This is a genomic window from uncultured Thiohalocapsa sp. (assembly GCF_913063425.1).
Taxonomy (GTDB): Bacteria; Pseudomonadota; Gammaproteobacteria; order Chromatiales; family Chromatiaceae; genus Thiohalocapsa.
This window is the reverse complement of the sequence record NZ_CAJXYK010000034.1, coordinates 1-55,861: the sequence shown is the minus strand read 5'-3', so window position 1 is coordinate 55,861 and position 55,861 is coordinate 1. Positions and strand designations below refer to the sequence as shown.

54 protein-coding genes and 2 tRNA genes (1 of these 56 cut by a window edge) are annotated in these 55,861 nt (G+C 69.0%); 26 read left to right on the top strand and 30 right to left on the bottom strand.

What is annotated here, in order from left to right:
* The 7 genes from QZ607_RS17275 to draG all read left to right on the top strand — a co-directional run.
* Positions 1-115, top strand: partial view of a hypothetical protein gene (locus QZ607_RS17275; RefSeq protein ID WP_295885160.1) — the 3' end only. It extends 164 nt beyond the left edge of the window; the window shows 115 of its 279 coding nt (coding positions 165-279); the start codon falls outside the window, past its left edge; it ends in the stop codon at positions 113-115.
* Positions 112-753 carry an ArsC/Spx/MgsR family protein gene (locus tag QZ607_RS17270; RefSeq protein ID WP_295885158.1) on the top strand — a complete coding sequence of 214 codons (642 nt, stop codon included), beginning with the start codon at positions 112-114 and terminating at the stop codon, positions 751-753. Before QZ607_RS17275 ends, QZ607_RS17270 begins: the two co-directional genes overlap by 4 nt.
* A complete protein-coding gene (locus QZ607_RS17265) occupies positions 750-2,087 on the top strand; it encodes an FprA family A-type flavoprotein (protein WP_295885156.1) in 1,338 nt (445 codons plus the stop codon). The genes QZ607_RS17270 and QZ607_RS17265 overlap by 4 nt, the downstream gene beginning before the upstream one ends.
* Positions 2,088-2,289: 202 nt before the next feature.
* A complete protein-coding gene (locus QZ607_RS17260) occupies positions 2,290-2,574 on the top strand; it encodes a 2Fe-2S iron-sulfur cluster binding domain-containing protein (RefSeq protein ID WP_295885154.1) in 285 nt (94 codons plus the stop codon).
* 110 nt (positions 2,575-2,684) lie between these two features.
* Positions 2,685-3,032 carry a 2Fe-2S iron-sulfur cluster binding domain-containing protein gene (locus QZ607_RS17255; protein ID WP_295885152.1) on the top strand — a complete coding sequence of 116 codons (348 nt, stop codon included), beginning with the start codon at positions 2,685-2,687 and terminating at the stop codon, positions 3,030-3,032.
* Between the two features lie 64 nt (positions 3,033-3,096).
* The gene (locus QZ607_RS17250; RefSeq protein ID WP_295885150.1) at positions 3,097-3,768 is read left to right on the top strand and encodes a nitrogen fixation protein NifQ; all 672 of its coding nucleotides are present in this window, start codon (positions 3,097-3,099) and stop codon (positions 3,766-3,768) included.
* Positions 3,743-4,705 carry an ADP-ribosyl-[dinitrogen reductase] hydrolase gene (gene draG, locus QZ607_RS17245; RefSeq protein ID WP_295885148.1) on the top strand — a complete coding sequence of 321 codons (963 nt, stop codon included), beginning with the start codon at positions 3,743-3,745 and terminating at the stop codon, positions 4,703-4,705. The genes QZ607_RS17250 and draG overlap by 26 nt, the downstream gene beginning before the upstream one ends.
* 94 nt (positions 4,706-4,799) lie before the next feature.
* Here the strand turns inward: draG and panD are convergent, their stop codons facing one another.
* The 5 genes from panD to pcnB all read right to left on the bottom strand — a co-directional run bounded on the left by panD (position 4,800) and on the right by pcnB (position 9,328).
* The gene (gene panD / locus QZ607_RS17240) at positions 4,800-5,180 is read right to left on the bottom strand and encodes an aspartate 1-decarboxylase (protein ID WP_295885144.1); all 381 of its coding nucleotides are present in this window, start codon (positions 5,178-5,180) and stop codon (positions 4,800-4,802) included.
* A 297-nt stretch (positions 5,181-5,477) separates the two neighbouring features.
* Positions 5,478-6,341 (bottom strand): pantoate--beta-alanine ligase, encoded by an 864-nt coding sequence (panC, locus tag QZ607_RS17235; protein ID WP_295885189.1) that lies wholly within the window; start codon positions 6,339-6,341, stop codon positions 5,478-5,480.
* Positions 6,342-6,429: 88 nt separating this feature from the next.
* On the bottom strand, positions 6,430-7,233 hold the full coding sequence (panB, locus tag QZ607_RS17230) for a 3-methyl-2-oxobutanoate hydroxymethyltransferase (protein ID WP_295885140.1): 804 nt from the start codon (positions 7,231-7,233) through the stop codon (positions 6,430-6,432).
* A 102-nt stretch (positions 7,234-7,335) separates the two neighbouring features.
* Positions 7,336-7,950 (bottom strand): 2-amino-4-hydroxy-6-hydroxymethyldihydropteridine diphosphokinase, encoded by a 615-nt coding sequence (folK, locus tag QZ607_RS17225; protein WP_295885137.1) that lies wholly within the window; start codon positions 7,948-7,950, stop codon positions 7,336-7,338.
* Positions 7,943-9,328: a polynucleotide adenylyltransferase PcnB gene (gene pcnB / locus QZ607_RS17220; RefSeq protein ID WP_295885134.1), complete on the bottom strand. Its 1,386-nt coding sequence runs from the start codon at positions 9,326-9,328 to the stop codon at positions 7,943-7,945. The genes folK and pcnB overlap by 8 nt, the downstream gene beginning before the upstream one ends.
* 290 nt (positions 9,329-9,618) lie before the next feature.
* Between pcnB and QZ607_RS17215 the strand changes: the two genes are divergently transcribed.
* Positions 9,619-9,693, top strand: a tRNA-Glu gene (locus QZ607_RS17215).
* A 381-nt stretch (positions 9,694-10,074) separates the two neighbouring features.
* Here the strand turns inward: QZ607_RS17215 and QZ607_RS17210 are convergent.
* The 6 genes from QZ607_RS17210 to QZ607_RS17185 all read right to left on the bottom strand — a co-directional run bounded on the left by QZ607_RS17210 (position 10,075) and on the right by QZ607_RS17185 (position 16,566).
* Entirely contained in the window at positions 10,075-10,362 is a 288-nt protein-coding gene (locus tag QZ607_RS17210) for an RNA-binding protein (protein WP_295885131.1), read from the bottom strand.
* Between the two features lie 447 nt (positions 10,363-10,809).
* Positions 10,810-11,109: a hypothetical protein gene (locus QZ607_RS17205; RefSeq protein ID WP_295885129.1), complete on the bottom strand. Its 300-nt coding sequence runs from the start codon at positions 11,107-11,109 to the stop codon at positions 10,810-10,812.
* On the bottom strand, positions 11,109-12,872 hold the full coding sequence (locus tag QZ607_RS17200; protein ID WP_295885128.1) for an Hsp70 family protein: 1,764 nt from the start codon (positions 12,870-12,872) through the stop codon (positions 11,109-11,111). Before QZ607_RS17200 ends, QZ607_RS17205 begins: the two co-directional genes overlap by 1 nt.
* Positions 12,869-13,576, bottom strand: coding sequence for a nucleotide exchange factor GrpE (gene grpE, locus QZ607_RS17195; RefSeq protein ID WP_295885124.1), 708 nt, complete (start codon positions 13,574-13,576; stop codon positions 12,869-12,871). The genes QZ607_RS17200 and grpE overlap by 4 nt, the downstream gene beginning before the upstream one ends.
* Entirely contained in the window at positions 13,577-13,936 is a 360-nt protein-coding gene (locus tag QZ607_RS17190) for a J domain-containing protein (RefSeq protein ID WP_295885121.1), read from the bottom strand.
* Complete coding sequence (locus QZ607_RS17185; RefSeq protein ID WP_295885119.1) at positions 13,936-16,566, bottom strand: hypothetical protein; 2,631 nt, start codon at positions 16,564-16,566, stop codon at positions 13,936-13,938. The genes QZ607_RS17190 and QZ607_RS17185 overlap by 1 nt, the downstream gene beginning before the upstream one ends.
* Before the next feature lie 187 nt (positions 16,567-16,753).
* Between QZ607_RS17185 and QZ607_RS17180 the strand changes: the two genes are divergently transcribed.
* Genes QZ607_RS17180 through QZ607_RS25915 form a run of 3 tightly spaced genes read left to right on the top strand, consistent with a single transcriptional unit; the run spans position 16,754 to position 18,328 of the window.
* On the top strand, positions 16,754-17,974 hold the full coding sequence (locus QZ607_RS17180; RefSeq protein WP_295885116.1) for an argininosuccinate synthase: 1,221 nt from the start codon (positions 16,754-16,756) through the stop codon (positions 17,972-17,974).
* A gap of 28 nt (positions 17,975-18,002) precedes the next feature.
* Entirely contained in the window at positions 18,003-18,221 is a 219-nt protein-coding gene (locus QZ607_RS17175) for a hypothetical protein (RefSeq protein WP_295885114.1), read from the top strand.
* The gene (locus QZ607_RS25915) at positions 18,182-18,328 is read left to right on the top strand and encodes a DUF805 domain-containing protein (RefSeq protein WP_367268216.1); all 147 of its coding nucleotides are present in this window, start codon (positions 18,182-18,184) and stop codon (positions 18,326-18,328) included. Before QZ607_RS17175 ends, QZ607_RS25915 begins: the two co-directional genes overlap by 40 nt.
* A 46-nt stretch (positions 18,329-18,374) precedes the next feature.
* On the opposite strand, the gene QZ607_RS17170 is transcribed toward QZ607_RS25915, so the two are convergent.
* Positions 18,375-18,770 (bottom strand): HPP family protein, encoded by a 396-nt coding sequence (locus QZ607_RS17170; RefSeq protein ID WP_295885111.1) that lies wholly within the window; start codon positions 18,768-18,770, stop codon positions 18,375-18,377.
* Between the two features lie 403 nt (positions 18,771-19,173).
* On the opposite strand from QZ607_RS17170, the gene QZ607_RS17165 reads away from it, so the two are divergent.
* Complete coding sequence (locus tag QZ607_RS17165) at positions 19,174-19,389, top strand: hypothetical protein (RefSeq protein WP_295885108.1); 216 nt, start codon at positions 19,174-19,176, stop codon at positions 19,387-19,389.
* Positions 19,390-19,778: 389 nt separating this feature from the next.
* Here QZ607_RS17165 and QZ607_RS17160 read toward each other — a convergent pair whose 3' ends face one another.
* Positions 19,779-19,907 (bottom strand): hypothetical protein, encoded by a 129-nt coding sequence (locus tag QZ607_RS17160; RefSeq protein ID WP_295885105.1) that lies wholly within the window; start codon positions 19,905-19,907, stop codon positions 19,779-19,781.
* 322 nt (positions 19,908-20,229) lie between these two features.
* On the opposite strand from QZ607_RS17160, the gene QZ607_RS17155 reads away from it, so the two are divergent.
* The 3 genes from QZ607_RS17155 to QZ607_RS17145 all read left to right on the top strand — a co-directional run bounded on the left by QZ607_RS17155 (position 20,230) and on the right by QZ607_RS17145 (position 23,062).
* A complete protein-coding gene (locus tag QZ607_RS17155) occupies positions 20,230-20,943 on the top strand; it encodes a response regulator (protein ID WP_295885100.1) in 714 nt (237 codons plus the stop codon).
* A 3-nt stretch (positions 20,944-20,946) separates the two neighbouring features.
* Positions 20,947-22,341: an ATP-binding protein gene (locus tag QZ607_RS17150; protein ID WP_295885097.1), complete on the top strand. Its 1,395-nt coding sequence runs from the start codon at positions 20,947-20,949 to the stop codon at positions 22,339-22,341.
* A 256-nt stretch (positions 22,342-22,597) separates the two neighbouring features.
* A complete protein-coding gene (locus tag QZ607_RS17145) occupies positions 22,598-23,062 on the top strand; it encodes a peroxiredoxin (RefSeq protein ID WP_295885094.1) in 465 nt (154 codons plus the stop codon).
* A 124-nt stretch (positions 23,063-23,186) separates the two neighbouring features.
* On the opposite strand, the gene QZ607_RS17140 is transcribed toward QZ607_RS17145, so the two are convergent.
* Positions 23,187-23,912 carry a pseudouridine synthase gene (locus QZ607_RS17140; protein ID WP_295885092.1) on the bottom strand — a complete coding sequence of 242 codons (726 nt, stop codon included), beginning with the start codon at positions 23,910-23,912 and terminating at the stop codon, positions 23,187-23,189.
* Positions 23,913-24,055: 143 nt separating this feature from the next.
* Here QZ607_RS17140 and QZ607_RS17135 point away from each other — a divergent pair, with 143 nt between their 5' ends.
* The 6 genes from QZ607_RS17135 (at position 24,056) to QZ607_RS17110 (ending at position 34,684) form a co-directional block, all read left to right on the top strand.
* Positions 24,056-26,506 carry an ATP-binding protein gene (locus tag QZ607_RS17135; protein WP_295885090.1) on the top strand — a complete coding sequence of 817 codons (2,451 nt, stop codon included), beginning with the start codon at positions 24,056-24,058 and terminating at the stop codon, positions 26,504-26,506.
* A gap of 8 nt (positions 26,507-26,514) precedes the next feature.
* On the top strand, positions 26,515-27,405 hold the full coding sequence (locus tag QZ607_RS17130; RefSeq protein ID WP_295885088.1) for a response regulator: 891 nt from the start codon (positions 26,515-26,517) through the stop codon (positions 27,403-27,405).
* A gap of 95 nt (positions 27,406-27,500) precedes the next feature.
* On the top strand, positions 27,501-27,851 hold the full coding sequence (locus QZ607_RS17125) for an ArsR/SmtB family transcription factor (protein WP_367268215.1): 351 nt from the start codon (positions 27,501-27,503) through the stop codon (positions 27,849-27,851).
* A 96-nt stretch (positions 27,852-27,947) separates the two neighbouring features.
* Complete coding sequence (gene speE / locus QZ607_RS17120) at positions 27,948-28,811, top strand: polyamine aminopropyltransferase (protein WP_295885085.1); 864 nt, start codon at positions 27,948-27,950, stop codon at positions 28,809-28,811.
* Between the two features lie 874 nt (positions 28,812-29,685).
* Positions 29,686-31,545: an efflux RND transporter periplasmic adaptor subunit gene (locus tag QZ607_RS17115; protein ID WP_295885083.1), complete on the top strand. Its 1,860-nt coding sequence runs from the start codon at positions 29,686-29,688 to the stop codon at positions 31,543-31,545.
* A gap of 10 nt (positions 31,546-31,555) precedes the next feature.
* Positions 31,556-34,684: an efflux RND transporter permease subunit gene (locus QZ607_RS17110; RefSeq protein WP_295885184.1), complete on the top strand. Its 3,129-nt coding sequence runs from the start codon at positions 31,556-31,558 to the stop codon at positions 34,682-34,684.
* Positions 34,685-34,856: 172 nt separating this feature from the next.
* Here QZ607_RS17110 and QZ607_RS17105 read toward each other — a convergent pair whose 3' ends face one another.
* The gene (locus QZ607_RS17105; protein ID WP_295885082.1) at positions 34,857-36,833 is read right to left on the bottom strand and encodes a bifunctional diguanylate cyclase/phosphodiesterase; all 1,977 of its coding nucleotides are present in this window, start codon (positions 36,831-36,833) and stop codon (positions 34,857-34,859) included.
* A gap of 162 nt (positions 36,834-36,995) precedes the next feature.
* Here QZ607_RS17105 and QZ607_RS17100 point away from each other — a divergent pair, with 162 nt between their 5' ends.
* Entirely contained in the window at positions 36,996-37,847 is an 852-nt protein-coding gene (locus QZ607_RS17100) for a TIGR02281 family clan AA aspartic protease (protein ID WP_295885080.1), read from the top strand.
* Here the strand turns inward: QZ607_RS17100 and QZ607_RS17095 are convergent.
* The gene (locus tag QZ607_RS17095) at positions 37,828-38,637 is read right to left on the bottom strand and encodes a zinc-dependent peptidase (protein ID WP_295885077.1); all 810 of its coding nucleotides are present in this window, start codon (positions 38,635-38,637) and stop codon (positions 37,828-37,830) included. The genes QZ607_RS17100 and QZ607_RS17095 overlap by 20 nt on opposite strands.
* 126 nt (positions 38,638-38,763) lie before the next feature.
* Between QZ607_RS17095 and ilvB the strand changes: the two genes are divergently transcribed.
* The 4 genes from ilvB to QZ607_RS17075 all read left to right on the top strand — a co-directional run bounded on the left by ilvB (position 38,764) and on the right by QZ607_RS17075 (position 42,478).
* Positions 38,764-40,506, top strand: a complete 1,743-nt coding sequence (gene ilvB / locus QZ607_RS17090; protein ID WP_295885074.1) for a biosynthetic-type acetolactate synthase large subunit — start codon at positions 38,764-38,766, stop codon at positions 40,504-40,506.
* Positions 40,507-40,727: 221 nt separating this feature from the next.
* Complete coding sequence (locus QZ607_RS17085; RefSeq protein WP_295885072.1) at positions 40,728-41,168, top strand: hypothetical protein; 441 nt, start codon at positions 40,728-40,730, stop codon at positions 41,166-41,168.
* Between the two features lie 355 nt (positions 41,169-41,523).
* Positions 41,524-41,868 (top strand): hypothetical protein, encoded by a 345-nt coding sequence (locus QZ607_RS17080; RefSeq protein WP_295885069.1) that lies wholly within the window; start codon positions 41,524-41,526, stop codon positions 41,866-41,868.
* A 307-nt stretch (positions 41,869-42,175) separates the two neighbouring features.
* Entirely contained in the window at positions 42,176-42,478 is a 303-nt protein-coding gene (locus QZ607_RS17075; protein WP_295885066.1) for a 4a-hydroxytetrahydrobiopterin dehydratase, read from the top strand.
* 385 nt (positions 42,479-42,863) lie between these two features.
* On the opposite strand, the gene QZ607_RS17070 is transcribed toward QZ607_RS17075, so the two are convergent.
* From QZ607_RS17070 to QZ607_RS17005, 14 genes are all read right to left on the bottom strand, one after another.
* Positions 42,864-42,939: transfer RNA gene (locus tag QZ607_RS17070), tRNA-Phe, on the bottom strand.
* Positions 42,940-43,136: 197 nt separating this feature from the next.
* Positions 43,137-43,391: a hypothetical protein gene (locus tag QZ607_RS17065; RefSeq protein WP_295885063.1), complete on the bottom strand. Its 255-nt coding sequence runs from the start codon at positions 43,389-43,391 to the stop codon at positions 43,137-43,139.
* A gap of 344 nt (positions 43,392-43,735) precedes the next feature.
* A complete protein-coding gene (locus QZ607_RS17060) occupies positions 43,736-44,806 on the bottom strand; it encodes a homoserine O-succinyltransferase (protein ID WP_295885059.1) in 1,071 nt (356 codons plus the stop codon).
* A gap of 39 nt (positions 44,807-44,845) precedes the next feature.
* Entirely contained in the window at positions 44,846-45,766 is a 921-nt protein-coding gene (locus tag QZ607_RS17055) for an ATPase (protein ID WP_295885057.1), read from the bottom strand.
* Between the two features lie 292 nt (positions 45,767-46,058).
* Positions 46,059-48,083 (bottom strand): hypothetical protein, encoded by a 2,025-nt coding sequence (locus tag QZ607_RS17050; RefSeq protein ID WP_295885053.1) that lies wholly within the window; start codon positions 48,081-48,083, stop codon positions 46,059-46,061.
* 15 nt (positions 48,084-48,098) lie between these two features.
* Complete coding sequence (locus QZ607_RS17045; protein ID WP_295885044.1) at positions 48,099-49,952, bottom strand: hypothetical protein; 1,854 nt, start codon at positions 49,950-49,952, stop codon at positions 48,099-48,101.
* A 1,293-nt stretch (positions 49,953-51,245) separates the two neighbouring features.
* Positions 51,246-51,773: a hypothetical protein gene (locus QZ607_RS17040; protein ID WP_295885041.1), complete on the bottom strand. Its 528-nt coding sequence runs from the start codon at positions 51,771-51,773 to the stop codon at positions 51,246-51,248.
* Positions 51,773-52,459 carry a helix-turn-helix transcriptional regulator gene (locus tag QZ607_RS17035; RefSeq protein ID WP_295885038.1) on the bottom strand — a complete coding sequence of 229 codons (687 nt, stop codon included), beginning with the start codon at positions 52,457-52,459 and terminating at the stop codon, positions 51,773-51,775. The genes QZ607_RS17040 and QZ607_RS17035 overlap by 1 nt, the downstream gene beginning before the upstream one ends.
* A 2-nt stretch (positions 52,460-52,461) precedes the next feature.
* A complete protein-coding gene (locus QZ607_RS17030) occupies positions 52,462-53,175 on the bottom strand; it encodes a hypothetical protein (RefSeq protein ID WP_295885035.1) in 714 nt (237 codons plus the stop codon).
* Between the two features lie 65 nt (positions 53,176-53,240).
* On the bottom strand, positions 53,241-54,017 hold the full coding sequence (locus QZ607_RS17025; protein ID WP_295885033.1) for a hypothetical protein: 777 nt from the start codon (positions 54,015-54,017) through the stop codon (positions 53,241-53,243).
* Complete coding sequence (locus QZ607_RS17020; RefSeq protein WP_295885031.1) at positions 54,014-54,226, bottom strand: hypothetical protein; 213 nt, start codon at positions 54,224-54,226, stop codon at positions 54,014-54,016. Before QZ607_RS17020 ends, QZ607_RS17025 begins: the two co-directional genes overlap by 4 nt.
* 112 nt (positions 54,227-54,338) lie before the next feature.
* Complete coding sequence (locus QZ607_RS17015; protein WP_295885028.1) at positions 54,339-54,665, bottom strand: hypothetical protein; 327 nt, start codon at positions 54,663-54,665, stop codon at positions 54,339-54,341.
* On the bottom strand, positions 54,655-55,365 hold the full coding sequence (locus tag QZ607_RS17010; protein ID WP_295885024.1) for a hypothetical protein: 711 nt from the start codon (positions 55,363-55,365) through the stop codon (positions 54,655-54,657). The genes QZ607_RS17015 and QZ607_RS17010 overlap by 11 nt, the downstream gene beginning before the upstream one ends.
* Positions 55,358-55,861, bottom strand: a 504-nt coding sequence (locus tag QZ607_RS17005) for a DUF3987 domain-containing protein (RefSeq protein ID WP_295885022.1), incomplete at its 5' end; no start/stop codon positions are given. The genes QZ607_RS17005 and QZ607_RS17010, both read right to left, overlap by 8 nt.

Below are 55,861 nucleotides of genomic sequence, written 5' to 3'. Positions count from 1 at the left end.
CGGCTGGCTGCCGCGGCGGGCCTGGCGCCGTCATGGCGCCCTCATCTGCCTGCGCGCGGGCATCGACCCCGACGCCGCCCCAACGTACACGTATCCGGAGGGCGCCGGACGGTGACCGCCATCGTCTTCTACGAGAAGCCGGGCTGCATCGGCAACGCCCGGCAGAAGCAGCTTCTTGTGGGTCTCGGGCACAGGCTCGAGGTGCGCGATCTGCTGCGCACGGCCTGGGAAGCCGACGACCTGGCGCGCTATTTCGCCGGCATGCCGGTGCGCGATTGGCTCAACCCAAGCGCGCCCGCAGTGCGCGACGGTGACATCGACATCGACGCTTTGGACGCCGGCGCGGCGCTGGCGCTGCTGGTGGCAGAGCCGCTGCTGATCCGCCGGCCCCTGATCGACTCGCCGCACGGGCGCTGCGCCGGCTTCCTGCCGGGCCCGGTGCTCGCGGCCCTGGGTGTGCCGGAGGCCGCCCGCGCGCTGGACAGCTGTGCACGCGGGACACAGACGCCACAGAGCCGGGCGCCATCCTGCGATGCGCGCGCCGCCGCCTGCCGGTCCGATACCGGGCGGCGCGCCACCGATGCCACCGCCCCCAGCAGCACCGGCCAGAGGAGTACCGACCAGAGCAGCGCCGGGCAGAGCAGCGCCGGGCAAAGCAGCGCCGGGCAGAGCAGCGTTGGCCAGAGCAGCGCCGGGCATACCAGCCCGGCTCCCGGCAGCGAGGCCGGTCCTGTCGGGAGCGCCGAGCCATGAGCCGCACCACCGCCGGCAGCGAGGGCCAGCCCGGCACCGGCACGACGCCCGTCGCCATCGCCGACGGCGTGCACTGGATCGGCGCGCTGGACCCGTCGCTGCGCCGCTTCGACCTGATCCTGCGCACGGCCAACGGCACCACCTACAACGCCTACGCCGTGCGCGGCAGTGCCGGGGTCGCGGTGGTGGACACCGTCAAGGCGGAGTTCGCGGACACCTTCTTCGCGCGGCTGGAGCAGGTGGCGGGCTATGACGAGATCCGCGTCATCGTGCTGAACCACCTGGAGCCGGACCACTCCGGCGCCCTGCCGGAGCTGATGCGCCGGGCGCCGCGGGCGAAGCTGGTCATCTCCAAGCGGGCACCGGCCATGCTCAAGGCCCTGCTCAAGGCGGACGACCAGGAGATCCGCTACGACACGGTCGACACCGGCGACGCGATCGACCTCGGGGACCGGCGGCTTCGGTTCCTGCACACCCCTTTCCTGCACTGGCCGGACACCCAGTGCACCTATCTGCCCGAGCAGCAGGTGCTCTTCTCCGGCGACGTCTTCGGCTGCCACCACTGCGACCCGCGGCTCTTCAATGACCGGGTCGGGGACTTCCGCTTCGCTTTCGAGTACTACTACGCGCACATCATGCGGCCCTTCAAGGCGCACGTGCTCGACGCGCTCAAGCTCATCGAGCCCCTGCCGCTCAAGCTCATCGCGCCCACCCACGGTCCCATCCTGCGCGAGCGCCCGCGACGTTACGTGGCCCGCTACCGGGAGCTGTCCGGCGCCGATATGGCGCTGGAGCCGGTGCTGGCGGACGCCAAGCCCCTGCGCACCCTGCTGGTGTTCTATCTCAGCGCCTACGGCAGCACGGCGCGCATGGCCGAGGCCATCGCCGCCGGTGCGGAGGGCGTGCCCGGTATCCGCGTATCGCTTTACGACCTGGACGGCGGCGAGACCGAGCCCTTTGTGGACCTCATCGAGGCCGCGGACGCCATCGCGCTCGGCTCACCCACCGTGAACGGCGATGCCGTGAAACCCGTCTGGGATTTGTTGTCATCGCTGGCGGTGGTGAGCCTGCGCGGCAAGGTGGGTGCCGCCTTCGGCTCCTACGGCTGGAGCGGCGAGGCGGTGCCCATGATCGAGGACCGGCTGCGCGGCCTGAAGCTGCGGGTGCCGGTGCCTGGGCTGCGCCTGAAGCTGATCCCCACCGACGCCGAGCTCGCCGACTGCCGCGACTTCGGCCAGGCCCTGGCGCAGGCGGTGACCGGCGCGGATGGCGCTGCGGCGGAGGCCGGCGGCGGCGCACAGAAGCCCGTCATCGACTTCGCGGACTTGGCGTGAGACGCCCGACATGCCCGCATTGATTGGCCGGCAAGCGCGCCAGCATCACAGCTGTTGCTTCGTCGGGCAATCACCAGCTGAGCACTGATCGGCAAAGACAACGACGGACCGCGGGCAGCACGCATCCGGTCCGCACACAGCAGATGGTTCCAACCCGCAACCCAATCGGCCACAGCATCGGCCATTATTCAGAGGACTGCCCATGGCAAAAGCGAAACTCACCTTCGAAGACATCGGCCAGAGCGTGAATGTGCCGGCCGGCATCCGCGTCATCGAGGTCTCCGAGAAGGTCGGCGCCGGCATCATCTACGGCTGCCGCGAAGGCGACTGCGGCACCTGCATGATGCATGTCACCGAGGGCTGGAACAATCTCACCGAGCCCTCGGTGCTGGAAGAGAAGGTCCTGCGGGAGAACATGGCCGGCCGCCACGACCGCCTCGCCTGCCAGGCGCAGGTAATCGGGGACTGTACCGTCAAGCCGGCCTGAACCCAGTGACGTGGTGCGCGTAACGAGTCACGCGGTTTCGCCCCGTGCCTCCGACCCGCCCCGCGACACTCGAACCTCGTAACCCGCTACTCGATACTTGGAGCAAAACCATGGCCCTCGTCACCTTCTCCAACCCCGAATACAAAGACAAGACGGTCTACGCCGTGGCCGGCAGCCACACCGAGACCATTCTCAAGATCGCGAAAGAGCACAAGATCCCGGTGCAGTTCGACTGCCAGGACGGTGAATGCGGCCATTGCCTGGTGCGCGTCACCGGCATCGACGACAAGGAGCGCATGGGCTACCACCTCACCGAGAAGGAGCGTACGGTGCTGAAGGACCTCGGCAAGCTCACCCAGGACGACATCGACCGGCTGATGGTGGAAGACGTGCCGAGCGAATGGCGCCTGGCCTGCCAGATGATCGTCCGCGACGAAGACATCCTGGTGGAGTACTGAAGCACCTCGGGCGCCGCCCGCCGGCGCCCGAGCACAGTCAACGCAGAGACGGATGGACAGCGACATGAGCGCCAGCCCAGCCCACGCGGCCCGGCAACAGGCCGACCAGCACGACCCGAAGCGCACCCGCAGCGGCCTGAAGCTGGCGGCACCGCCGACACCGGCCGCCCACGCCGCCAACGACGCGCTGGCCAATGCGCTCTACGCCAGGCTGGCGCTGCACGCGGCGGGCGAGCCCAATGACGAGGCCTTCGCCTGCATGATCGCGAGCCTCTGTGCCGGCGGCGGCGCCCTGCCGGACTGGCTCGGGCTGGAGCCCGCGGCATTCAGCTGCCTGCTCGCCCATCACTTTCCGGGCCTGCGGCTCAATGCCTCACCCTGCCCGGGCCGTCAGATCGACCCGGCACGGAACGACGAGCGCCATGAGCTGGTCGAACTGATGCTCATGGACAAGGCGGGGGATTCGCCCTCCGAGGTCTGGATGGCCCATGTGGTGGCTGCCGGCTGCATGGCCAGTGACCACCTCTGGCAGGACCTGGGGCTGTGGCAGCGCGCCGACCTCACCGCACTGATGCGGCGCAACTTCCCGGCGCTCGCCGCGCGTAACGTCAAGGACATGAAATGGAAGCGCTTCCTTTACAAACAGCTGTGCGAGGCCGAGGGCATCTATGCCTGCCGCGCACCTTCCTGCGAGGTCTGCAGCGACTACCATGCCTGTTTCGGGCCTGAGAACTGAGCTTCTGTTCCTGGCGGAGGGCAGCGGCGACCGCATCAAGCGGCGCGCCATCGGCGCCTATCTGGGCCTCGCCGTCGGCGATGCGCTCGGCGCGACGGTGGAGTTCCTGACGCCATCCGAGATCCGTGCCGCCTACCGCGTGCACCGCGACATGGCCGGCGGCGGCTGGCTCAAGCTCCGCCGCGGCCAGATCACCGACGACACCCAGATGGCCCTGGCCCTGGGCCGGAGCATCCTGGCCGCGGGCGGCGTCGACGCCCATGCCGCGGCCGAGGCGTTCAGTGACTGGATGCGGCGCAAGCCCATCGACATCGGCAACACCGTGCGCCGCGGCATCGCCGCCTACCGGCGCACCGGCAACCCGGAGTCCCTCCCAAGCGAATTCGACGCCGGCAACGGCGCCTGCATGCGCTGCCTGCCGGTGGCGCTGGCCACCATCGGCTCGGACATCGCCCAGATCGACGCCGCCAACCAGGCGCAGGCGCACGTCACCCACAACAACCCGACGTCGGACGCCGGCACCTTGTGCGTGCTGCGCATGGTGCAGACGGCGATGCTCGGCGGCGACCGTGCCGCCCTCGCGGCCATCGCCGACGAGCTGGTGGCACAGGACCCCGTGTTCGACTACACGCGCAAGCGCAGCGAGAATCCGAGCGGGTTCATCGTCGATACCCTGCGCACGGTGTTCCAGGCGTTGTTCGCGACCGACAGCTTTGAGACGGCACTCATCGACTGCGTTAACCGCGGCGGGGACGCCGACACCACCGGCGCCATCACCGGCATGATCGCAGGCGCCCTCTACGGGCCCACCGATATCCCCACCCGCTGGATGCGCCACCTGGAGCGGGATATCCGGCTGGAGTGCATCGAGCAGGCGCAGGGGCTTGTGCGCCTGGCGCCGCTGTGCGCGGTGGCACCCGACACGGTGCGGGGCTGATCCGACGCACCGCACGCCGTGGCAGCGGCCTCCGGCCGCGACAAAGCGCACCCACGCAGCAATCGCGGCAGGCGTGCCGCTCCGGCGCCGCGCCTCAGGCGGCCTGCGCCGGGATGGCATCCCCGGTGCCGGTGACTTCGTTATGCTCGTTGCAGTAGATGAGGGCGGGCTTGAAGACCGCGGCCTCCTGCTCCGTCATGGCGGCGTAGCAGCAGATGATGACACGGTCGGCGGGGCGCGCCTTGTGTGCGGCGGCGCCGTTGATGGAGATGATCCGGGAGCCCGCCTCCGCCCGGATGGCGTAGGTGGTGAAGCGCTCGCCGTTGGTGACGTTGTAGATGTGCAGTTGCTCGTACTCGCGGATGCCGGCACGGCGCATCAGCTCCTCGTCGATGGCGCAGGAGCCCTCGTAGTCCAGCTCCGCGTGCGTGACGCAGGCACGGTGCAGCTTGCATTTGAGCAGCGTGAGTTGCATGGCCTGGATTCCTCCTCTGGGCAGGGGCACGGACAACCGCGGCCTGAATCTGATGTCTTGATATGTGGGGTGCTGTTGCGGTTACTCCGCCGCAGCGACGGCAAGCCCTTCGACGCAGCGCGTTTGCTGCGGTGCAATATGGGCGCTATTGTCGCAACGCATGCCCCGGAACCGCAAGCAGAATCCGGGGTTTCCTTGACAGCCGGCGGCGCGCTGAGCCGCGCGTCGCACCGCGGTCACCGACTGGGAACCCCGCGCAGACGCAGCAACCGGGCCGGCGGCGACCCGGCGACCGCATCACCCCTGCACGGGCAGCGGGCGATCCAGCTCCAGGTTGTCGATGAGCCGTGCCCGGCCCAGGTGTGCCGCCGCCAGCACCACCAGCGCGCTGTCGGCGGGCCCCGGCAGGGCCAGATCGACGCGTCGGCGCACGCTCACGTAGTCCGGCTCGAAGCCCGCCGTGCGCAGCGCCTGGGCCGCATCGCGCTCGGCCTGCTCCGGGCTGGTGCCCGCGGCCACCGCGGCGGCGACGGCCGTGAGGGTACGAAACAGCACCGGTGCCCGTGCGCGCTCCGCCGCGGTGAGATAAGCATTGCGGGAGCTCATGGCGAGCCCGTCCGCCTCGCGCACCGTCGGCAGGCCGACGATCTCGATGTCCATGTTGAGATCCAGTGCCATGCGGCGGATCAACAGCAGCTGCTGGTAGTCCTTCTGCCCAAAGACGGCCAGGTCCGGCTGCACCAGGTTGAAGAGCTTGGCGACAACGGTGGTGACGCCGCGGAAGTGGCCGGGGCGGCTTGCACCGCAGAGCTCCGCCGAGAGCCCCGGCACCTCCACCTGCGTGTGGCCGGCGCGCCCCTGCGGGTACATGGTGGCCTCCGCCGGCGCGAACAGCAGCTGGCAGCCCACGGCCTGAAGCTGCCTGGCATCCTCTGCGAGGGTACGCGGATAGCTGTCCAGGTCTTCCCCCGGGCCGAACTGCAATGGATTCACGAACACCGTAGCGACCACGCGGTCCGCACCTGCCAGCGCCGTCTGCACCAGGGCGATATGGCCCTCGTGCAGGTTGCCCATGGTGGGTACCAGCGCGATGCGCAGCCCCGCCGCCCGCCAGCCGGCAAGGCGGGACCGCAGTGCGGGGATGTCGTGCAGGGTTTCCATGCGGCTGTCTGCCTTGGGGCCGGCTTCCTCGGGGCTGGGCTTCATCGGGGCATGGATGTGACGCGCGGCGTCGGCGCCCGGACCAGCCTCAGTGCAGGGTGTGCTCCGGGCCGGGAAAGGTCCGCGCCTTCACCTCCGCCACATAGCCTGCGAGCGCCGCCGCGACACCGCCGTAGCCGGCGGCGAAGTCCTTGCTGAAGCTCGGCGCGCGCCCCGGCAGCAGGCCCAGCATGTCGTGCAGCACCAGCACCTGGCCGTCGCAGGCGCTGCCGGCGCCGATGCCGATGACGGGGATGTGCAGCTCGCCGGACAGGGCCTCCGCCAGTGCGGCGGGCACGCACTCCAGCACCAGCATGCCGGCCCCGGCGTCCTGCAACGCGAGCGCATCGGCACGGATGCGGGCGGCGCCGGCGTCGTCCCGCCCCTGGTAGCGATAGCCGCCGAGGCGGTGCACGGACTGCGGCAACAGCCCCAGGTGTGCGCACACGGGCACACCGAAGCGCGTCAGCCGCGCCACCGTATCGGCAAGGTCGCCGCCCCCTTCCAGCTTCACCATGGCCGCACCGCCCTCGCCCATCAGGCGCTCGGCGGCGGTCAGCGCGCGGTCGTCGGTGGCATAACTCAGGAAGGGCATGTCCGCGATCACCAGCGCCCGCTCGGCGGCGCGGCTGACGCAGGCGCTGTGGTAGACCATGTGCTGAAGCTGCACCGGCACCGTGGTGGGCTGGCCCTGAAGCACCATGCCCAGGGAGTCGCCCACCAGCAGCACCTCCACACCGGCCGCCTCCAGCAGCCCGGCGAAGGCGGCGTCGTAGCAGGTGAGGCAGGCGATGGGCTCGCCGCGGCGCTTCATCGCCGCCAGGGTGGCTCTGGTGATTCGCGCTGCGGGCATGGCGGGGCTCCGTGAGGCAGGTCGCAGATCACTGGTGATGGGGCAGGACGACGCCCGGCGCGCAGAAGCAGGCGCTCGCGGTGCGGCGCCGGGACGCGGGCTTCAGGATAAGGCGGCGCGGGGCGACTTGCCATCGCAGGCGGCGTCCGGCGCCTGGTCGGCCGGCAGCGGCCCAGCGGGCAATTGCAGCGGGATGGGCGCAAGCGGCGCAACACCCTGCTTGGGCACGGCGGCCAGCAGCGCGCTGAGCCGGCCCTGCCCCGGAATGTCCAGCCCGGGCGGCGCCACTTCGGCGAGCGGCACGAGCACGAAGGCACGCCGGCGCGCCTGCGGGTGCGGCAGCGTGAGCCCGGGCCAGGCGACATGGCGGGCGCCGAACATCAGGATGTCCAGATCCAGCGTCCGCGGCCCCCAGCGCGTGCCGTCACGCACCCGGCCATGCGCACGCTCCAGGGCCTGGAGCGCCGCGAGCAGCGCCCGCGGGGCGAGCCGCGTGTCGAGCCGGGCGACGGCGTTGATGTAGTCTGGCTGGTCCGCGGGGCCAACGGGGGCCGTGCGATAGAGCCGCGACACCTGCGTGACACGGCTCGCCGGCAGCCGCGTGAGCGCATCGGCCGCCCGCTCCACGTGCCGGCGCGGATCATCCAGGTTGGCGCCGAGACCGATGTAGACGGTCTCCGCGCGGGCCAGCAGTGGCCCGGTCACTGGCTCAGCCATCGCCGTCACCCCCGGCAGCGCGCCCCTGGAGCCCGGCCACCCGCTCGCTGCCCTCGCTGCCGGAGCCCCCGGCGGCGTCCTTCGGCTTGCGGCGCCGGCGCGGGCGGCGGCGCTTGCCCGCGCCGGTCATCTTGGCGCGGTCGCCCGGATTGGCGTCCTGGAACTTGGTCCACCAATCGGCCAGCTCCGGGTCCACTTCGCCGGCCTCGGCCCGCAGCAGCAGAAAGTCGTAGGCTGCCCGGAAGCGCGGATGGCCGAGCAGCGCCATGGGCCGGCGCCCCTGGCGGCGCTCAAGCCGCGGCTGCAGGGACCAGATCTCGCGCATGGGCATGCCGAAGCGCTTGGGGATGGCCACATGCCGCTGCTGGGCCGAGGCGACCTCGTGGGACGCGAGCGCCATGGCGTCCGCCCAGGGCGTGCCGCCATCCAGCAGCGCCTCATAGCGCAGCCGCACCGGCTCCCACAGCAGCACCGCGAACAGGAACGGCGGCACCACCGACTTGCCGTCCAGCACGCGGCGGTCGGTGTTGTCCAGGCCGCGGCTCACGAAGACCATCGGGAACTCGTGCTCCTGTCGCGCGAGACAGGCATCGGCGGCCGGGAAGAGCTGCGCGAACAGCCCGTAGTGGCGCAGCTTCTCGAAGGCATGCAGACCATAGCCGGCATGGAAGAGCTTCAGCACCTCCTCGAACAGCCGCGCCGCCGGCACCTCGCCCAGCAGGGGCGCCAGCTCCGGCAATGGGGTCTCGCAGGGCGCATCGATCATGAAGCCCAGCTTGCACGCGAAGCGCACCGCCCGGAGCATGCGCACCGGGTCCTCGCGGTAGCGGGCCTCCACATCGTCGCCGATAAGCCTGAGCCGCCCGGCCTTGAGGTCTTCCAGGCCACCTGCGTAGTCCACCACCGAGAAGTCGGCAATGTTGTAATAGAGGGCATTGACCGTGAAATCCCGCCGCAGCGCGTCCTCGGCGATGCTGCCGTAGACGTTGTCGCGCAGGATCATGCCGTTCTCGGTGCGCGCGCCGTCGTCGTCGGTGCCGTCCTGCCCCGCGGGGATGGCGCTGGCGCGAAACGTGGCGACCTCGATGATCTCCGGCCCGAAGAACACATGCGCCAGCCGAAAACGACGGCCGATGAGCCGGCAATTACGGAACACCTGGCGCACTTCCTCGGGCGTGGCGTCCGTGGCCACATCAAAGTCCTTGGGCTCGTGCCCGAGCAGCAGGTCGCGCACGCCGCCGCCGACGAGATATGCCGCGTGGCCTGCATCGCGCAGGCGGTACAGGACCTTGAGCGCATTTTGACTGATGTTGCTGCGCGAGATGCTGTGCTCCGCGCGCGGGACGATCAGCGGTTCTGGGTCAGCTGTTGAAGACAAGGGGTGGAGCGGCTGGGGTTGGAGCGGTGGGGTTGGAGCGGCTGGAGCGCATGTTCAGGAGGATGCGGGCCGTCGCCGGCTGCGCCCGTGGCCATGGCCGCGGCTGTGACGAGGTCGCGGGCCGCCATCGGCCAAACCGCACCGCAGGACTCGCGTTTGCCGGGCGCCCGTCGCCGTCGCCGTCGCCGGGCTGGTGGCGGTCCGATGCTGGTCCGATGTCGATGCGGGCGACGCACACCTTGAGCGGCCCGACGTTTCACGTATAATACGCGATTCTTGCCTGCACTTCTGCTCCCTTCGTCTAGCGGTTAGGACGTCGGCCTCTCACGCCGGTAACAGGGGTTCGAATCCCCTAGGGAGCGCCACCCACCCCCTCATACCCACCTGCCGCGACGTCTGTTTCTGCGAGCCCGCACGGGCGGTACGACGCAGAAGACACGCGCGGCTGCCGCTGCATCCGCCGCCCAAACCAAGTGCACAAAATTCGGGGACGGTAACCGTAATCCCCTGCTCCGCAGGCTCCACCTGCCGGCTGAGGGGAGAGCACCAGCACGAGGCGGATTCCAAGCGCACCCGGCGCGAATGCACAGCCGACAGTGATTGCCTGCAACGCCCGAGGCCCGACGCCTGGGTCACGGCGTCGCAGCAGTTCGGCGCACGGGATAGTTCAGTATACCGTCCCCGTCTTTGTAGGAGTGATCAACCGGCCGCGCGGCGCGACCGGGTGAGTGCTCAGCGCTCCGCTGTTACCAACGACGGCCCCCGCCACCACCGCCGCGCGCCGGGCGGTCGCTCTTCGGGCGGGCCTGGTTCACGGTGATGTTCCGGCCCTTGTAGTCAGTGCCGTTGAGCGCCTTGATGGCAGCATCCGCCTCGGAGTTGTTGCCCATTTCCACGAAGCCGAAGCCCTTGGAGTCGCCGCTGAAACGGTCGGTGATGATGTTGACGGTGTCGACGCTGCCGTACTGCGAGAAGGTCTCGCGCAGATCGCCCTCAGTGACGCTGTAGGGAAGGTTGCCGACGTAGATGTTCATCAAGTGTCCTCGCGGAGTCTGGTTGCGGATGCTGTGACTGCCGCCGCTTCAGCGTCCCGCTCAAGGTCGCCCGGTGGGGCTTCAGGTGCGCGGGGCGGCGCCGCGGCAGCGGCAGACGGCCGCCGACGCGGCTGGTGAGCCAGCGGCGCCGGGACGGCAGGAGGAGGCAGGATGCTACGGATCTCGTGGGGAGCGGGCGGGGCCTGGGCGGCGGCGTGGCGCCGGAGCAGACCGGGCGGTCTCGTCGAAATGGCAGATGCCTTGTGCCGGACGGCCTGAGGCCGGCAACCGGCGGTCCTCCGTTCTCACGTTAGCAGGTTCTGAGTCGCGGCGCAGGACTTTTTCGCCGGCTCAGCGGGTGTGGACCATCCGCCCGCCGTCGCGAGGACGTCTCCGGGCACGCTCGGAGGCGTCCGCAGCAGCGGAGGTGCGTTTCGTCACAACCTTTCAGGTTTCGCGGGAGCCGTCGGGCGATCCGGATGCGGCGGCTGCGCCCGGCAACTGCCGCACGAGCCCCGGCGCCAGCTCCAGCAGCTCCTCGGCGAGGGGATCGTGGCGCAGTGCCAGGGAGCGGTTGAGTGCTCGGGTGGCGGCCTGCGGCGCGCCCGCGGCGAGGTGGGCGATGCCCAGGCGCAGCCAGTGCTCGGCGGCGCGCTCGGTGGCCTGAAGCAGCCCGAGCGCCATGCCGCAGCGCCGGCAGGTGTCGGTGCCGTCGGTGCGGGCGCGGCAGTTGGGGCAGCGCTCCATCAGGTCTCCAGGTAGTAGATCAGGTCGGACAGGGACGCCACCGCGGGGCCGAGCTTGGGCATGTCGCCGGCGTCCAGGGCATCGCGCACGGTCTCGCTCAGGTCCACCAGATCGTCTTTGTCTTCGACGCCCGCGGTCTCAAGCAGCCGCTCGGCCTTCTCCAGCAGGGCGCGGGCCTGGACCACCTCGCGCTGCTCCTCCTGCGGACGCGCAGCGCCCGGGGCAAGGGTCTCATCAAGGATCTCGGCCTCGTCGGCCATGAGCGCGGCGAGGCGCCCTTTGGCGGCCTCCAGCTCCTCGGCCTCGAAGCGGGCGGTGGCGTTGTCGATGGCGATGTGCTTCTCGTGGCCGGTGCGCTTTTCGGTGGCGGTGACCTTGAGGATGCCGTCCAGATCCAGCTCGAAGCGCAGCACCACGATGTTGCCCGCCGGCACATCGCTCAGTCCCTCCACCCGGAAAGAGCCGATCAGGGTGTTGTTCAGCGCATCGCGGTCCTCGCCCTGATAGACCCGCACGTCCACGGCCGCCTGCCCGTCGGTCATGGTCTGGAAGGCCTCGCTCTTGACCGTGGGGATGGGGCTGTTCTTGCGAATCAGCGGGACGAAGCAATGGGGGTAGAGTGCGCCGTTCATCTCGGCGACGGCGCTGGTGCCGAAGGTGTAGGGCGTCACGTCCACCAGCACCGCGGTGGTGGCCTCGCCGGCGATGACCCCCGCCTGGATGGCGGCGCCGGCGGCGACACACAGGTCCGGGTCCATCTCCGCGCGCGGCTGCATGCCGAGCGTCTGCTCCAGGCGCTGCTGGATCAGCGGGGTGCGGGTGGCCCCACCCACCAGCAGCACCTCGTCGATGTCGGCGACCGTGAGCTCGGCCCCCTTCAGGGCAGTGTGCACGGCCTCCAGGGTCTCGTCGATCCAGCCCTCGATCATCTCCTCGTAGGTCTCGCGGTCGATCTCCAGCGACAGGTTGACCGGCGGGTCATGGTCCGGCAGCAGGTATTCCTCGTCGATGCGGGCATAGGGGGCGTCGCTGAGTGCGATCTTGGCCGCCTCGCAGGCGCGGGCGAGGCGGGCCATGGCGGCACGGTCATCGCTCGCGTCGCAGTCGTGCTCGGTGCGCAGGTGCTCCAGCACGTGCATGATCAGCTTGGCGTCGAAGTCGTCGCCGCCCAGGTGGTTGTTGCCGTGGCTCGCCAGCACCTCGGTGACCTCGCCGCCGGCCCGCACCACGGAGCAGTCGAAGGTGCCACCGCCCAGGTCGTAGACCAGAATGGTGCGGGCTGCCTTCGCATCCACCTCGTAGGCCAGCGCCGCGGCGGTGGGCTCGTTGATGATGCGCACCACTTCGAGGCCCGCCAGCTCGCCCGCATCGCGGGTGGCCTGGCGCTGGGCATCGGAGAAGTAGGCCGGCACGGTGATGACGGCCTTGTGCACCGGCTCGCCCAGATGCGCCTCGGCGGCGGCCTTGAGCCGCTTCAGAATCAGTGCGGAGATCTCCTGCGGGCTGTAGGACTGCCCGCCCATGGCCAGCTGCACGTCCTCGCCCATGCGGCGCTTCACGGAGCGGACGGTGCGCTCCGGATACAGGGCGTACTGGTTGCGGGCGGCGCGGCCCACCAGCAGCGAGCCGTCATCCGCGAGGCCCACCACCGAGGGCAGGATGGGGCCGCCGTCCACGTCCAGTACCTGTGGACGCCCGTCGCGGATCACGGCCACCTCCGAGTTGGTGGTGCCGAGGTCGATGCCGATGATGGTCTCGCTCATGTCTTGGTCTCGATCTGTGTCGGTGACGGCGCCGGGGCGGTGACGGCGTCGGGGCGGTTCACGACCACCTCCGCCAGGCGCAGCAGCTCACCGTGGAGCAGGAAGCCCGGGCGCAGCTCCCGGATCACTTCGCCCGCGGGCCGCGCCGGGTCGGACTCCACTTCTGCGGCGTGCATGCGGTGCGGGTCGAAGGGCTGGCCCACCGCCGCCAGCGGCCGGACGCCGCGCCGCGCCAGGGTCTCGTCCAGGCGGCGCAGGCTCATGGCCTGGCCATCGGCCATGGCGGCGGCAAAGGCGCGGACCCGCCGCCGCCCGAACAGCCCCCGGGGCCGGTGACCCGCGGCGCTGGCGTGCCCGGCCTGCATCCGATCGCGCAGCTCCAGGAGCTCCAGCAGCAGGTCCCGGTGCTCCCGGGCCTGGGCGGCGCGCTCGTGCTCGCGGCGGCGCTGCTGCTCGTCCGCGAGCCGGTCGTGGGCGCTCTTGAGCGTCTCGAACAGGCCGCGGAACTCGTCCAGGGCGCCTTTGACCTGGCGGGATTCGAGCTTGACCTCGTTCTTGAGTGCCGCGACCTCCGCGAGCAGCGTGAACAGGTCCGGCGCCGGCGGCGCCTCCGCGGACACCGACGCCGGCACCTCGGGTGCGGGCGGCAGGTCCAGATAGGCGCGGAAGCGGGCGGCGAGGGCGTCCTTGGCAGCGTCCTCCACCTACGCCTCCCCGCGCAGCAGCGCCCGCAGCAGGTCAGGGTCGGGGCGGCGGCGGTCAGGACCGGAGGCGGCACTGGGCGCGGCACTGGGCGCGGCACTGGGCGCGGCAGCGGGCCCCGCACCGGGGGCAGTCAGGGCGCGGCGCAGCAGATCGAGCGGTGCCGGCGGCTCGGCGTCGAACAGCTCGTACGCGACACGGTCGCGGCGGGTACGCAGGCGCTCGTAGGCGGCGCGCACGGCCTGGAACGCGGCCGGGTTCCGATCGGGCGGGCAGCGCTTGATGGCGTTGCGGTAGGCCTGCTCGACGGCGGCGTCGTCCACGCCTGGCGCCACGCCGAGGGTGAGATAGGGGTCAGACATCAAAAGAGATCCAGTTGCTCGGGATGGTCGTCGTCTGGTTGACGCCCACTGCGGCGGCCGCGCGCTTCGGTCGGTGCGTCTTCGGCGTGGAAGCTCGCCTCGGTGTCGCGCAACAGTTGCTTGAGCTGCTCTCTGACAAAGGCTTCGCCCTCGTCACGGGCGAGCTTCAACAATCGCTTGCGCAGGGACTTGGGAATCCCGCAGGCCTCCAGCGCCTGGCGCAACGGCAGGCGATCGAGCTTGTCCAGCAGGTTCGCTGCAACCTCATCGGCGCCTGGATCGAGCCGGGGGTCAGGCAGGTCGAACGGCTCGTCATCGCCCGCGTCATCCAGCAGGTGATCGAAGCCCGACGGCGGGAAGCCACTGAAGGGCCAGAATGTCTCCCGCAGCGACAGCAGCCGGCTGACGGTGCGCGCATCGCCGTCGCGCTCGGCGCGCTCCAGGGCCTGCTCCAGCTTGACGCGGTCGGCCGCCCCCGGGCTCCCGGACTCGTCGTATTTGCTCTCCAGCGCATGAAAGACGAACGCGGGCGTTCCCGCCCAGCACTTCAGCGCCGCACCGGCGGCCTCCCGGCGCGGCGCGCTCAGGCGCATCCGCCGCAGGGTCTCGCAGGCGAGCTCCAGCGCCTCGGCGTCCAGTTGCTTCCAGGGCGCCCCCTGCAGCAGGGTCTTCAGCCAATCGACCAGGCTCACCGCGTAGCGCTTGCGCCGCTCCGCGAATTCCCGCAGTCGGGTGAGGATGAGTCTGAGATCGCCCGGGGCCTGCAGCTTGACCTTGGGCAGATCGAGTAATTCGAAGAGCTTGACCTGATCGAAGAGTAGCAGCTCGGCGGCAAGGGCCAGCTCCAGCTGCGCCACCGGCCCCGGGCCGCACTGCTCCAGCAGCTCCTGCACGCGCTTGCGGCCGGCATCGACGCCGACGACGTGCAGCCTCGCCAGCGCCTGCATGAAGTCGAGACGCTCGCGCAAGGTCTGAAGGCCCGCGCCGCGCTGGGTCCATTGCCGTGCCTGATGCAGCTCTTTACTTGCCAAGTCGGGACGATCCTTCCCGAGCTGCTTGGCGGCGTGGGCGATGTGGGCATCCACCAGGCGCCGCCGCGCGCCGCTGTTGATGGGGTCGATGTCCAGCATCTGCCGGGCGATGCCGGCGGCCTTCTTGAAGGCGTCCCCGGCCAGGGCGGTGTCGAGCGCCGCCTCCAGCACGGCCATATCGCGCGGCCAGCGCGCCTGCGCCGCCGCCAGCACCCGGCGCGCGTCCTTGAGTCGGGCGCCGCGGCGGTACCAGCCGATGAGGCGCAGATAGGTGTCCCGGTGCTCCGGGTCCCATTCCAGGCTGCGCGCGAGCTGCTCGGCGGCGACAGACTGCTCGGAGTCCGGCTCCGTATCGGGCACATCCACGCCGAGGAGGTCGAAGTACTGATCGGCCCGGCGCAACGCCAGCGCGATCGCCACGGGCCGGTCCGGGTCCGTCGGCTCGGCCTCCGCCGCCACCCGCAGCACCTCGGCGACATCGTCCCAGGCATTCAGGACATTCCAGGGATGACCGTCGGCCTCCGCCGCATGCGCAGCGGCGAGCGCCTCGGACAGCGTGTCTTCGATCAGATCCCGTGCACGCGATGCCGGCGCATGCCGCCCGCCGCCGGCTCCGGGCAGCGACGCCGACAGCCGCCGGGCAGCTCGCGCGGCCCAATCGCGGCCGAGCAGCTCGCGGTGACGCTCCAGGAGCCGCAGCAGGGCCTTGCGGGCGTCGGCGTCCGCCGGCGCGTCCAGCGGGGCGTCCATGGCCGCGACCTCCCGGGCCAACGCGAGCTGCTCGGCGGACCAGCCGCGCAGGGCGGCGGCCAGCTGCGCCTGGCGGGGGCCAAGCCGGTGCAGCGCGTCCAGGCAATCGGCATCCGACAGCAGCGCCGCCTCGGCCGCCTGGCGCAGGGGCGCAAAGGCGGACGCAGCGCCGATGCGCGCGAGCAGATCGCGGCTCGTCGCCGGCTCGGCCTCGAGGCGGCTCAACGCCTTCAGCAGCAGCGCGAGGTCGCGGTAGGGTGAGCGGAATGGGATGCCCGCCAGCGCCGACTCCAGGGCCGCGTCGTCCCCGGCGCAATAGGCGTCGAGCGCAGCGCGCGCGGGCTCGGCGTGGCGGCGCAGCGGGTCGTCTGCCGCAAGCCCTTGCAGCCCCGGTGCGGCATCGGCCAGCGCGGCGGCGGCGAGCCAGGTGCCGATCTGCTCGCGCTCGTCACGGGGCAGCGCATCCGCGCGCGCCCACAGCGCCAACAGCGGCCCAGGGTCGCCGAGGCGCAGCTTCAGCGCGGCGTGCTCCGGTGCCGGCGGCACCTCCGGGCCGAGGGCCGCCCGGTTGTCCCAGATGGCGAGCGCCTCTTTGTGCATGCCCTTGGCAGTCAACTCCCGCGCGCGGCCGGCATAGGCCTCGGCGAGGGCGAGGCGGCGCGCCGGGGTGTGCTCGCTGGCCGCATCCTCCTTGAGCAGCGCCTTGAAACCGCCGACGGCATCGCGGAACCGGCCCTGCGCCAGCGCGTCCTGCGCCGCACGCGCGCGGACCTCCGGGCTCGCCTGCTGGGCCTGCTGCGCGGACTTCGGGGTGCCGCGACCGGACCGCTTCTTGTGCTTCTTCGCCATGGGCGGCAAGGGTAACCAATCCCGACCCGGGCTTCGAGCGCGGGGTCCGCCCGACCTGTCTTAAAGGCGCAGCGTCCATCAGCAGCAGCGCCGAGCCGCCGGTGCCCAGGCGCCGGGGAACGCGCATACTTCACACTTCTAGCTGCACACTTCAAACTTCCCCCATCCCGCGTCACAGGAGCCCGCCATGTCCCGCACCCCCGTCAAGAAGGTCGTGCTCGCCTATTCCGGCGGCCTCGACACCTCCGTGATCCTGAAGTGGCTGAAGCAGGAATACGGCTGTGAGGTGGTCACCTTCACCGCCGACATCGGCCAGGGCGAGGAGCTGGAGCCCGCCCGGGAGAAGGCCCAGGCCGCCGGCATCACGGAGATCTACATCGACGACCTGCGCGAGGCGTTCGTGCGCGACTTCGTCTACCCGATGTTCCGCGCCAACGCCCTCTACGAGGGCGAGTACCTGCTCGGCACCTCCATCGCCCGCCCGCTCATCGCCAAGCGCCTGGTGGAGATCGCCGCGGAGACCGGCGCGGACGCCATCAGCCACGGCGCCACCGGTAAGGGCAACGACCAGGTGCGCTTCGAGCTGACGGCCTACGCCCTGAACCCGGACATCAAGATCATCGCGCCATGGCGGGAGTGGGACCTGCTGTCCCGCGAGAAGCTCATGAATTACGCCGCCGCCCACGGCATCGCCATCGAGCAGAAGCGCGACGGCACCAAGTCGCCCTACTCCATGGACGCCAACCTGCTGCACATCTCCTACGAGGGCTACGACCTAGAGGACCCCTGGGTGGAGCCGGGCGGCGACATGTGGCGCTGGACCCGGGACCCGCAGGACGCGCCGGACACGCCCGTGGAGATCGCACTGAGCTTCACGCACGGGGACGTGACGGCCATCGACGGCAAGCCCATGACCCCGGCCGAGGTGCTGGCGGCGCTGAACCGCATCGGCGGCGAGCACGGCATCGGCCGCGCCGACATCGTCGAGAACCGCTACGTCGGCATGAAGTCCCGTGGCTGCTACGAGACCCCCGGCGGCACCATCCTGCTGAAGGCCCACCGCGCCATGGAGTCCCTGACCCTGGACCGCGAGGCGGCGCACCTGAAGGACGAGCTGATGCCGCGCTACGCGCAGCTCATCTACAACGGCTACTGGTTCAGCCCGGAGCGGGAGATGCTCCAGGCGGCCATCGACCAGACCCAGACCGTGGTCAACGGCGACGTGCGCCTGAAGCTCTACAAGGGTAACGTCATGGTCGTGGGCCGCCGGTCGGACACCAACAGCCTGTTCGACGAGTCCATCGCCACCTTCGAGGAGGACGCCGGCGCCTATGACCAGGGCGATGCGACGGGCTTCATCCGGCTGAATGCGCTGCGGCTGCGGGTGCAGGGGCGCCGCCGCAGCTGAGCCGGCATTCGCACGCGAGTTATCCGCAATGATCGACATCCTGGAGAGCCCCGGGGTGCGGCGGCGGGTCGCTCCGATCTCGGTGGAGAGCTGCCACGTTCTGCGGGACCTGGGGCTCGTGGACGTCAAAACGGAGCTGGTCAATGGCATCATCGTGGAGAAGAGGACCAGGTCCCCGCGCCATACCCTGATCCTGCATCCAGGCGCCTGCACGACACGGGGCGCACGGGCTGGTGGTACCTGCTGATCCTGATCCCGATCATCGGCGCGCTGGTGCTGATCTTCTTCTTCGTGCAGGACAGCCAGCCGGGCACGAATGCGCATGGGCCGAACCCGAAAGGGGTGGCCGCCTGAGCGCTTTGCCGCCGGGGCCGGCCGTGGTGACCGGCCCCCGTTGCACTCAGCCGCCGCGCTGCGCCAGCAGGTCCTTGAGCGCGCGCATCAGGTCCGTCTCGGTGATGATGCCGACCAGGTGGCCGCCGCCATCGTCGGAGACGGGCAGGCAGCCGATGTGGTCGTCCATCATGCGCTCGACGGCGGCGCTGAGGTCCGCGTCGGGGGCGATGGTGGTGACGGGCTTGTGCATGATCTCGCCGATCTCCACCGGCGCCTCCTGGAAGCAGCGGGCGGCGAGCTGGAGGTCGCGGCGCGCCACCAGGCCGGCGCAGTTGCCCGCGGCGTCCAGCACGGGCAAGTGGTGGAGGCTCTTCTCCTCCATGACGCTGAAGGCCTGTTGGTAGTCGGCCCCCGCGTCGATGGTGACGGGCGCGGGGCTCATGTAATCGCGGACCTGCATGGCACGGGCTCCTGGTCTTGGTGGTGGGGTGCTTCGCCTTCTGTGAACGGGCGCATGAACGGTAACTGCCAGCATGCGTCACCCGGGCGGTCATGAGAAGTGTCGCCGGTCAAGCGATAGCGCCGCTTGCGTCTGCCCGCGCAGCGGCGGCGCCGCCCGCCAGCGACGGTCCTTGTCGCAGATCAAGAACACGCCTCGCCGTGCATCGTCCGACGAACGGCGTCACCACCTGCGACACCACCGAAAGCCGCGGCGGCGGCGCTGGCGCCAGCGCGGGCGCCGACCGAGCACAGGGGCCGCAAAGCACCAATGCGGCACAGACACCGCGCAAAGACTTGGGGTAGCATGCCCGGCGAGTGGCAGTACGGGTTTTCCCATCACCGGGGGCGGAGGCAGATCATCGATGACCCGCGGCACCCAGCTGAAAGAGCTCACCCAGATCGATCTTGGCCACTTGGGCCTGGCGCCGGACACGCTGCAGGGCGCCATGGCGCTCGCTGGCGACGACGCCGGCACGGACCCCAAGACCCTGGCCGTCACCCGGGAAGTCCTGGAGACGCTGGAAGCCGTCTTCGACATCCTGACCGAGGCCCTGCCTGGCGAGCACGGCCGATCCTGAAGGCCCGCCGCCGCCCGGCCCACACAGCCCCAATCGCGTATCCACCCAGCCGAATATATACCCAGCCGCGTATCCACCGGGCACCGCGCCCGAGCCCACCGGTCGCTGTTGTAAGGATGCGCCAAAAAAAGACCGCCTCGGCAGGGTGTGTGCTGCCGGGCGGCCAACTGGCTTGCTGCCCAGAAATCGTTTTCCCAAAGGGCGCCACTCAGGCGCACACGGGCCTGTGAAATCCTGCCGGACGATGCGGCGCGCCGGCGTGCTGCCGCGCGGGGGTCAGTGCGGCGTACATCGGCTCCGCGCTGAATCGGGAAGGGCTGCCGGCGCACCCGCGGCGGCGGGGGACTCCGCCCGGGCCACAACCGGCTCGCTCGACGATGCTGCTGTGCTCAGTCCGTGCTGCGGTCCTGCGCATCACGGCTGCGCAGACGCTCGTTGTTACGCACGATGCCGACGATGAAGCCGGCGCTCACGAGCGCGGCCACCATGCCGCTGATGGTCAATGCGTCGAAACTCATGGTACTGCCTCCGTTTCCCGCAACTGCGCTAGCCTGTGTCTCATGCTGGGCTGATCCGGCCCTGGTGCTGTGTGGCCCTGGTGCTGTGTGGCCCTGGTGCTGTGTCGGGCCGCGCCTGAGGCGCCGGCCGAGACCGGGCTTCCCCCCGGGTCGACAGTCATTCTCCTTGAGGGCATCGACCAGGTTATTTCGCCAAGTGCTAATATTGTGACAAGTTGTTACAGGCGCCGTGGTGATTCCGACGGCTGCCGCAGATTCTCGGAAGCGCGTCACAAGAACGCACCCGGCACGCGCTGCCCCACGCCCTGGATGAGCTTGAGCCATGTCCGCCGCCGAAGGCCCCACCCGCGTGCTCGTGGTCGACGATGACGCCTCGCTGCGCGAGCTGCTGACCGATTACCTGCGCCAGGAAGGCTTCGAGGTGAGCGGCGTGGAAGACGGTGCGGCCATGTTCGATTGGCTCGACACGCATCAGGCGGATCTCCTGATTCTGGACCTGATGCTGCCGGGTGAGGATGGACTGACCCTGGCGCGGCGTCTGCGCACCAAGGACGACATCCCCATCATCATGCTGTCCGCACGCGGGGAGGACATCGACCGCATCGTGGGCCTCGAAGTCGGCGCCGACGATTACCTCGCAAAGCCCTTCAACCCCCGCGAGCTGCTGGCCCGCATTCGCGCCGTGCTGCGCCGGCGGGCGCCGGCGGCCGAGGCGGCGGCGCCGGAGGCCGTGAGCTTCGGGCCCTACCGGCTGGACATCCCGGCCCGCCAGCTGACCCGCGACGGGGAGCCCGTGACGCTGACGGGCAGCGAGTTCGATCTGCTGCGCATCTTCGTCGAGCATCCCAACCAGATGCTCCACCGCGACCGCCTGCTGGACCTGCTGAAGGGCTACGAGCGCAACCCCTTCGACCGCAGCATCGACGTGCAGGTGGCGCGGCTGCGGGCGAAGATCGAGCCGAACAAGAAACAGCCCATCTACATCCGCACCGTCTGGGGCCGCGGCTATATCTTCACCCCCCAGGCGGAGGGCTGAAGGGTGCGCTCGCTGCTGCCGGCGTCGCTGTTCGCGCGGGTGCTGCTGACGCTGGTGCTCACCTTCGGCAGCTTCGCGCTGATCACCTTCTTCACCGTCGTCTACTATGCGCTGTTCCCCGTGGTGCAGCGTTCCACGGCGGACCTCGCCGCCTTTATGGAGCTCTCCGCCCACACCCTGGTGCAGCTGCCCGAAGAAATGCAGGGCGAGTACCGCTTCAAGCTCCTGAACGACTACCAGCTTTGGCTGCGCACCGAGGCCGAGGCTCCCCAGCATCTGCGCCATTACTTTTTTCCCTATGTACAGCGGCTGAGCGAGGCGCTCAGCGGGCGCGCCGGTGCCGAGGTGCGGATGCAGAGCAATGTCATCGACGGCAAACGCTGGTTCTGGGTGGACCTGGACACGCCGCAGGGGCACGTTTGGGCGGGCTTCCCCCGGGACCGCATCAACACCAAGCCGCTTGAGGGACTCTTCATCATCTCCACGCTGGCGCTGCTGCTGCTGGTGGTGACGGCCTCGGTGCTGGCCCGGCGCATCACCTCGCCGCTGACGCGCCTCGCCCACGCGGCCGAGGAAGTCGCCAAGGGACGCTCGCCGGAGCCCTTGCCCGAGAGCGGTCCACGGGAGCTTGCAAACCTCGCCCGGCAGTTCAACGAGACCAGCCAGCAGGTGCGCGAGCTGCTCGCGGACCGCACCGTGCTGCTGGCGGGCATCTCCCACGACCTGCGCACGCCCTTGACCCGCCTGCGCCTGGCGCTGGAGATGCTGCCGCGCCAGACCGACCCGGCGCTGAAGGCGCGCATGGAGCGGGACCTTGAGGAGATGAACGCGCAGATCAGCCAGGCGGTGGAGCTCGGCAGCACCCTCGGTGCCGGCGAGCGCCACCGCGTAGACATCGTCAAGCTCATCGGCGAGGTGGTGGGCACCCGCCCGCGCATCGTCTGGCGGCCCACGCAGCACTGTGTGCAATGCGTGAGCGCACTGGCCCTGCGCCGCATCCTCGGCAACCTCATCGAAAACGCCCTGCGCTACAGTCAGGCGCCGGTGGAGGTGCGCCTCGACTGCAATCACCGCGCGGCCGTAATCTTCGTGCTCGACCGCGGCCCCGGCATTCCGGAAGACGAGCGCGAGGCGGTGTTCCGCCCCTTCTACCGGCTGGAGGCCTCGCGCAACCGCCGCACCGGCGGCTCCGGGCTCGGCCTGGCCGTGGCGCGTCAGCTCGCGGTGGCCAACGACATGGAGATCCATCTGAGCAGCCGCGTGGGTGGCGGCACCGTGGCCAGCGTGCGGCTGCCGCCGGAACAGGAGACACCGCCCAACGGCGCTCGCGCAGAGCCTCAGGACAGGCCGGCCGACACCAGACCCGCCGGCACCCCAACCGGCACAGAAGCAGCCTGAGGACCCCACACCCCGGTGCCTGCGCGCGGGCCCCGAGCCTGCCACCGAACACGCAGCGCAGACGCGGGTCAGCGGCACCGCTGCGCACCCTCCGAGGCGGCGTATAGACGCGCTGCCACCGCGGTTGACGCGTCACCGACGGCTGCCTACATTTCGCCCAGTTTTGGACCAGATTTCGACCAGCGGACGCCGACATCTGAGCCGGCGCCGGCACCTGCCGGCCACCGCACGACAAACCGCTGACCAGGGGGAGATCATGCTGCAACCCGGCGACCCGGCACCGCCCTTCTCGCTGCCCGACGCGGATATGGAACGGGTGGACATCACCAAGCTCTGGGGCGAGCGTCACATCGTGCTGTGCTTCTATCCCAAGGACGACACGCCGGGATGCACCATGGAGGCCCTGGAGTTCACGGACCTGCACGAGGACTTTGCCGCGGCGGGTGCCGACATCATCGGCATCAGCCGCGACACCTGCGCCAGTCACGGCGCCTTTCGCGACAAGTACGGCCTGAGCGTCACGCTGCTCGCGGATACCGACGGCGACGTCTGCCAAGCCTATGATGTCTGGCGCGAAAAAGAGAAAAACGGTGTGAAGAAAATGGGCATCGTGCGCTCCACCTTCATCGTCGGTCGCGACGGCCTGATCCGACACGCCCTCTACGACATCAAGCCCAAGGGCCACGCCGCCCGGGTCCTGGAGCTCGTCCGCGATCTCTGAGCCCCCGCTCGCCCCGGAAGCCCCGGAAGCCCCGGAAGCCCCGGAAGCCCCGGATACGGAGACCCAATACGGGGACGGTACACTTAATCAAGCGGTGGCCCCAGCGCGCAGCATCGTTGCCCGGTCAAGACGCTTCCATCCGCTGCGGCAAGGCCTCCGCCCACCCCAGCGACTCGAACAGCCGGCACCAGTCGGCATCCGGCGCCGCCGTGACGCGCATGGCCGCATCCGTGTCCGGATGGGTGAAGTCGAGCCGCCAGGCATGCAGCAGGAGTCGGTGCAGGCCGAAGCGCTCGCGAAAGAGCCGATTGTGCCGGCCCTCGCCGTGGGTCGTGTCGCCGATCAGGGGGTGGCGGATGTGCGCGAAGTGCCGGCGCAGCTGGTGGCGCCGCCCGGTGTGGGGCGCTGCCAGCACCAGGGCATAGCGGCTCGTCGGATAGCGGCTCACGGCGACCGGCAGCTCCGCCGTGGCGAGCCGCCGGTAGGTGGTGAGTGCCGGTCGTGGCAGACGCCGACCCGGTGCGCTCGCCTCCGGATCGTCCAGCGGCCAATCGATGCGGCCGGCGACGGGCGGCCAGCCGCGCACCACCGCAAGATAGTGCTTGGCCACGCGCTGCGTCGCGAACTGGGCCGACAGCCGCCGCGCCGCATCGGCGGTGAGGGCGAACAGCAGCACGCCCGAGGTGGGCCGGTCGAGCCGGTGCACCGCGTGCACGCGGCGCCCCAGCTGGTCGCGCAGGCGTTGTAGCACGAAGCTGTCGGCGTCGGCGATGCGGGTGCGATGCACCAGGAGCCCCGGCGGCTTGTCCACCGCCACCAGATGCGCATCGCGATAGAGCACCTTCAGCATGGGCATCTCCCACAACCCCGGTCGCAGGCCGGTGGACGGACATGGGCCGCAGCCGAAACCCTGGCGGAACGGCGGTAAGACCCATTCCATCGGTTGTCGCGGCCGGGTATCGTAACTGGTTGGTCACGGACGCGAGGCCCGGCGTGAAGCTCCGCTACTACATCCTGCTGCTGCTGCTGCTGTTCGGCCTGGCGCCGTTGATCATCGCCGTGCTGATCAACCTGCCGCTGGTGCTGGACCGCACGGCCATGTTCTACCAGAAGGCCTATCTCCAGAACCTGCGGGCCGATTTCCGCGACCTTGACCAGCACCTGGCGAGCCGCGACGAGATGATCCGTCTGCTGGCCAAGCTGCCGGAGCCCGGCGTCATTCTCGGCGCAAGCGGCGGTGAGGACGCCATCGACCGCGCCCGCGCGCGCTACACCGGCTGGATCAACCAGATGCTGCCGGACCAGCTGGACGTGATCCAGATCCTGTTCGTGGATGCCGCCGGCAGCGAGCGCTTCTGGCTGCGGCGCGACCCGCAGACCCACGAGTGGCAGCCGGCGCCGTTGCCGCCGGAGCCGCCGAGCCGCGGCTTCGTCAACGCCGGCATCAAGCTGCAGCAGGGCGAGGTGATCGTCAGCCGCATCCGCATCAATCCCTATGCGGGCATGGAGGACCCACGCCAGCTCATGACCCTGCAGCTGGCGAGCCCGGTGGGGGAGCGCGGCGGCGGCAACGCACTGCCGCCGGGGCTGCTGCTGATGACCATCGACGTCGGCGGCCTCGCGCAGTACTACCGCGACACCCTCTGGGTCACGAACGACGGCAGCTACCTGCGCCCGGGCGAGCCCCTGAGCGACGCGGCCACGGCCTTCGAGGACTTCCCGGGCCTCGACGGCATCTTCGAGGAAGGCAAGCTCGCGCTCTGGAAGAACCCCAACGGCCCCCCGCTCCTGTGGGTGCCCATGTTCCTCACCGAAGAAGGCGTGCCGCTGTGGGTGGGACGCCCGGTGGACCCCTCGCCCATCGAGCAGTTCCGCGATGCGCTGATGGCGCGCGTGCTGTCCATCATCCTCGTGCTGGTGCTGGTGGTGCTGCTGATGGCGCGCTGGCTCGCGAACCGCGCCGAGGGCTTCGGCCAGGAGCTGATCAGCGGCATCGAGTCCATCCTGCGCGACACCAGTCCGCCGGATACGGGGCAGCGCCCGGACCGGCGCTTCGACTGGCAGGGGCCGCAGGAGGTTCGCGAGCTCGGCCGGCAGCTGAACGCCCTCGCGCACAACCACGCCGAGCACATCGCCACCGAGCGCGAGCATACGCGGGAGCTGGAGCAGTCGAACCGCTACAAGTCGGAGTTTCTGGCCAATGTGAGCCACGAGCTGCGCACGCCGCTCAACTCCATTCTGCTGTTGTCGAAAATGCTCGCGGCGGAAGAGTCCGGCCTCGATCACGAGCAGCGCCGCCAGGCCCAGGTCATCAATGAGGCCGGGCGTGACCTGCGCACCATGATCGACAACATTCTGGACATCTCCCGCATCGAGGCGGGACCGGTGACCGTCAGCCTGGAATGGGTGGAGCTGGCGTCCATGCTCGCCGAGCTCGCCGAGATGATGCGCCCGCCCATGACACAGAAGGGCCTGGCGCTGCACCTGGACATCGCCCCGGACGCACCGGAGCGGGTCTACACGGACCGCGGTAAGCTGCGCCAGATCCTGAAGAACTTCATGTCCAATGCAGCGAAGTTCACCGATGCCGGCACCGTCACCATCGCCGTGCGCCCGGGCACCGAAGAGCGGCCGCTCGCCATCGCGGTGACAGACACCGGCATCGGCATCCCGCCGGGCAAGGAGCAGATCATCTTCGAAGCCTTTCAGCAGGCGGACGGCTCCACCCGCCGGCGCTACGGCGGCACCGGACTCGGACTCTCCATCAGCCGCGAGCTGGCGCAGCTGCTGGGTGGGGGAATCCAGGTGGAGAGCACGCTCGGCGAGGGCTCCCGCTTCACGCTGCTGCTGCCCCTGGCCTTGGACCCGGAGGAGCTGGATGCGGTGGAGATCCTGGAGCAGCGTGCCGAGCCACCGCTGCCGGCGGCCGGGCGTCCGGCCTTGAGCCCAAAGACGGCGGCGGCGGACACCGTCCCGAGCCGCAAGCCACAGACGCCGGCCCCGGTGGAGGTGGCGGCCCCGGCGGCGCTCGGCCAGGATCGCTGGGTGCTGCTGGTGGAGCGCGATGTGCAATGCCTGGTGACGGCCACGTCGGAGCTGGAGACCATGGGCGTGCGGGTGCAGACGGCCGCCGATGCGGACGAAGCGCTGGAGACCCTGTCGGACGAGCACGACTGCGCCCTGTTGTTGCTTGCCGCATCGGCGTCAACAGAAGAAAGCTGTGCTAGGATCAAACGGATTAATGGCGAGACGGCAGAGGGCATCCCGCCCATCTACATCATCGGCAACCTCGACGAGGCACAGCGCGAGCGCTGCCGTGCGGCCGGCGCCGCAGGCTTTCTCGACAAACCGCTGGAGCGCGCCGCGCTGACGCGCATCCTGGAGCAGGCGCTGTCGCCCGCCGCAACGGACAAGAGCGAGGCTGCGGCACAGGACATGGCATGACGGCAGCTATGACAGAGGGCTCCGGTTACAAGATCCTGATTGTGGACGATCATGCGCACAACCTGTATACGCTGCGCACGCTGATCGAGAAGCACCTGGACGCGGCCACCGTGCTGGAGGCGTCCTCAGGGCGTGAGGCCATTGACCTGACGCTGGAGCACCGCGACATCGATCTGATCATTCTCGATGTGCAGATGCCGGAGATGGACGGCTTCCAGACCGCCTCGCTGCTGAAGCTGCGCAAGCGCACCCGTGATATCCCGATCATCTTTCTCACGGCCGCCTTCAAGTCCGAGGAGTTCCAGCAGCGCGGCTTCGCCGTGGGCGCCGTGGACTATCTGCTGAAGCCCATCGACGACAATCTGCTGATCAACAAGATCAGCACCTATTTCCGGCTCATCGCCAAGGAGCGCGCGCTCAACGTCGCGCTGGAAGAGAAGGTCGCCGAGCGCACCCGCGAGCTGGAGCAGGCCCGGCAGTACCTGGAGAACATCGTCACCTACATGGGCGAGGCGCTGCTGGTGCTGGATGCGGAGGGCATCATCAAACAGGCCAACCCCACCGCCTGCGCCATGCTGGAGTACGCCGAGCAGGATCTGATCGGGCTCTCCATCGGCGACGTTTTCGAGGAAGAAGGGGACGAAGAGGCCGGCGCCTTCATGGGCACTTGGCTGGAGGCACTGATCCGCACCGGGGCGCTGGCCAAGATCGAGGCGCGCTTCATCGCCAAAGACGGCAAGCGGGTGCCGATTTTGTTCTCGCGCACCGCCGTCAAGGACGACGCCGGCCGGATCAGCGAGATCATCTGCATCGCCAAGGATATGACCGGCTATGTCCGCATCGATGACGAGGCCGCGTACCGGACGAAGGAGTCCGCTGCCAGGGCGTCGGTAAGCTGACCGCCGTCCGCCCGCGCCACGACAACGACAATGACGACAATTGCGCCCGCGCGCACGGCGGGCCTGCCCACCCAAGGTAAGCGATGGCCGTAACGATGAACGAGCAACAACCCGCGGATCAGGATCCGTCCACGCCGCCCTCCCAGGAGGACACGGCTCTGACGGCCATGGCGCTCAAGGCCATGGCGCACCCACTGCGCTGGAAGATCCTCTGCTCCCTGGGCGACCGCGAGCTCTCCGTCGGCGAGATCGTCGAGCGCACCGGGACGTCGCAGAGCAACATCTCCCAGCACCTGGAGCAGCTGCGCAACAAGAACATCGTCGTCGCACGCAAGGAGGCGAACCGGATCTTCTATCGGATCCGCAATCACCAGCTGCTGGAGCTGATCGGTATCATGCGCGACGTGCTCTGCCCGGCGAACCTCGACGACCGCTATCCGCGCTGAGCCGCGTAACACGCTCTGACGCCAGCCCGGGCCCCGCCGCCGCGCGCGGCCCGGGCACCGCAATTCCCATCACGCAAGCCCCAGCCGCCCGTCACCATGCCCAACCTCGACGACAAGCACTGGTTCACCGAAGTCCAGGACGGTGCGGGCAGCGCCTTCTCGCTGCGCATCCGCCGGAAGCTGCACGAGGAGCGCAGTGACTACCAGACCATCGAGGTCTACGAGACCGAGCAGTTCGGCAATCTCATGGTCATCGACGGCTTCACCATGCTCTCCTCGCGCGAGAACTTCCTCTACCACGAGATGCTCGCCCACCCGGTGCTACTGACCCATCCGGCACCCAAGCGCGTCTGCATCATCGGCGGCGGTGACTGCGGTACCCTGCGTGAGGTGCTCAAGCACGCTGACGTGGAGCAGGTGACCCAGATCGATATCGACGAGCGCGTCACCCGCGTCGCCGAGCAGTTCTTCCCGGAGCTCACCGCCGGCAACGATGACCCGCGCGCAACACTGCTCTTCGCCGACGGCATCCGCTGGATGGCGGACGCCGAGCCGGGCAGCCTCGACGTGATCATCGTGGACAGCACGGACCCCGTGGGCCCTGCCCAGGGCCTGTTCACGGAGGATTTCTACAGCGACTGCCGCCGGGCGCTGGCGGATGACGGGCTGCTGGTGCAGCAGAGCGAATCGCCCCTCTATCACCTCGACATCATCCGCAGCATGTACGACGACCTGCGCGCCGCCGGCTTCGGCGCCGTGCAGACGCTCTTCTTTCCCCAGACCATCTACCCATCGGGCTGGTGGAGCGCCACGATGGCAGCGGCCGGGGAACGCCTGCCGGACTTCCGCCGCATCGACGCAGGCAACCTGTTGGACACCACCTATTACAACGCCGACATCCATGCCGCGGCCCTCGCACAGCCCGAGTTCGTGCGCAGACGCCTGGCAGCGAACGACTGACCGGGCGGGTTGCGGTCTCCTGCCGCCGGCGCCAATCTGCGGGGCGGCGGAAAGCCGAGTGCAGTCCTGATCCGGCATACGACGCTGCGAGGTCGTGCCGGCTCCGCCAGCGGACCGCTTCTGGCAAGATGGAGTCGGGTGCTTTGCCGTGAATGCGCGCCATCGTGATTGGGTCATCCCGCTGCTGACAGCCCTGATAATGCTCCTGCAGCCGTCCATGGCGGCTGTCATCGCGTCGCAGCATGCGTTGTCCGCACATGGGCGTGTTGCATCACAGGCACAGGCCGGCCACCATGCGCACCTCTCAGCCCATGCTGACCAGGGTCGGGACTCGTCACTGACCTCTGGCCCCATGCCCGCCGCATCCGCGTCGCAGAACCATGAGGCTGATGACCACGCCTGTGGTCCGGCCTGCCAGGCCGGGGCCCACCTGCCGGGCCTGCCCGGCTGCTGCCCTGCCGTCGGCGTCCACCTGATCCGCCAGCATCCGGTGTCGTATCGCGCGACCTGGCGATCTCAGCGCCTCTCCCCGCCCGAACGCCCACCTCGCGCCAGCGCTTGAGCCCGACGCCGAGCCCGGAGGCGACGCCCTGCCCGTCGCCCACGGCATTCGTTCTCAAAGCGATGGAGATGATGGAGCGTGCCACGCAAACTGCTTGTCGTCCGCCCGCGGCGGACATTCGCCCTGTTCCTTGTCCTGATCCCTGCCCTGACTGCGGCCCGGGGAATGAACGCAGCGGAAGGCACCGCAGCCGTCACAGCGGGCCTGCACATGCATGCCCATGCCGCCGCGCAGCAAGGCCATGACCAACCCGGGAGGCGGGCTGCTGTCCAGGATACCGGGCACCAGCACGCGCACGCCCCGGACGCGCACTTGAACGACTCGCTGTGGCATCGCCTCCAGCATTGGCTGATCGAAGCGCTCGGCGGCGAGCATCCACACGCGGATGACCACGACCATGACGCGGACCCCGAGGAGATCCTGACGGCGACCCGTTGGACGCAGGATGTCGAGCTGTTCCTCGAGCACCCGCCATTGGTCGCCGGCGAGTCCGCGGAGCTGCTGATCTTTCTGACGCGGCTGTCGGACTTCTCGCCCCTGCATCGTGGCAGGGTCACGGCATCCCTGACCCCCGAGCTCGGGTCGGAAGGGCATGACAGCGCCAGGGGTCAGCCCGCGGCAATTGCCGCAGAGGTCGCCGAGCCGAGCCGCCCCGGTGTCTATCGACTGCGGCTGACGCCGGACCGCGCCGGACATCATCAGCTGGCACTGTCCTGGGCCGACGGAGAGACGACGGCTCGCTTTGCCCTGAAGGTATCGGTGGCGCAGCCAGGTACGCGAGGCATGCACGCCGATGGGCATACCCACGCGCCGGACCACGACCAGCGAGCGGAGCACGAGCACGCGCACGAGCACGCGGACGCGGACGCGCACGCGCACGCGCACGCGGACGCGGACGCGGACGACGACGAGCATGACCATGAGGCCGGCGATGCCCGGGACCACGGTCATGACCACGACAGCGCCCCCGCGGGAGCGCATGATCACGCCGGCGACTCCCATCAGCAGTGGGACCATGATCACCCGGCCCCGGCACAGCCCGCGGCGGCAGGCGCCAGCGTTCAGCTGACCAAGGAGCAGCAATGGCTCTCGGACTTCGCCACCGCCGCGGTCGAGCGGCGCCTCCTGCGGGGCTCAGTCCCCGCCACCGGCGTGCTGCGTGCGAGCGCCGATGGTGATGCCCATGTCACGGCGCCCATCGACGCCCATCTGCGCCCGGCAGCTGGCGGCTTCCCGTACACCGGCATGCAGGTGGCGGCGGGGCAGACCCTCGCCTACCTGGTGCCGCGCCTGAGCGGCGAGGCGGATGTCGCGGGCCTGGAGCTCGCCGTCACCCGCGCCGAGACCGCGCTGGACCTGGCCCGCCAGGAGCGCGAGCGGCTGGATGCCCTGTGGGAGGACCGCTCGATCCCGTTCCGGGAGGTGCTTCAGGCCCGGGGTGACGAGGACGTGGCCGCGGCGGAGCTGTCCGCGGCCCGCCGCCGACTGGCCCAGATCCAGCGCACCGAAGAGGGCGAAGGCGCCGGCGTGCCCGTGCGCGCCCCCATTGGCGGCGTGGTCGCCCGGGTCGAGGTGGCCCCCGGCGCCTTCGTGGAGGAGGGCGCGCGGCTGTTCCACCTGGTGAGCCCCGAGCGCCTGTGGCTGGATGCACGGGTGGCGGAAGCAGACATTGGCCGCATCCAGACCCCCGTCGGCGCCTGGTTCCGAGTGCGGGGCCTGCACGGCGCCGAGGCTGCGGGTGGCGGCCAGGTGTTCGTCCTGACACCGGCCACCGGCGCCCGGCTGGTGACCTACGGCGCCATGGTGGACCCGGAGAGCCGCACCGTGCCCGTGGTGCTCGAATTCGCGCCCAGCGCGTATGACAACGGCGAGCGGCTGCGGGTGGGGCAGTCGGTCGGTGCCCGGGTCTACACCGGGGAGGCCTCGCACACCCTGGTGGTCCCCGCCGGGGCCCTGGTCAATGATGCCGGTGCCGACGTGGTCTATGTGCAGGTGGGCGGCGACCGCTTCGAGCGCCGACTGGTGCACACGGGGCTGCGCGACCGTGACCTTGTCGGCGTCCATGACGGCGTGCGGCTGGGCGAGCGGGTGGTGAGCCGCGGCGCCTATCTGGTGCACCTGGCCGCCGGAGCAGAGGCCGATGCCGGCCAGCATCACGGCCACGACCACTGAGGGCGCGGGCATGATCGGCACCCTGATCGACTGGTCCCTGCGCAACCGGCTGTTCGTCCTCGCCGCCGCCGTGCTGCTGCTCGGCTACGGCACCCATCGCGCCCTGCAGATGCCGGTGGATGTCTTCCCGGACCTCACCGCGCCCACGGTGACCATCCTCGCGGAGGCCCCGGGGCTCGCCCCGGTGGAGATGGAGACCCTGGTCACCGTCCCCATCGAAACCGCCATGAACGGCGCGTCCGGCGTGCGCCGCATCCGCTCGTCCACCAGCATCGGCGCGGCCATCGTCTACGTGGAATTCGACTGGGGCGCGGATATCTACCGCGCTCGCCAGATCGTCGCCGAGCGGCTGCAGACCGCCCTGCCCTCGCTGCCGCCGGACATGGCCCCGCCGACGCTGGCGCCGGTGACCTCCATCATGGGGGAGGTCATGTACATCGCGCTGCGCTCGGCGCTGGATGCCGACGGCCGCCCCCGCCACGACGCCATGACCCTCAAGACCGAGGCCGACTGGACCCTGCGCCGGCAGCTGCTGGCGGTGCCCGGCGTGGCGCAGATCGTGCCCACGGGCGGCGACACAAGGCAGTATCAGGTACTGCTGGACCCGCTCAAGCTCGCCGACTACCGCATCGGCATCGACCAGGTGCGCGCGGCGCTCGTCGAGACCAACACCAACACCTCCGCCGGCTTCCTCGCCGAGAACGGCCAGGAATACCTGATCTACGGCCTGGGCCGGGTACATGGCGCCGAGGACATCGCCGCCACCGTCATCGCCGAGCGCGGCGGCGTGCCGGTGCATATCCACGACGTCGCCGAGGTGCGCATCGGCCCGGCGGTGCGCCGGGGCGCGGCCTCCGCCAACGGTGCGCCGGCAGTGGTGCTGGCCATCCAGAAGCAGCCGGACGCCAACACCCTGGCCTTGACCTCGCGCCTGGACCGGCGCATTGCCGAGATCCAGCGGAGCCTGCCGGCGGGCATGGAGATCGAGACCGGGTTGTTCCGTCAGGCGGACTTCATCCAGCTTGCCGTTGACAACGTGGAGGCGGCCCTGCGCGACGGCGCCATCCTGGTGGTGCTGATCGTGTTCCTGTTCCTGTGGAGCGCCACCGCAACGGTCATCACGGCGCTCGCGATCCCCCTGTCCCTGCTCGCCGCGGTGCTGGTGCTGGAGGCCCTGGGTGCCAGCATCAACACCATGACCCTGGGCGGCATGGCCATCGCCGTCGGCGCCCTGGTGGACGACGCCATCATCGACGTGGAGAACATCGCCCGGCGCCTGCGCGAGAACGCCGCCCTGCCCGCCGAGGCGCGCCGGCCGACCCTCGCCGTCGTCTACGCCGCCACTCACGAGATCCAGTCCAGCATCGTCTTCGCGACCCTGATCATCATCCTGGTCTTCCTGCCGTTGTTTTTCCTGAGCGGCGTGGAGGGCCGGCTGCTCGCACCCCTGGGGCTCGCCTACGTGGTAGCACTGGCGGCCTCGCTGCTGGTGGCGGTCACCGTCACGCCGGTGCTGTCCTGCATCCTGCTGCCGCGCTCCGGGGCCATCCGCAGTGGTCGCGAGCCGGCCCTGGTGCGCTGGCTCAAGGCCGGCTATGGGCCGCTGCTGGATGCGACACTGCGGCGCTGGAAGCTGCTGGCGGGGTCGTCCTTTCTGCTGCTGGCCGCGGCCCTGGTGGCACTGAGCCAGGCGGGCCAGACCTTCCTGCCGCCCTTCAACGAGGGCAGCCTCACCATCCTCGCCAGCACACCGCCCGGCACCTCGCTGGCGCAGTCCGATGCCCTGGCCTCGCAATTGGAGGCGGCCCTGCTGGAGCAGCCGGAGGTCATCGGCACCACCCGGCGCACCGGGCGCTCGGAGCTCGCCGAGCACACCCAGGAGGCGAACAGCACCGAGATCGAGGTCAGCCTCGACCTGACAGGCCAGGGTGGCGGCACCCGCGACATGGACCATTTGCTCGCCACCCTGCGCGAGCGCGTGGCCCAGGTGCCGGGCCTGTCCATCACCATCGGCCAGCCCATCAGCCACCGGGTCGATCACATGCTCTCGGGCACCCGCGCCGCGGTGGCGGTGAAGCTGTTCGGCGACGACCTGTACGAGCTGCGGCGCCTCGCCCGCGAGGTGGAAGCGGCCATGCGGGGCGTGCCCGGCGTCGTCGACCTGTTCGTCGAGCAGCAGGCGGACATCCCCTTCGTGCACATCGACTTCGACCGCGCTGCGCTGGCCCGCCACGGGCTGCGCGTCGCCGAGGTCTCCCGCGCCATCGAGGCCGCCTTCTACGGCAGCCGGGTCTCCCGCGTGCTGGAGGGCCAGCGCAGCTTCGATCTGGTCATGCGCTATCCGGACAGCGCCCGGGAAGACCTTCAGCGCATCCGTGAGACCCTCATCACCACCCCCGATGGCGCTCGGCTGCCCCTGCACGCGCTCGCCGACATCCGCCGCGACCGCGGACCGAATACCGTGAGCCGCGAAGACGTGCAGCGCAAGATCGTGGTCTCCGCCAACGTAGCCGCGAACGGCGCCGGGACGGACCTGCGCTCGGTGGTGACCAATATCCAGCGGGCCGTGGCTGAGCAGGTGAAATTGCCCTTGGGCTATCGCATCGCCTACGGCGGCCAGTTCCAGAGCGCCGCCCAGGCGCGCCGGACCCTGCTGATCCTGGGCGCCGGTGTCGTCGTCGGCATCTTCCTGCTGCTCACCGTCGCCTTCCGCTCCGCGGGCGATGCAGCCCTGGTCATGCTCAATCTGCCGCTGGCGCTGGTGGGCGGCATCTTCGGCGTCTATGCCGCCGGCGGCGTCGTCTCCGTGGCCGCCATCGTCGGCTTCATCGCGCTCTTCGGCATCGCCACCCGCAACGGCGTCATGCTGGTGACCCATATCCGTCATCTGGTGGAAGACGAGCACATGGTCGACTTCCGCGCCGCCGTCCGCCGCGGCGCGATGGAGCGCCTGGCGCCGATCCTGATGACAGCCCTCTCGGCGGGCCTCGCCCTGGTGCCGCTGGCACTGGCCGGCGGTCAGCCCGGCAGCGAGCTGCAAACGCCCATGGCCATCGTCATGCTGTGGGGGCTCTTGTCTTCGACGGCGCTGAACATGCTGGTAGTGCCGGCGTTGTACCTGCGATTCGGGGCGCGATGAGCTTCGCGTCGGAGCGCCGCGTCTGGTGGAAGGATGACGCCCGGCGCGGCCGCACGGCCGATCAGGCCATGGAACCGGCGGAGCGCATGCGCGGCAGGGTGCGCGTCGGCGCGCGCCTGCCTGCACGGGACGCGATGAATCAGCGCTGGCCGGTAGGCACCTCGGCGCCCGGTCAGCCGGCGGCGCGCACCTGCTCGCGCAGGGTGGTCACGAGTGTCGGCAGCGGCAGGGGCCGGTACAGCAGAAAGCCCTGGTAGCGGTCGCAGCCGCGCTGCTCCAAAAAGGCCTTCACTGCGGGGTTGTCCACACCCTCGGCGACGACCTGCAGACCCAGGCGGTGGGCCATGTCGATGATGGTCTCGACGATGGTTGCGTCCGAGGCGTCGCTGGCCACGTCACGGACGAAGGAGCGGTCGATCTTGAGCGCATCCAGCGGCAGCCGCTTCAGGTAGCTGAGCGACGAATAGCCGGTGCCGAAGTCATCCACGGAGAAATGCACGCCCAGCTCCCGCAGCCGGTCCATCTTGCGCACGGTATCCTGGAAGTCTGCCACCAAAACGTGCTCGGTGAGCTCAAGCTCCAGGCGCTGCGGGTCAAGCCGCTCCGTCAGCAGGCGGCTGGCAAGCCCGCCGGCGAAGTCCACCTGACGGAATTGCGCCGGACTCACATTGAGGGCGATGCGCTGCGGGCGCGCGGCCCCCGTTTCCCGATCCAGGCTGCGGATGTCCCGCAGCGCCTGGCCCACCACCCATTCCCCGAGCTCGTGGATGAGACCGCTGTCCTCCGCCAGGGGCACGAACACGCTGGGACTGGCAACCATCTCGCCGTCGCCGCGGGGCCAGCGGATCAGCGCCTCCACGGTGATGATGCGCCCGTGGCGGTCGCATTGCGGCTGGTAGTGGAGCGTCAGCTCACCGTCGCGCAGCGCCCGGCGCAGGGCGCCCTCGAGGTCCATGCGCGCCTTTGCCGCCGCCTGCATCTGCGGCAGATAGAAGCGCGCACAATCGCGGCCCGCGCTCTTTGCCTGCGCCAGCGCCGATTCCGCCGCCCGCAGCAGGTCATCCGGGGCATCGCCATCGCTGGGGAAGAGGGCGATGCCGACACTGGCGCTGAGCTGAAGGTCACGCCCCTCCAGCTCGATCGGCATCGCCAGCACGCGGCGCAGGTTCTCGGCCCGCTGGCGGGCACGATCGGCGGCGGCGGGAGTGGTGCCGCCGAGCTCTGTGAGCACGATGGCGAAGCGGTCGCTCTCGATGCGCGCGATGCTGTAGGCACCGCCCAGCAGGTCGTTGATGCGCTGAGCGACGGCCCGCAGCAGGGCATTGCCGGCCTCGCGTCCGCAGGAATTGTTGACGAGCCGGAAGCGATCGATGTCCAGGTACAAGAGCGCACCCACATGGCCCTGCTGGGCATGGCGGGCGATGTCGAGCTGCAGGCGGTCACAGAGCAGGCGCCGGTTGGGCAGGGTGGTGAGCGGGTCGTAATAGGCCTGCTGCACGACAGTGGCCTCGGCGCGCTCGCGGGCATACCCAAGCCGCAGGCTCTCCACCACGGTGTCGTGATAGCGCCGGGCGATGCTCAGCATGAGCACGAAGTAGAGCAGCGTCAGCAGCGCGATGGCATAGCCCACCTCGGTCTGCTGCATGAGCATCCGCACGGACAGCGGCAGCAGCATGAGCGCCAACAGGGTCCAGCAGACGCGCAGGCACACGGAAAAGGTGGTGACCGACCCCGCGGAAATGCCCGCCAGCACCACCGTCAGCATGGCCTGATGGACGACGTTGTCCACGGGGAAGAGGAAGACGCTGGCGGCGCCCCAGAGGCCACCCGAGAGCAGAACACCCGCCTGCGCGCGCCGCAGGTGACGCGCGAGCGCCCGCTCATCGCCGCGCCGGGCGTGGGCCGCGCGGGCGTCGAGGTATCGGGCGAGACTGAGCGCGCCCATGGCAATGAGCCAGACGGCGAGTGTCGCAGGCGATGCGGAGCCCGTGAGGAACCAGCCCAGCACGGCGGCATTGATGACCACCGCCAGCAGCGCCAACGGAACGGCGCCGATGAAGAGCGCCGCCAGTTGCGCCGCGATGCCCTCCTCGCCGGCGGGCGCGGCATCTGCGGCCGCACCGTTGCGTGCGCTCCCGAACGGGCCCACTGTCATTCTCCAGCTGTGCGGTTGCGCACAGTCTAACAACGCGCCGGCGCAATGGCCGTATCTGGTTGGCACCCGGGAGCACTGGTATGCTGCGACGGTGAGCACCCGGAGCGTCCCGCCGCGCATCGGGTCGCGGCGTCTCACCAACACCTGTGGTGCGTCATGCAGAGATTCTCGTTCCGGCAGCGCTCGCGGCAGACCCGCTTGCGGGCCAAGTCGCCAGCTCAATTGCCGGCTCAGGGGCTGACCCGGCTGTCGGCCCTGCTGTTCGTCGTGTCCATGGGCTGGTCGGCACCCTTGCCGGCGGCCACCCCGGCACCCGCTGCACCGCCCGAGACCCCGGAGGCGCGCCAGGTGGCGGTGGCGGCCGAGCTTGCCCGCCTCGCCGCCGACTACGGCTTCACGGTCACGGGTGACGAGCACCTGGCCGAAAGCACCGGGCGCGCCGAATCGGTCGCAGACCCGGTGCGGCGTCTGCGCACCCTGCTGGAGGGCTTCGACCACATCATCGTGCAGGATGGCCGCGGCGGTGTGGAGCGGGTGATCGTGATGGGCGCCACGGCGCCCGGCGCCACGTCGGCGGAGCCGCTGGTGGCCGTGGATGGCGGACCGCCGCCGGACGCGCCCATCGAGCTGCCCACCATCCGCCAGGGCAGCCAGCATTCGGTGCGCGTGGCGCTGGAGGGTGCCGATGGCCGCCGCCTGGCGCGGGTACTGCTCATCGACACCGGCGCCGACACCGTGGTGCTGCCCGACTCGCTCATCGAGGACCTGGGCCTCGACGAGGACGGTCTTCAGGAGCGCGAAGTGCAGACCGCCAACGGGATGACCCAGGCACTGACGGGCCGGCTCGATGCCGTCTGGCTCGGCGCGCAGCGGGTCACGGACGTCGCCGTGGCCTTCCTCGACGACGACAAGCTCGGCAACGCCGGGCTGCTCGGCATGAGTGTGCTCGGGCGCTACCAGCTCACCATCGACGACCAGGAAAACCGGCTCACGCTGAGCGGCCGCTGACGGGCCGAAGCCGCAGCGCCGGGTCCTGGCGATAAAAGTCCGCGAGCTCGGCATAGACCTCCGGGTACGCCGCCCGCAGGCGGTGCGGCAGCTCGAAGAAGAGCTCGCTGGTCACCGCGAAGAACTCCGCCGGCGAGGTCGCGCCATAGGGGTCCACCATGAACAGCGCCGGGGACAGCTCGGGCGCCGCGTCGGCGCGCCGACACAGGTCGTCGTAGGCGCGCTGCATGTGCCCCGCCCAGGCGGTGTCGTCCATGCCGCGGTGCAGCGGCGGATGGCCGTTGGCGGCGCCGTCGCACAGGTCGAGCTTGTGCGCCATTTCATGGATGACGACGTTGTAACCGCTGCGCTCGCGGCCATCCAGGGCATCGGTCAGCGACAGGATCACGGGGCCCTGTTCCCAGGCCTCGCCGCTCTTCGGCTCGTCGTCCACCCAAACCAGCCCGTCCTCGTCCACCACCTCCCGGGCCGGCACGAACTCGTCCGGGTAGACGATCACCGCATGCCAGCCCTGATACCAGTCGAGCCCCAGCTCCAGCACCGGCAGCGCCGCCTGCAGGGCCAGCTCCATGCCCGTGCGCAGGGACAGCTCGGCACCGCCGGCGGCCTCGAAGGTCTTCTGGTGCAGAAACAGCGCCGCGCTGTCGATGAGTCGGCGGCGGGCGGGGGCGTCGAAGCCGTCCAGCAGCGGCAGCGCCGCGCAGACCTCGGGCCAAAGGGCGGGGTCGATGTCCGCGTGGGCTCGCTCCAGGCGGCGGCGCTGCCACCAGCGGCGAAGTGGATTGCTCATGTGGGCGCGATGTCGTGGTGCTCGGGGACGGCATTGGCCGGCAGGGGAATTGGCGCGCATCATGGCGGGCCGGGTGCAAGGCCGTATCATGCCCGAATCAGCAGGCGCTGCCACGAGCCCCCCACCATGACGCACGACCCATCCACCCCCCGCACCGGCGCCGCGGTGCTGTTCGACGTCCTGCGCGAGCTCGGCGTGGCGGTGATCTTCGCCCACACGGGCGGGGCGGTGATCCCGCTGCACGTTGAGCTGAACCGGCGCCTGCGTCGCGGCGAGCCCGTGCCCAAGGTGGTCATGTGCCGCCAGGAGCCCGGCGCCGGCCATGCGGCGGAGGGCTATGCCCGCGCCTGCGGGCGCGTCGGCGTGGCGCTTGCCACCTCGGGGCCGGGCGCCACCAATCTCACCACGCCCATTGCGGACGCCTACAAGGACTCCATCCCCACGGTCTTCATCACCGGCCAGGTGCCGAGCGCGGCCATCGGCAGCGACGCCTTCCAGGAGGTGGATACCGTGGGCATCACCCGGCCCATCTCCAAGCACAACTACCTGGTGAAGGACATCGCGGATCTCGAGTGGATGCTGCGCGAGGCCTTCGCGCTGGCCGCGGGCGGTCGCCCCGGGCCCGTGGTGGTGGACATCTGCAAGGACGTGCAGCAGGCCGCCCTGACCCGCAGCCAACCGCCGCGCACCCGCCATCGCGCCGGGGTGCCCTTCGACGCCGCCGCCGCCGATGCCATCCTGGCGGCACTGGCGGGCGCCGAGCGCCCGGTGATCAAGGCCGGCGGCGGCGTCATCCACGCCGGCGCCGCGGACGCGCTGTGCGCCTTTGCCGAGCGCTTCGACACCCCCGTCACCACCACCTTCAACGCCCTCGGCGCCGTGCCCATGGGCGCGCCGCACAGCCTCGGCATGCCGGGCATGCACGGCAGCGTGCCGGCCAATTACGCGCTGCGCGAGGCAGACCTGATCCTCACCCTGGGCGGGCGCTTCGACGACCGGGTGGCCGTGCGGGGCTTCGCGGATGGCAAGCGCATCGCGCACGTGGACATCGACCCGAGCGAGATCGACAAGACCATCAAGTGCGAGCTGGCGCTGGTGGCATCGCTGAGCCGCTTTCTGGACTACGCCCTTACCTCCGGGCGCAGTGCCCGGCACCCGGACTGGATGGCGCGCGTGCGGCGCTGGCGCGAGCAGATGCCGCTGCCCTTCGCTGAGGGTGAGCACATCAAGCCCCAGGCGGTGGTCGCCTGCCTGTCGGCGCTCACCGACGGCCAGGCCACGGTGGTCACCGGCGTCGGCCAGCACCAGATGTGGGCCGCGCAGTATTATCGCTTCAGCCGGCCGCGCCAGTGGATCAGCTCGGGCGGGCTCGGCACCATGGGCTATGGCCTGCCGGCCGCCATCGGCGCCTGGTACGGCAACCCGGAGCACCCCGTGGTGCTGGTGGACGGCGACGGCAGCTTCCAGATGAACATGCAGGAGTTGGCCACCGTCGTCGCCAATCGTGTCCCGCTCAAGATGTTCGTCCTGAACAACAGCTTCCTCGGCATGGTGCGTCAGTGGGAAGACATGATGGACGACGGCCATCACCACGAGACCTGCCTCGCCCGGCAGTGGGATTGCGATGCGGGCTGCATCGATCTGGACCAGAACTGCCGCCGCCAGTTGCCGAATCTCACGGCGCTGAAGGCCGTCTACCCCCGCCTCTCCACCTATCGGGTGCGTGTGCCGTCCAAGCTTCACGAAGTCCTGGAGCAGGCCCTGGCAGAACCCGGACCTGTGCTGGTGGATGTCTGGGTGGACAAGGCGGAAAATGTCCTGCCGATGGTCCCCCCGGGCCAGCGGCTGACGGCGATGATCGAAAGTTGATGAGTGGATTCAGTGTCTTGTACCAAAGTGGCCGCGACGGCGCCCGCGCAATTCAGCTACACTTTCTCCGGTAAAGGCCAGCGCGGCGCAGGCTTGCGAGAGCGCCATCGCGCCGCCGATGTCCAGCCGCAGACGTCGGCGCGACGCCAGCGCCGACAGCCGAAATCCTGTTGCCTCACCACCACAGACAACGACAGCGCTCCGATGGAGGATGCCCTGCAATGACTGCCTTCTCTAAGCTGCATGCTCAGAACCACAAGATCACCGAGCTCTCCAACGTCTTCCTGTACCTGGTGCAGAACCGGGAGATGTGCGACACCGAGACCGCCTGTGACGTCTTCTTCGAGTACACCGGCAAGGTAAAGGAGCATATCGAGCTGGTGGACCGCGAGCTCTGCGGCAAGCTCATCTCCTATCCGGACCAGACGGTCAAGAACACCGCTGACCGCTTCCTGTCCGGCTCCACGGAGATCAAGCGTATCTTCAACCGCTACCTCAAGGACTGGTGCAACGAGTCAAGCCGCCGCCTCACCATCCGCAACCACGGCGAGTTCCTGTCGGAAACCGAGCAGATGTTCGGTCTGGTGCTCGACCGCATCCAACGCGAGACGGAGCACCTCTATCCGCTCATCCGCAAGCTGGAGGAGCGGGAGGCGGCCTGACGCCGGCGCTCGCCACAACCCGACGGCCGCCGGCAGCAGTGCAGACGGCCGTCGGCGGCGTCTCGGCAGCCCAACCTTGGTGTCGATTCGCCTGCGTCGGCGACGGACGCCGTCGGCCCCCGTCAGTCCCCTCCACGGGCAACCGCCACAGATCCGTTCACCCATGGGCAGAACGGTCATATTGCTGTCATCTGCTAAGCTTAGGCTTTGAACAGCAGCGCGCCGGAAGGCGCAGGCATCCGGATGCGCCCGCTCATGCGCGAAGGCAGATCCCGGACAGCAGATCCGGCAGCGCGTGTCTTTCCCCCGACCTGCGGGCCGCTGTGCGGTGCCCGCCACCCAACTGGAGGTCTCCATGGCATTTCCCCTGATTCCCTTCGCCGCGGGCGTTGCCGTCGGCTCGCTGGCCACCTATGGCGCCACTGACAAGGCACTGCACGAGCGGGCCGCTCAGCTCACCGGCAAGGTCGTCAGCGGGGTGAAGGCCGGTGCGGGCAAGGTGGCCGAATGGGTGCCCGCCTTCGGCCGCAGCACCAAGCAGACGGCCGCCGCCGCGGTGGAAGCCGTCGAGCACGGCGCCGAGAGCGTCTCCGCCAAGGCCAAGTCCGTCGTCGACGCTGCGATGAAGAAAGCCAAGCGCACCGCCAGGAAGGCCGAAGAGGCCGCCGGCGACGTCGCCGAAGGCAAGCAGGACGCCTGACACCGGGTAACAGGGGCGAAGCCGGCATCCGCCATCCACCGCCCGCCGGCTCCGCCCCGACCCATGTGAGAACACTGTCGCCGCAGCGCGGATATGCGAAGCGCATCCGCCACCCGCACTGCCCCCACCGCAGCGCCGCGCTGCCGCACGCCCCGCAAGCGGGCACCGGTGCACTTCTGCACTTAACGAAGCGTTAGTCTGCTCCCTCGCCCCTCGCCCCTCGCCCCGCCCAACCCAATCCCCCACTTGAACCCAGGCTGCACCGGGGCAACCTCCGCTCTCGTCACCCCCAAACCAGGAGATCCCGATGAGCCGCACCAAGCTGACCGACCAAGAGATCCAAAGCGCCCTAGCCGCCCTCAACGCCTCCGTGCCCTCACCATGGCAGGTCGTCGACGGCAAGCTGCACAAAGAATTCCAGTTCAAGGACTTCAACGAGGCCTTCGGCTTCATGGCCCGTGCCGCGCTGGTGGCGGAAGCCATGGACCATCACCCGGAATGGTTCAATGTCTACCGCACCGTGCGGGTGGACCTCGCCACCCATGATGCCGGCGGCATCACGGAGCTGGACTTCAGTCTTGCCGGGCGCATGGAGACCATTGCCGGCTGACCGGCATCGGGCGCCGCGGTCTCGGCGGGGAGGATGGCGGGCGCGACCAGGACCGACATCAGCAGCAGACAGGCCAGCAAAGGTCGCGTACGGGTGCGCCCGACGCGGCACATGGGTGTCTATTGGGCAGAGCATCCGGGGTGTCAGGCAAAGCCAGCGTGCCGCCCCATTCAAGGCAATGCAAGCCCGGCTCCCGACGTCTACCGGCACCTGCTCCCATAACACACGCAGAAGTCCCCACCTTCGCCAAGCCCCAAACGGCAAAAGCCCCGGAGCCCAGCGACGGCGAGGCATCCGAGGCTTTTGGCGCAGCACACAGGCGCGCGCAAACCGCACGACAGACCGCAGCTGATGAGACCCTAGAAAAGGTTAAATGCTTGAAAAATGGTGCCCAGGGACAGAATCGAACTGCCGACACGGGGATTTTCAATCCCCTGCTCTACCAACTGAGCTACCTGGGCGGGGGCGGGACGCACGCAGTGTTGCCGTACGAAGCCCGTCATTAGAACCTAATCAGCGCATCCTCGTCAAGGACAGGATGACCCGCGCGCGCAATCGCCGACGACCGAACCTCGGCAAAAAAGGGGCCGCATAGGCGGCCTCTTTCAATCTGCACCTTTGAGCCCCGCATGCGGCGGCCTGCAGGGGCTCGGATGGTCTATTGCAGATTCTCCGGCAGCCAGGCGGCAATGCGGGTGCGCTCCGCGGCGACGTCGATGTCGCAGTAGCGGTTCAATACGCCCAGCGCTTCGTCGAGGTCGTGGCAGCCGTAGTCGTCCACGACGACATGGTTGCTCCAGTCCTCGACGAAGTAGTGGTGCTCACCACCGCCGGTTGCGCAACGGATCCGGTAGCCGGAGCCGGTCCATGGGTCCCACTTGTAGCGGATGACGTTCTCTTGCTCGTCGAACATTTTGATCGTTCTCAGTGATGCTTACTTTCGGTGCGGGCCTCGCCCTTGATCTGCCTGCGGATTTCGGGTTTTCCCGGAGCTCCAAACCACGCATGTGGCCGTTGGGCCACAGTTGGTCTGTTAAGGCAAGTGTAGGCAGCCGTCCGGACCTTGACAAGCAGGTAACCAACGCATGTTTGAGCCCCACAGAATGACGGTTTCGTAAGGAATTTCTTAAATGCCTGACAAACAGCCTCGCCCACCCTGCCATCAGTCCGTAATGTTGCAGTTAGGCGACAAGCTTGTAACATCTGGAGGCGGAGCAGCGCCCGTTGCGCGCTGCATTCCGATGCCGCCGCGGGCCGTCAGCGACGCAGTGCGAGGGGATCATCCGGGTCCACGCCGTCCATGAATGGGATGCGCCGGTCGTTGTTGGTGACCCGGTAGATGAGGCCCATCCAGTTGCCGATGACGCCCTCCGCAGTGTCGCGCCAGGTGTTGTCGAGGGTCTCGGCGATGCGCGCTTCGGGCAGCTCGGGTGGCGGGCGCCCACGGTCGAGCTCGTGCTCCAGCAGGTGGCGGTACTCGTCCAGCACCGCGCGGGTCTTGCGGCTGAAGATGTTGTCTGGGAATGGTGGATAGTCGGGACGTGCGCCGGTGGCGTAGCGCGCGACCTCGCGCTTGTACTCTTTCAGCAGCGAGACCGTGTCGTACTCCGGATGCCCCTGGAACATCACCAGCCGCAGTCCGTCGCCGCTCACCGCCAGGTGCACGCCGGCGGTCCCGCTCTCCACCAGCACCCGCGCGCCGGCGGCCTCGAACTGGTCGCGACCGACTTCGTTGAAGCGCGAGTGCGGCACATCGAACAGGGTGTTGACGCTGGTGACCAGCGGATGGCTGCGGTCCACCACCCGGTGCGCATAGACGCCCCAGCGCTTGAAGCCCAACGGCCGCCGCGGCTGCCCGTAGCGGAACTGCATCACGGCGTGGGTGGCGAGGCAGGAGCAGAGCGTGGACGTGACGGATTCACAGGCCCAGTCCACCACCTCTTTCAGCGGGCGCCAGAAGGGCTCCCGGGCGATGTCCGGTCCGGCGACATTGGCGCCGGTGATGATGAGCGCATCCAGCCCCTGCTCGCGCACCTGTGCAAAGGGCTCGTACCAGCGCCGGATATGCTCGCGCGCATCCGGCGAGCGCGGCAGCTCGTCCAGGGTGAAGGGGTGCACGTAGAACTGCGCAATCTGGTTGCTCTGCCCCACCAGCCGGAAGAACTGGCGCTCGGTGGCCGCCAGCGCCGCGTCCGGCATCATGTTGAGCAGCCCGATGTGCAGCTCGCGGATGTCCTGCGCAATGGCGCGGTCCGACGGCAGGATGTTCTGGCCCTCGGCGCGCAGGCGCTCGAAGGTGGGCAGGTCGTTGTGGGCGACGATGGGCAAGGATCTGGCTCGGTCGAGGGCGTCTCAGGCGAGGGCTTCTCAGGCGGTGGCGTCGGGCTCCGCGGGCGGCGGTGTGGCGCCGGTGGAGGCAGGATAGCCCGCGGTGTCGCCGCCGGCCGCCTTGCGCGCGATGGCCGTTTCGATGAGCGCAAGGAAGTCCTGCTCGTCGCGGACGGCGGCCACCTCCGTGGACTCCACCACATAGCCGTGGGGGCGGGCGATGGCCTCGTAGCGGGGCACACGGGAGTGGAAGAGCCGCGGGAAGACCCAGCGGGTGAAGTCGTCCGGGTCGATGTCCGCCACATAGGTCAGCCCGCGCTCGGCGAGGTAATCCTTGACGGCGGACTTGAGGAACGCCGGGCGGAAGTAGAGCGGCTTGGGGTCTGCCTGGGCGCGGCGGATGAGCTTGATCTCGTCCTGCTGCGGCACACGGATGTAGAGGATCAGCGTGTGGCGGGCGAGCAGGTCGATGACCTCCGGTGCCTCCAGCTCGCACAGGCTGCCGCCCACGTCGTTCACAAAGTGGCTGTAGCCGTAGATACGCCGGGCCTTGTCGATGAAGGCCGGCACGTCGCGCATGGCCTGGATCTCGGCCTCCCGGTACATGGCCTGGCGGCGATTGAACTCCTGCAAGGACAGCCCGTTCTTGTCCGGGTCCCCGAGCTGCCCGACGAAGCTCAGCACAGGGCCCAGGTTGTCCACCGCGATCTTGTTCTGGATGGCGATCCAGTCCCGACGCAGCAGGTCGCGCAGGAAGGGCACTTCCATGGCCTTGGACTTGATCAGGTCCAGGATGGGCTCATCCAGGTAGCGGGTGCCGATACGATAGTCGCCGGAGTAGTGGAACCAGTCACTGCGCCGCAGCAGGGCGGACAGGTAGGTCTTGCCGACCCCGGACATGCCGAGCAGCGTGACGCTGCGGTGCTGCCAGTTGCGGAAGGCTTGGATGTCGAAGTGCACGGGTCGGGAACGGGCTGACGGGTCAGGCTGCTTAATGCTTCCAGCGCGCAGCATAAAGTATTAGGCCGCCGGACCGCCATGGCCTGCAAGAGGTCCAGCCGAGAGCGGTCTGGCACCGCTCCCGCGAGGCTTGACCTGCGCCAATCCCCGACAGGGAGCCTGAGAGGGGGCATCCGCTCGGCGTGCCTCGCCCCTGTCGAAGCAGGGGACGATGGGCATGACTGCGGCGCACTTGCAAGCGCCCGCAAAGGCACCGGCCGCGTCCCTGCGCCGCAGTCGAGACTTTGGCGCCTCAGCGCCCAGACGTCGCCGACGCCAGCCGCCGCGCCGCGAGGAGTGGCACCAAACCGATGCCGATGAGCGCGACAGCCCCTGGGGCCGGCGCCTCCCGCAAGGTCGCCTGAAGCGTGAACGACAGTGTTGATGCGTTGGGCTCGCCGACGTCGTGGGCGCGATACATGTCGGTCACAAAGTCGAGCTGCGCAGTCCAGGTGCCGATGTCGGTGTCGTCCGGATCGAAGCGGATGCGCACCGCCGGGAACCGCGTATCCGTCGCAACAATGGTCTCCTCCGTGCCACTGACTTCACCGGACTCGATCTCGAACAACCCATTCGGGTTCGACAGCGCTGGGATCGATACGCTATACAGGGTCAGGTCCGTCATGTCACCCTCATCCACGCCGAACAAGTTGCCGAGAATCAGATCGGCGACCAGAAAGTCATCGCCGACGTCGAGAGTGCCGAGGTCGATCGTCGAGCCATACGCCAACCAGTCCGCGGAGCCAGACGTGTCCGGCGACGCTACGTTGGAGACGCCGAGGATAGGGCTCTTTGCCGTCGCCTGGACGGTACGGGTCTGGTCGGGACTCAAATCGGCGTCGCTGGTGATGTCCTGCGTCACCGTGAAGCTCTTGCCGGTGGAACCCGCGTCACTGACGTCGAAGATCACCCCCGACGCATCGAAGGTGTAATCGCGCTGGTCCGTGGCCGAACCCGACGCGGCAAGAGAGAAGGATTGGGTGCCGGACGGCCCGATCTCCGTTGTGTCACCGGTGAGCGCCGCAAACTCACCAGTGATGACTCCGCCGCCGACGTTCTCGACCTGGATGCTGTCGGTGGTGGCGGTCGGGTCGCCGGCGCGGGCGTTCGGTAGGGTGAGCGTGTCATCCGGCGTGACCCGAAGCTCCGACGCCGCAGCAGGATTCAGAATCAGGTCGAAACTTCCATAATACGCATCCGGCGGCGGAAGAAAGTCCGTGTTCGCCGAAGTCGCATTATTCCAACACGACTCGTTGCCGCCCGGACCGCAATTCGACGCTTCGTAGAATTGAAACTCGATCATGTCTCCGGGATCGATCATCACCGTCGTCTTCGCGTCCGACGGTGTATTCGGATCGGCCGTGCCATTGTCGGTGAAGAAATAGGTCTTCCCATCCGCCGGGTTACCGGAGACACCCACAAACCGATAATCGGGGAAACCATAATCCGACGGGCTATTGAATTCAAAGTAGTCAGTCGACTCGTCTCGCACCCCCGCCTCCGACTCCGGACGCGCCACAATCCAGTCCCGAACTTCCGCCTTCACTCCACCGTTGTCGCCGTCGTAGATACGGACGGCCATCAGCTGATCGGTAATAAAGTGTGCGTTATTGTTCGGGTCGTTAGGGAAGTAACCCAACAGATTTTCACTTCCGTTTACTTCGTAGGCGATCATAGAGCCCTGCCCCAAGTCTCGACGTCCAGCTTGAGTGTAATTGCGTCCCGCGGGATTATCGCCGTCAGGATTAGGGGGGCCTAATCGGTCAGTGCCTGACACAAAAGTAAGGGAATCTAAGGTGAACGACTGCGGCCCCCCGCTGTCGCCCCGATACTCTACTTGAAGAACGGAGTTGAGCGAGGTGCCACCGGCATCCACTTCGTCGTAGGTGCCCCAACTGAAGAGGAGGGCCTGAGCTGTGCCGCCTTGGGCAGTCGGGTTTGGCGCCGGCTGCGCTGGAAAGCCTGATCCTTCACATCGTGAAGTTCCGCCGCCCGTCCCACCTGCGTTGTCACAGTTTTCAGAGAACCGTGTCCAATAGGTCTGATCAAGACCCACCGAAAACGTCCTGTTCGCTTCCGGCGTCGCCGCGCTGAGATTGACAGCGATGGGGTCAAGAGTAATCACCGCCTGCGCCGAGCCCACCGCAAAGCAACCGGCGACGGCGGCCGCGAGTGGTGCGCCGAGCCGGCGGTACTGACACTTACGCGAACGCACTTCGACCGGCACGGTCACTTCATCGCTGAGCTGGCGCCGAGGCGGCATCTGCTGCTGCGTCATTGTCATCACTCCTGCTTACCGCCGCGCCGACGCGCGCCGCGCCCGCACACCCGCAAGCCCCGCCAGCCCCAAACCGATCAGGGCAAGGGAGGCGGGCGTCGGCGTCGGCTCATAGCCGAAGCTGGAGCCGGTCAGCGTGAAGCTGAGGCGGCCACTGTTGTTGCCGAAGGCGGTATTCATGTCGGTTTCGAAGAACAGGATGGCTTCGTAGTCCGTGACGTTGCGGGTCGGGTCGAATTGGATCCACATGTCCGGCAGGGGGGTCGTCCCGCTTCCTTGCGAGCCGTCAGTGGACACCAGATTGCCGTCACCGAGGATGATCTTCTCGAACGCGCTGGCGATCTCCGCGCCACTGGCACAGTCACCGGTCATTGCGGTCAGAATGCAGTAGTAGTTGCGCGGATCCGAGGCGTCATCGATGCCCACATTGAGCAGACTGAGTGATGTCAGCATACCGAGATCGGCGCCAAACAAATTTTCGATGAGCAGCTTCTGCAGGCCCGGTGGATCAGTTCCGATCTCCACCGTGCCGAGGTCGATCTTATCTGCGTCAGCGCTGGAGTTGTAGGGCAGGTACCGGGCGCCGTCGTCGGCCCTGACGCCGAGAATCGGACCCACCACCGTCCCGGACACGGTGCGCGTCTGCGGGCCGGTCGGGTCAGCGAGGTCATCCGGATTCTGGATGAAGTCGTTCGGGTTTCGCAGGCTCACTTCCTGCGTCACCTGGAAGGTTTGCCCGTCGGTGTCCGTGAGATCGAGGTCGATGCCGCTGCCGTCGAGCGTGAAGCTGCGGGTGAAGGTGTCGCCCGGCGCCAAGTCGATGCTGTCGTTCAAACTGCCGCCGTCGCCGGCTGCGATCTGCGTCGTATCACCTGTGACCGCATTGAACGTCAGCTCCAGCGTGGGGTTGCCGCTCAGCGCCTCACCGGTGTTCTCCGCCGTGATGTCGCCCGCCGTACCAGATGTCCCCGCACGCACGTCCCCGAGCTCGACATCCGGCACACCGGGTGTGGTCGCCTTCGCCGGGTCCAGCTCCAGACGCGGCCCCACGTTGAGCTGGATGCTGATGTCATCCATGAAGCCGACCGGCACGTCGCCTGGCACGGGAGAGGTTGCACTGCCCACGAACAACTCGATGGTCAATACGTCGCCATTACTGAGGCTGCCCCGCTTGCTCTGCGGAAGCTCCGTGAGAATGTCTACTGGGAAGGGCTGCGCCGTACTGATCGCGGTACCATCTTGGTTGGGAAAAGGATCGAAGAGCTGGAAGGGTGTCCCATCGACCACGATGTCTTCCGCGGCGAGCCCAGGCAGACTCACCGAGGCGTTGAAGCTTGCAACGAAGTACGGCGCAGTTCTGGTGGATTCCCACTCTGCGGCGCCGCCAGAGGAATCGAACGCATATTCGTTCCGCCCATACGCCAGGAAGAGCCCCTCTCCCTGTGTCGGCGCGCCAAAATTCGCTTCCCAAGTGCCCGGGACAAAGCTGGGGGCAAAGCGGAAGGATCGGGGGCCGCTTGCCGGGCCCATGGGCTCGGTGTCCGCAGTACGAATGGCGACGTTTCGGATCACTTCGCTCGGCTGCGTGCCCGTCCACTCCACTTCGATGGTGGTGTTGTTGGTATTCCCACGCGCGCCCCAGAAGAAGAGGGTGCGATCGCTGTCTAGCGGAGCGACCACCGCACCGCAGCCGAGACCGCTGGTGGACACGTTCGGGCAGTTGGCAGCCCATTCGTTGTAAGCGGCGACCTCCGATGTGGCAGTTTCGACGTCGGTGATGGAGCCAAGCTGGACCGTTTGGACGGCCGCAGCGGGCGTCACAGCACCGGCCAGCAGGGCGGCAGCAGCGAGGGGAATACGCTTGGGCATCGGGAGCTCCGGAGCGACAGGGGGATCAGCGCCGGTACTGTACCAGCTTTGGCGCGGTTCACTGATGTAGAGATAAGAGTACCACTGACCGCTAAGCAAGTATCACACCTTATTTATAATCGCTCGCTTATTCAGTGTGTTACAGGCCCTTGTCGATTTGGCGCCAGAACCGCGGAGGAAGGATTGTAAAAAATGTGGACACTCCGGGCGACTCGCAGGGCGTAGCGGCGACATCCCAACGCGGGGCGCGTCGAGCGCACGGGCGTCACCGCCAGATGGATCGCTGCAATCGACACCCATGCGACAGCCGGAACCGATGAGAGGCCGGACAAACGCGATACCGCCGTACTTGACAAATCACGGAAGTACCTGGGAACCAGAGGTGGCCGCAACAGCGCATCGAAGGCTGCCTGGGGCACGCCACTGTAAAAGGATCGTGACAACGCCGAACCCGGCAGTCGGGTGGACTTGGTGGGCCGTCTAGGATTCGAACCTAGGACCAAGGGATTATGAGTCCTTACGGTTCAATAACTTACGCGATTTCCCACAAATCCGCACCACAAAAAACAACCGCTTATCGGTTTGTGGGCGTGCCCGATGGTGGGGCCTTGTGCCGAGTGTAAGGCAGGAGTGGACTCAGTTTGGACTCAGGGACTCGGCGCGCGGGGCTCCCGGTGCCTGTCGGTCCCGGACCTTGGCTTGCAGCTCATGGCGCCCGGCATCGCGCCCCGCAACCGCGGGTGCCGCTCGCAGGCGAGCCACAACGGGCGCCGACCATGGGCAGGGCTCAGGGCCTCGCCAGCGCCGACCCTATACCGACAATTCCCACAATCCTCAAAACCCCGGCGCCGACCCTGTGCGACGGCTCGGGCTTCGGGTGCCCATGGGACGGCGGCCGATGCCGGCGGGGAGGGCTCGCCAGCGGCGGGCGGGCTCGCAGGCGCCGACCCTGTGCGGTGCGCTGGCCAGCCGATGCGCGCGGCGGCTGAAGGGAAAAACCATGTTCCCGTCATGGCCGATAGACGCGCGGGCCGCATGGCAATTTTCGATCCATCACGGAAAGGCGATAGGTTGACTTCGGCGTGTGGTTATTCCGGCGCGCTGATGCTTGGGCACGGTGCCCGTGCAGGTGTAGGGGGTCGGCAACGGCTCAGGCTCGCCAGCGGGCCGCTACGGGCGCCGGGCGTCGTCCGGGTGCAGTGGGCAGGGGGCAGCGCCCGCGGCGGCTTAGGCGGGCGGGAGGGCAGCGCGGCGCCATGGTCGGCGCCGGTGCTTTAGGGGGTGACGATTCGGCTACGGTGCGTCGTCGTCGGCTTCGATCAGTGCCCCGTCGGCGTCCAGGTCGAACAGGGCGCCTTCTTCGGCTTCCATGGTCAGCCCAAGCCGTTCGGCACGTCCGAGCATGGCCTGCCGCTGTTGCTCGGCATGCTCCAGGGCTTGCTCGTGGATTTTCCGCAGGGCTTCCCGGTCGGCGTCGGTGAAGCTGTGCTGTTGCTCGACTTCAACCTTGTCGCGCCATGCCTCGGGCCGTCGATTCTTCAGCCAGAAGATGCAGGCAACCGTGTCCGGCGGGTGGTGCTTGCCGGTCTCGTCCACGTAGCCAGTCGCACGGCGGTACAGGGCAGCCGCAACGGCAGCGTTGGCGGGTGCCTTGCCGTTGGCGAGGGCTTCGGCGAACTCGGGATGCGCGCGCTTCCAGCGGTGCAACTGCCGCGTGCTGACGTTCAGCACGTCGGCAATTTCGTCATCCACCAGCCCGAGCAGCGCCAGCCGGTGCGCCAGCTCGCAGAACTCGGGGCGGTACTTCGCTCGGGCGGGCATCAGCCGTCCTCCGGGTCGTGATCGGTCACGGGGCCATCGGCAACGCGGCGCCCGTCCTCGTGGAGCTTCGCTAGACGGCTGCACAGCCGGGCCGCTGTCGATGCCGACTGCTGTACCTTCAGCGCCAGCGATGCCCCGCCGGGCATGTCGGGCCATCCTGGGTTCAACGCGACGAAGCGTTGCAGTGCTGACGCGGCGCCCGACGTGAGACGGGTCAGCGCGGCGCAGTCGGCTTCCAGTTCGGCAATGCGAGCCAGGGCGGCAGTCATGGCGTGCACGTCCCGGCGGCGTTGCTCATCCCAAACGGCGCCCATGATCCCGACCACGGCGCGCTCAGCCGCACCAAGCGCGTCGGCCTCCGGGTCGTCCACGATCCCGAGCAGGTAGTCGGCACTGACGCCATACAGCCGGGCGGCGCGCGGCAGCAGCCACAACGGCACTGCCGAGCGCCCGTCAAGATGCGACTCGATGCGGCTCAGGTTGCCTTTCTGCACGTAGCCGAGCAGCCCGGCGGCTTCTTGTTGCTGGAACCCGGCAAGCTCGCGTGCGTTTCGCAGCCGGCGGCCGATCTCACGCGCAAGCTCAACCTGTGCCCAGCGGCTTGGGGTACCGCCGGAGTGTGCCGGCGGCTCGGTGGATTCCTGCGCCGCATCGTCGCGGCGCGCGTCGGCGGGTGCGGCGCCCATGCTCAGGCGGCCTCGGCGTCGTGACGGGCAACGGCAGCGTCGGCGGCGGCCTCGATGCGGGCCTGTTCGCGGACGCGCTCGCGGTCCTTGGCCTTGCGGGCGGCTTCGGCGGCTTCGGCCCGTTGGCGGGCTTCGGCTTCGCGCGCAAGCCCAACGGTGTCCTTCATGCGCTCGTCCACGGCTGCAATCTGCGCGGGCATCGTGACCTCCGCGCGCTCGGCGGCGGCGGCTACCTCGTCGGCGGTAGGCTTCGCGCGGGCGGCGGCTTCGTCGGTGGTCAGCCCGGCCTCGGTCAGCGTCGCAACGGCCGCCCGGCGCTGGTCCGTCAGGCGGCGCAGCCGGTGCTCGGCGGCGTGCTTGTCGCCCATCAGGCTCTCGCGCTGCCGCTGAAGGTCGGCGCGGACGCTGGACAGCCCGCGGTTCAGAGCCGTCGCCAGGTCAGCCGAATGCGCGCGCCCGGTGTGCGCGGCGGCGATCTGCGCATTGACGGCCTCAAGCTCCTTCTCGGCGGCGCGAATCGCGTGTTCGGGGCGCCAGTGGGCGGCTTCCAGGGCGGCGTAAACGCGGCCTTTCAGGGACGTTTGGGCGAGCATGTGGCGCGCGTCGGCAAGCTCGCGGAGCTTGAGGGCGAGCCGGTTGCCCGCGGCGCCAGTGGCGGCGTCATGGCGGGCGGCTTGCTCGGTCAGGGTCAGGGTCTCGGCGGTCTTTGCGGTCATGGGTGCCTCCTGGGGCGTTGCGGTGGTCGGTGCGGGGTTGGTCGGTCAGCGGGAGCGCGGGCGCGTCAGACAGCGCCCTTGAAGCCCATCCAGTCGGAACCGTCGATAGCGGTCAGTGTTGCGATGGTCAGCGGAACCTGCATCTGCACGAACCGCCCGTGCTCGTCGGACGGGGAATGCAGCGGGATGCCGACGGACTCGATGACCAACGGCGCGAAGGTCCGACCCTTGTAGGTCATGGCGAGCGTGCGCGGGGCCTTGCTGGGCATCGCGGCGGCGACAAGGTTGTTCAGGTCATACCGGCCCGCCCGAAGCGCGTCGTAGACGTTCAGCAACGTGCCTTCCGGGGCGAGTGATTCGGGCAACGCCAGCGTCACAAGCCGATCCAACGGCGCCTCAACCTCGGTCGCAGGGTCCGACCATGCGCGGAACAGCGCCGTGCACTGGATGCGCAGCGGCGGCATGCCGCTGAATACCTGCGTGCTGTTCAGCTTCGTTACGCCTGTGCGCCCGCGGCCGGTCTCCATCAGCCCGGAAATCGCCCCGCCGATGCCCCCGCCGATGCGCTCAGCCAGCGGTTGCAGGGCGCCGGATTGGAGCATCGCGGCCATGGTCGGCGCCCGTGCCTCGGGGCCTGCGCCTTCAAACGGGCTCTGCCAGTTCAGCAAGATGTCCAGTTGCACATCGTCTGTCAGCGCGCATTGCACCGACGGGCCGTCAGGGTCAGCAGCGCCTTTGTGGTCACAGGCGGCGAAGGTGGCAATCAGGGTCGGTGAAAGCCCAGCCCACAGCTCGGACGGGGCGCCGGACAGCGGTTCCAGGATCGACGGCAACCGGGTCATCGCTTGGGCTCCTGCGGCGCGTCATCCATGACGACACGACGCCAGCCGGGGCGGCGGTCGGCCTTGCCTACCTTCCAGCCGCCGGGAACGGGCCGGGCGGCAAGCTCGCCAGGGCGGGCGGCCGTGCCCATGACGAACGCGGTTCGGCATCGGCTGCCGTCGCAGTGCTGGATGATGGTGGGCTCGGGCAGCGGGGTCGGATCGGTCATGGGTCGGGGCTCCGGGGTCGGTGGGTCGGTCGGGGCGTAGAAAGCTCGCTCAGCGGCGAGCCGGGCGGCGGATGGGCGGCGTTCGGGGTTTCGCATGGGTCAGGCTCCAGTGTCAGGCGGCGCGGCGCATGGCGCGGTCAACGGTCAGCAGCACGCGCGATGCGGTCTTGCGGTCGGCTTCTGCGCGCACGCACAGCCCGACACGGCGCCCGTCCATGTCGGCCAGTGCGGCAACATGCCCCAGCAGCCCGGCGGCTCTGAGGGCTTCCCGTGCGCGCTCAGCGGGGCTCGCATCGGGCGCGAAGGCATCGCAGCGGCGCCACGCGCCGGGGCTCTTGATGGGGCGCCCATCAATCGGGCAGCGGGCCTTGCTGCGGTCGGCGTGCGCGCAGTCCAGGCAGCGGACGCGGGCGCGTGCGGTCGGGGCATCAGCGGTCATCGGCGGGGCTCCAGTCAGGGCAGCGGTGAACCGCGTTCGGCCATAGGGCCGGCGCTTTGCGGCTCGCCTTGGCGTTGATGCGGCAGCGGCCGATGCCGGCGCTGCTGCCGGCGCGGTTCGGCTCGAAGTGCCCGCAGGTCGCGCATGTGACGGGCGCGGCCGGTGCTGTCGGGGCGGGTTGCGAGGGCCTGGGGACGGGCCGCCCGGCAACCCGGTTGAAGCACCACGGGCAGGCGATGACGCGGGCCGGGGCGCCTTCCCACAACAGCACGGGGCCGCAGCCGTCGCAGTGGGCAGGCTGCGTGTAGTCGTCCGGCGGAATGCCTTGCTCGCGGAGTCGGCGGACTTCCGCGGCGCGGCGAAGGGCGGCGAGTGCATCGGGGTCGTCGCGGACCAAGGGCCAGTCGGGGCCGGCGGCGGCTTCCAGGTCGTACACGTTGCCCTTGGTTTTCGGGTCCGGGGTGGGCGAAACGGGCGAATTGGGCGAATCGCCAGCAACGGCGCGGCTTTCGGCGGGGCGAATGCCGGGCGAATCGGGGCGAATACCGGGCGAACCACAGGGTCTTTTCGCCCCCGTTCGCCCCTCGTTCGCCCCTGCGTCAGTCCAGCAACGGCGCGGGTTTTCGCCTAATTCGCCCCTTTCGCCTAGGTCGCCGGGCGAAATCAGGTCGGCATACACGTCCAGCAGGCTCTCACTCATGGACTGCGCTCCAGGTGTCCCGATCTCGGACTGCCAGCCGTGCACCCTCCAGGGTTGCGGTCGCGGTGTCGCGGGCGCTGCGGCTGCGGAGTGCCTTGGGGCCGGTCCTGAGGATCGCGGTCTCGGACGCGGCGGCGCCGGGGCGCGTCAGCAGCCAGCGATACAGCGCGAGGGCGTGCGCGTGCGCGCGGGCGGTGTCGCGGTCACCGAAGATGCCGCGCCATGTATCGACGCTGTAGAGCGCGAGCGCGATGCCCCCGCGCATGGTCGCGTCATCGATCTCCCGGCGGCCGGCATAGGCGGACAGCACGCCAGCGATGCGGTACGCGTGCTCGGCGGCTCGGAGCGCGAACGGGCGGACGGCCTCCAGGCGGGCGCCCGCGGTGCGTGCCTCGCGCTCCATCAGCTCGAAGAACCTGCCGGCGCGGGCGCGGGCCTCGGGCGCTGACTCAATGGCGGGCAGGCGGGCGCAGTCGTCGCCGATGGGCTCGGCGAG

What these genes read in the sequence shown, in the direction of transcription:
- QZ607_RS17265 (WP_295885156.1), top strand. Translation starts at nt 750, where the DNA reads ATGAGCCGCACCACCGCCGGCAGCGAGGGCCAGCCCGGCACCGGCACG.
- QZ607_RS17260 (WP_295885154.1), top strand. Translation starts at nt 2,290, where the DNA reads ATGGCAAAAGCGAAACTCACCTTCGAAGACATCGGCCAGAGCGTGAAT.
- QZ607_RS17255 (WP_295885152.1), top strand. Translation starts at nt 2,685, where the DNA reads ATGGCCCTCGTCACCTTCTCCAACCCCGAATACAAAGACAAGACGGTC.
- QZ607_RS17250 (WP_295885150.1), top strand. Translation starts at nt 3,097, where the DNA reads ATGAGCGCCAGCCCAGCCCACGCGGCCCGGCAACAGGCCGACCAGCAC.
- draG (WP_295885148.1), top strand. Translation starts at nt 3,743, where the DNA reads ATGCCTGTTTCGGGCCTGAGAACTGAGCTTCTGTTCCTGGCGGAGGGC.
- panD (WP_295885144.1), bottom strand. Translation starts at nt 5,180, where the DNA reads ATGCAACTCACGCTGCTCAAATGCAAGCTGCACCGTGCCTGCGTCACG.
- panC (WP_295885189.1), bottom strand. Translation starts at nt 6,341, where the DNA reads ATGGAAACCCTGCACGACATCCCCGCACTGCGGTCCCGCCTTGCCGGC.
- panB (WP_295885140.1), bottom strand. Translation starts at nt 7,233, where the DNA reads ATGCCCGCAGCGCGAATCACCAGAGCCACCCTGGCGGCGATGAAGCGC.
- folK (WP_295885137.1), bottom strand. Translation starts at nt 7,950, where the DNA reads ATGGCTGAGCCAGTGACCGGGCCACTGCTGGCCCGCGCGGAGACCGTC.
- QZ607_RS17210 (WP_295885131.1), bottom strand. Translation starts at nt 10,362, where the DNA reads ATGAACATCTACGTCGGCAACCTTCCCTACAGCGTCACTGAGGGCGAT.
- QZ607_RS17205 (WP_295885129.1), bottom strand. Translation starts at nt 11,109, where the DNA reads ATGGAGCGCTGCCCCAACTGCCGCGCCCGCACCGACGGCACCGACACC.
- QZ607_RS17200 (WP_295885128.1), bottom strand. Translation starts at nt 12,872, where the DNA reads ATGAGCGAGACCATCATCGGCATCGACCTCGGCACCACCAACTCGGAG.
- QZ607_RS17190 (WP_295885121.1), bottom strand. Translation starts at nt 13,936, where the DNA reads ATGTCTGACCCCTATCTCACCCTCGGCGTGGCGCCAGGCGTGGACGAC.
- QZ607_RS17185 (WP_295885119.1), bottom strand. Translation starts at nt 16,566, where the DNA reads ATGGCGAAGAAGCACAAGAAGCGGTCCGGTCGCGGCACCCCGAAGTCC.
- QZ607_RS17180 (WP_295885116.1), top strand. Translation starts at nt 16,754, where the DNA reads ATGTCCCGCACCCCCGTCAAGAAGGTCGTGCTCGCCTATTCCGGCGGC.
- QZ607_RS17175 (WP_295885114.1), top strand. Translation starts at nt 18,003, where the DNA reads ATGATCGACATCCTGGAGAGCCCCGGGGTGCGGCGGCGGGTCGCTCCG.
- QZ607_RS17170 (WP_295885111.1), bottom strand. Translation starts at nt 18,770, where the DNA reads ATGCAGGTCCGCGATTACATGAGCCCCGCGCCCGTCACCATCGACGCG.
- QZ607_RS17165 (WP_295885108.1), top strand. Translation starts at nt 19,174, where the DNA reads ATGACCCGCGGCACCCAGCTGAAAGAGCTCACCCAGATCGATCTTGGC.
- QZ607_RS17160 (WP_295885105.1), bottom strand. Translation starts at nt 19,907, where the DNA reads ATGAGTTTCGACGCATTGACCATCAGCGGCATGGTGGCCGCGCTCGTG.
- QZ607_RS17155 (WP_295885100.1), top strand. Translation starts at nt 20,230, where the DNA reads ATGTCCGCCGCCGAAGGCCCCACCCGCGTGCTCGTGGTCGACGATGAC.
- QZ607_RS17145 (WP_295885094.1), top strand. Translation starts at nt 22,598, where the DNA reads ATGCTGCAACCCGGCGACCCGGCACCGCCCTTCTCGCTGCCCGACGCG.
- QZ607_RS17140 (WP_295885092.1), bottom strand. Translation starts at nt 23,912, where the DNA reads ATGCTGAAGGTGCTCTATCGCGATGCGCATCTGGTGGCGGTGGACAAG.
- QZ607_RS17130 (WP_295885088.1), top strand. Translation starts at nt 26,515, where the DNA reads ATGACAGAGGGCTCCGGTTACAAGATCCTGATTGTGGACGATCATGCG.
- QZ607_RS17125 (WP_367268215.1), top strand. Translation starts at nt 27,501, where the DNA reads ATGAACGAGCAACAACCCGCGGATCAGGATCCGTCCACGCCGCCCTCC.
- speE (WP_295885085.1), top strand. Translation starts at nt 27,948, where the DNA reads ATGCCCAACCTCGACGACAAGCACTGGTTCACCGAAGTCCAGGACGGT.
- QZ607_RS17110 (WP_295885184.1), top strand. Translation starts at nt 31,556, where the DNA reads ATGATCGGCACCCTGATCGACTGGTCCCTGCGCAACCGGCTGTTCGTC.
- QZ607_RS17100 (WP_295885080.1), top strand. Translation starts at nt 36,996, where the DNA reads ATGCAGAGATTCTCGTTCCGGCAGCGCTCGCGGCAGACCCGCTTGCGG.
- QZ607_RS17095 (WP_295885077.1), bottom strand. Translation starts at nt 38,637, where the DNA reads ATGAGCAATCCACTTCGCCGCTGGTGGCAGCGCCGCCGCCTGGAGCGA.
- ilvB (WP_295885074.1), top strand. Translation starts at nt 38,764, where the DNA reads ATGACGCACGACCCATCCACCCCCCGCACCGGCGCCGCGGTGCTGTTC.
- QZ607_RS17085 (WP_295885072.1), top strand. Translation starts at nt 40,728, where the DNA reads ATGACTGCCTTCTCTAAGCTGCATGCTCAGAACCACAAGATCACCGAG.
- QZ607_RS17080 (WP_295885069.1), top strand. Translation starts at nt 41,524, where the DNA reads ATGGCATTTCCCCTGATTCCCTTCGCCGCGGGCGTTGCCGTCGGCTCG.
- QZ607_RS17075 (WP_295885066.1), top strand. Translation starts at nt 42,176, where the DNA reads ATGAGCCGCACCAAGCTGACCGACCAAGAGATCCAAAGCGCCCTAGCC.
- QZ607_RS17065 (WP_295885063.1), bottom strand. Translation starts at nt 43,391, where the DNA reads ATGTTCGACGAGCAAGAGAACGTCATCCGCTACAAGTGGGACCCATGG.
- QZ607_RS17050 (WP_295885053.1), bottom strand. Translation starts at nt 48,083, where the DNA reads ATGACGCAGCAGCAGATGCCGCCTCGGCGCCAGCTCAGCGATGAAGTG.
- QZ607_RS17045 (WP_295885044.1), bottom strand. Translation starts at nt 49,952, where the DNA reads ATGCCCAAGCGTATTCCCCTCGCTGCTGCCGCCCTGCTGGCCGGTGCT.
- QZ607_RS17040 (WP_295885041.1), bottom strand. Translation starts at nt 51,773, where the DNA reads ATGCCCGCCCGAGCGAAGTACCGCCCCGAGTTCTGCGAGCTGGCGCAC.
- QZ607_RS17035 (WP_295885038.1), bottom strand. Translation starts at nt 52,459, where the DNA reads ATGGGCGCCGCACCCGCCGACGCGCGCCGCGACGATGCGGCGCAGGAA.
- QZ607_RS17030 (WP_295885035.1), bottom strand. Translation starts at nt 53,175, where the DNA reads ATGACCGCAAAGACCGCCGAGACCCTGACCCTGACCGAGCAAGCCGCC.
- QZ607_RS17025 (WP_295885033.1), bottom strand. Translation starts at nt 54,017, where the DNA reads ATGACCCGGTTGCCGTCGATCCTGGAACCGCTGTCCGGCGCCCCGTCC.
- QZ607_RS17020 (WP_295885031.1), bottom strand. Translation starts at nt 54,226, where the DNA reads ATGACCGATCCGACCCCGCTGCCCGAGCCCACCATCATCCAGCACTGC.
- QZ607_RS17015 (WP_295885028.1), bottom strand. Translation starts at nt 54,665, where the DNA reads ATGACCGCTGATGCCCCGACCGCACGCGCCCGCGTCCGCTGCCTGGAC.
- QZ607_RS17010 (WP_295885024.1), bottom strand. Translation starts at nt 55,365, where the DNA reads ATGAGTGAGAGCCTGCTGGACGTGTATGCCGACCTGATTTCGCCCGGC.